Genomic DNA, 57105 nt, shown 5'->3' on the forward strand with positions numbered 1-57105 from the left:
GTTCACCGTACGCCGCGGGGTCACCGGTGCAGGGCGGTTCGCAGCGCCGTCAGCCCGGCCTCGAGCGCCGCGGTGGCCGTGGGCACCACGCCGGCATAGCCCAGGTAACCGTGCACCAGCGTCTCGGCGTTGTGCACCTGGGTGGCGACGCCGGCGGCGGACAGCAGCTCGCCGTACCGGATGCCGTCGTCGCGCAGCGGGTCGTAACCGGCGACGGCGATGTAGGCGGGCGCCAGGTTGCTCAGGTCCGTGGCGCGTCCCGGCGCCATGTCCGACGGCGGATTCGACAGGTCGACTTCGCCCGCGTACCAACGGGAGAACTCCGCGACGGCCTTGACGTCCAGGATCGGTGCGGTCGCGTTTTCGGCGAACGACGGCAGCGACGCGTCCCACATGGTCGAGGGATACCACAACAGCTGGAACACGATCGGCGGGCCGCCGTGGTCCCGCGCCCGCTGTGCCACGGCGGCCGAAATGGTGCCGCCGGCCGAATCGCCGGCGACGGCGATCCGGCTCGCGTCGCCGTGCAGTTCGGTGGCGTTCTCGGCGACCCAAAGCGTTGCGGCCCAAGCGTCTTCGACGGCGGCGGGGTAGGGGTGCTCGGGAGCCAGCCGGTAGTCGACGGACACCACGATCGCGTCGGCGCCGACCGCGTGCTGACGCGCGGTGCCGTCGTGGGTGTCGAGGTCGCCGATGACGAAGCCGCCGCCGTGGAAGTACAGCACCACCGGCGCGGGGGCGCCGTCCGGGTGGCCATCGGAATGGCTTGGCGGCCAATAGATCCGGACCGCGATCGGGCCGGTGGGGCCGGTGATCGTGCGGTCCTCGACCCGCAGCTCGGGGTGCAGCGGCCGGCGCGGCAGGTCGCGGAACCGCTGGCGCGCCGCGTCGATGCCGTCCTCAGTGGATAGCCGGAAGGGAACCGCATCCAGTACCTTCTGCAGGATGGGGTCGATAGCGGGTTTCTCGTCGGCTGTGTTATCCAAGCTGGGCATGGACGTACCGTACGCACCTCGTCTGGTGGCCGGGGCCTGGGTGGTGGCCGGCTGGGTGGCCCTCGGCTACGGCATCTACCTGACCGTGCTGGCGCTGCGCTCGCCGCCGGGAATCGAGCTGACCGGGCACTGGGTGTTGCAGCCGGCGTTCAAGGCCTCGATGGCGTTCCTGCTGACCCTGGCCGCGGCCGGGCATGCCGTCGTCCGCGAGCGGCGCTGGCTGATGGCGGCGCTGCTGCTGTCGGCCCTCGGCGACTGGGTGCTGGCGATCCCGTGGTGGACGCTGTCCTTCGTGGTGGGCCTGGCGGCATTCCTGTTGGCGCACATCTGTTTTGTGGGCGCGCTGCTGCCGCTGGTGCCGGCGTTCTCGGGGGCGTCGAAGGACGCGCGGCCGTCGACGGTGCGCATCGTTGCGGCGGTCCTGATGTGTGCGGCCTCGATCGCGCTGCTGGTCTGGTTCTGGCCCCACCTGGGCGCGGAGAAGCTGACGATTCCGGTGACGGTCTACATCGTGGTGCTGACGGCGATGGTGTGCACGGCCCTGCTGGCGAAGCTGCCGACGATCTGGACGGCGGTGGGGGCGGTGTGTTTCGCGGCCTCGGATTCGATGATCGCCATCGGCCGCTTCGTGCTGGGCAACGAGGCGCTGGCCGTGCCGATCTGGTGGTCGTATGCGGCGGCCCAGATCTTGATCACGGCCGGATTCTTCTTCGGCCGCGAGCTTCCCGCGGACGCCGACGGAGACGCCCCGGCGCCCGCCGAGAGCTGATTGTCGCCGGTGCCCGGTACGCTGCGGTCTGCGACGGTAAAACTCTGGATGGCAACATGATTCGCGGCCCGGGGGCCCGGTGAGCGGCGGCGCACGCACGCCCGTCGAGGTGGAGCCCATCGCCCGGGTGCTGCCGATGCTCTCGGTGCCGCATCTGGATCGCGAGTTCGACTACCTGGTGTCGGCCGAGCAGTCCGACGACGCCCAGCCCGGGGTGCGGGTGCGGGTGCGTTTCCACGGCCGGCTGGTCGACGGGTTCGTGCTGGAGCGCCGCCACGACACCGACCACCCCGGCAAGCTGGGATGGCTGGATCGCGTCGTGTCGGCCGAGCCGGTGCTCACCCCGGAGATTCGCCGGCTGGTCGACGCGGTCGCGGCGCATTACGCGGGCACCCGGCCCGACGTGTTGCGTCTGGCCGTGCCTGCCCGGCATGCCCGCGTCGAGCGGGAACCGCTGGTGAGCCGTGATCCGGTGATCCCGGAGCCCGTCGACCCGTCGGGCTGGGACGGTTACGGCCGGGGCGCCCAGTTCCTGGCGGCCCTGGCCGAATCGCGCGCCGCGCGGGCCGTCTGGCAGGCGCTGCCGGGCGAGTCGTGGACGGACCGGTTCACCGAGGCCGCGGCGCAGACGGTGCGCACCGGCCGCTCGGTGCTGGCCATCGTTCCCGACCAGCGCGACCTGGACGCGCTGTGGCGGGCCGCGACGGCGCGGATCGACGAGGGCCTCGTGGTAGCCCTGTCGGCCGGGCTCGGCCCGGCGGCCCGGTACCGGCGGTGGCTGGCGGCGCTGCGCGGCACCGCGCGGTTGGTGATCGGCACCCGCAGCGCGGTGTTCGCGCCGCTGAGTGACCTGGGGCTGGTGATGGTGTGGTCCGACGCGGACGACAGCCTGGGCGAGCCGCGGGCACCGTATCCGCATGCCCGCGAGGTGGCGATGCTGCGCGCGCATCAGGCCCGCTGCGCGGCGGTGATCGGGGGCTACGCGCGCACCGCCGAGGCTCACGCGCTGGTGCGCAGCGGCTGGGCGCACGACATCGTCGCGGCGCGGCCGATGGTGCGCGCCCGCACGCCGCGGGTGATCGCCCTGGACGACACCGGTTACGCCGACGAGCGCGACCCGGCGGCGCGCACGGCGCGCCTGCCGTCCATCGCCTTGCGCGCCACCCGCTCGGCGCTGCAGGCGGAGGCGCCGGTGCTGGTGCAGGTGCCGCGGCGCGGCTATGTCCCATCCCTGGCCTGCGCGCGCTGCCGCACCATCGCCCGGTGCCGGCACTGCACTGGTCCGCTGTCGCTGCAGGAAGGCGGCGCGGCGTTGCTGTGCCGCTGGTGCGGTCGGGTCGACCCGACGCGACGGTGCGCGCGCTGCGGGTCCGACGCGGTGCGCGCCGTCGTCGTCGGGGCGCGGCGCACCGCCGAAGAGCTCGGTCGCGCCTTTCCGGGCACGGCGGTGATCACGTCGTCGGGCGACGGCGTGGTGCCCGAGGTCGGCCGCGGCCCCGCGCTGGTGGTGGCCACCCCCGGCGCCGAGCCGCAGGCGTCCGGCGGTTACGGGGCGGCACTGCTGTTGGACACCTGGGCGCTGCTGGGCCGCCAAGACCTGCGCGCGGCCGAGGACGCGCTGTGGCGCTGGATGAGCGCCGCCGCGCTGGTGCGCGCCCGCGGCGAGGGCGGCGTGGTGCTGGTGGTCGCCGAATCGGCGCTTCCCACAGTGCAATCGCTGATCCGATGGGATCCGGTGGGTCATGCGGAGGCGGAGGTGACGGCGCGGGCCGAGGTGGGTCTGCCGCCCAGCGTGCACATGGCGGCCATCGACGGAACGGCCGGCGCGGTCACCGCGCTGCTCGACGAAGCGAGGCTAGCGGGCCAGGAGTCCTTGCACGCGGATTTGCTTGGGCCCGTGGACCTTCCGCCCGGCGTGCGCCGCCCGGCCGGAACCCCGGCCGGCGTGCCGGTGACGAGAATGCTGGTGCGCGTGCCCCGTCAGCAGGGGCTGGCGCTGGCGGCGGCCCTGCGGCGCGCCGTCGGTGTGCTCAGCGCTCGGCAGACTCATGAGCCGGCCAGGGTCCAGATCGACCCGCTGCACATCGGCTAACTTTCATGAACCGTTACCCTGGGCGACAATTTGTGCGTGCAATAATTCCTTCTTGCGACATTGGAAGGTTGCTACACTTTCTCATCCTTAGCCGCCGAGAGGCCGGAACCATCCGGGAGGGGCGATATGACAGCGGACAACACCGCCGTTGACGAGTCATTGGACGTCATCACCGATGCTTTGCTGACGGCCTCCCGTTTGCTGATGGCGATCTCGGCGCGGTCCGTGGGCCAGGTCGACGAGACCATCACCATCGCCCAGTTCCGGACGCTGGTGATCCTGTCCAATCGCGGTCCGGTCAACCTCGCCACCCTCGCCGGACTGTTGGGCGTGCAGCCCTCGGCCACCGGCCGGATGGTGGACCGGTTGGTCGCCGCAGGCCTGATCGACCGCTTGCCCCACCCGACCTCGCGGCGTGAGCTGCTCGCCGCGCTCACCACGCGTGGCCGCGACGTCGTCCGGCAGGTGACCGCGCACCGGCGTGCCGAGATCGCGGCCATCGTGGCGAAGATGCCGCCGCCGGAGCGGCATGGGCTGGTGCGGGCGCTGACGGCGTTCACGGCCGCCGGCGGCGAGCCCGACGTCCACCTGGACGCCGAGGTCGACCTGTAGCGGTTACTCGCTTCGCTTTTCGGCGGTCACCAGCAGGTACTCCCACCCCATGGTGCCGCCGGTCAGGTGCTGCTGCGCGAGTTCGATGAGCTGGGCGTCGAGTTCGGCGGCCAGCACCGGGTTGTGGCCGATGTTCGCGTAGGCCTCGATGGTCGGGCCGTAGTGCTGCTTGAAGTACGCGTGCACGGCCTCGGCGCTGTCGAATCGGTTGACCGCCAAAATGCCTCGCGTGGTGGTGATCTCGCCGATCCGGTCACCGAGCAGCGCGGCGACGTAGCCCGGGCGCCCCCAGAGCGCCGCCGGCGGCGCGGGGTGCGACAGGCTCGGCCGGTAGGGCCGGATGGTGGCGAGCATCCGGCCGAAGAAGCCTTCGGGGGTCCAGCTGATCACGCCGATCGTGCCGCCCGGGCGGCAGACCCGGACCAGCTCGGTGGCGGCGCGCTGCTGGTTGGGGGCGAACTGGACGCCGATCGCCGACATGACGACATCGAATTCATCGTCACCGAACGGCAGCGCCTGGGCGTTGGCTTCCCGGTAGTCGAGGGTCAGACCCCGCGCCGCGGCCCTGGCCCGCGACCGCTGCAGCAGCTCGGGAGTGAGGTCGGTGGAGACGACCGTGGCGCCCGTCGCGGCCGCGGGCAGCGAGATGTTGCCCGAGCCGGCGGCGACGTCGAGGACCCGTACCCCCGGCCCGATGCCGGTGGCCTCGACCAGGGCGGGTCCGAGCGGGGCCATCACCTCCTCGGCCATCAGCGCATAGTCGCCCAGCGCCCATACCGTGCGATGCGTGGCGGCCACCGAGGCGTCACTGATCGGAGTGTCGAGGGTCATCAGACCTCCTTGGGAGGGGAAGGGGGTTGTCTTTCGACCTCGTTGTCGACGTGAACCGGCGATCACACCGGTAGACAGTGGCTCCTAGAAATAGTAGCCATAAGCAATAGTGTACGCACGCACATTCCGCCGGCGGGTCCGGGCCGCGCCCGTCGCTTTCTAGACTGGCCCGGTGCGCCTCGTCTTCGCCGGAACCCCCGAACCCGCGCTGCCCGCATTGCGCCGCCTCATCGACTCGCCGCGTCACGATGTGGTCGCGGTGCTGACCCGTCCCGATGCCGCGGTGGGACGGCGCGGAAAGCTGGAGCCGTCACCGGTGGCCCGCGAGGCGCTCGAGCGCGGCATTCCGGTGCTGCGGCCGTCGCGGCCGAACTCCGACGAATTCGTCGGCGAGCTCGCACAGGTGGCCCCCGACTGCTGCGCGGTGGTGGCCTATGGCGCGCTGCTGCGCGACGGCCTGCTCGCCGTGCCCCCGCGGGGCTGGATCAACCTGCACTTCTCGCTGCTGCCCGCCTGGCGCGGCGCCGCGCCGGTGCAGGCGGCCATCGCAGCGGGGGACAGCATCACCGGGGCCTCGACGTTCCAGATCGAGCCGAGCCTGGACTCGGGTCCGATCTACGGAGTCGTGACCGAGACGATCCGGCCGACCGACACCGCCGGGGAATTGCTTGAGCGACTGGCTGTTTCGGGTGCGGAGCTGTTGTCGGCCACGCTGGACGGCATCGCCGACGCGACCCTGACGCCGGTGCCGCAACCCACCGAGGGGGTCAGCATCGCGCCGAAGATCACCGTCGAGCAGGCCCGGGTGCGCTGGGACCTGCCGGCCCAGGTGATCGATCGCCGCATCCGTGCCGTCACCCCCAACCCGGGTGCCTGGACGCTGCTCGGTGACCTGCGCGTCAAACTGGGCCCGGTGCAGCCTGCCGAGCCCTCCGCGACGCCCGGACCGCCGGAACCGTTGCCGCCCGGCGCCATTCACGTCGACCGCACAAGCGTCTGGGTCGGTACCGGCTCGGATCCCGTGCGGCTGGGCCAAATCCAGCCACCCGGAAAGAAATTCATGAACGCGGTCGACTGGGCGCGCGGCGCGCGGCTGGACCCCGCGGTGCGGGCGACATGACCACCGGCCGCGACAGACCCGGGCGCGGGCGGCCGGAACGCAAGCCGCCACGTCCGCAACAGCGCGACCGCCGGCCCCAGCAGCGCGACCGCCGGCCACCGCGCCGGCCGCTGGACCCGGCCCGCGCCGCCGCGTTCGACGTGCTCCGGGCGGTCAGCGAGCGCGACGCGTATGCCAACCTGGCCCTGCCCGCACTGCTGCGCGAACGCGGAATCACCGGCCGGGACGCGGCTTTCGCCACCGAGCTGACTTACGGCACCTGCCGCAGCCGCGGCCTGCTCGACGCCGTCATCGGCGCGGCGGCGGGACGCCCGCCGGACGCCATCGACCCGGTGCTACTCGACCTGTTGCGCCTCGGCGCGTATCAGCTGCTGCGCACCCGGGTCGACGCCCACGCCGCGGTGTCCACCACCGTCGAGCAGGCCGGAATCGAATTCGATTCGGCGCGAGCGGGATTCGTCAACGGGGTGCTGCGCACCATCTCCGGGCGCGACGAGCGTTCCTGGGTCGCCGAGCTGGCCCCCGACCCGGCGCGGGACCCGATCGGGCACGCCGCGTTCGTGCATGCCCACCCCCGGTGGATCGCCCAGGCGTTTGCCGACGCATTGGGGGCCGCCGCGACCGAACTCGACGCCGTACTGGCCAGCGACGACGAACGGCCCCAGGTGCATCTGGCCGCCCGCCCCGGAGCGATCACCGCCGCCGAACTGGCCGACGCGGTGGACGGCACCGTCGGCCGCTATTCGCCGTATGCCGTCTACCTGGCGGGTGGCGATCCCGGCCGGCTGGCGCCGGTGCGCGACGGCGCCGCGCTGGTCCAGGACGAGGGCAGCCAGCTGGTGGCCCGCGCGCTGACGCTGGCCCCGGTCGACGGCGACGCCGGCCGGTGGCTGGACCTGTGCGCCGGCCCGGGCGGCAAGACGGCGCTGCTGGCCGCGCTCGGCGCGGCCTCGGAGGCCCGCGTCACCGCGGTGGAGCCGGCGCCCCGGCGCGCCGATCTGGTGGCCGAGAACACGCGCGGCCTGCCGGTCGACGTGCTGCGGGTCGACGGGCGGCACACCGATCTGGAGCCGACCTTCGACCGGGTGCTCGTCGACGCCCCCTGCACCGGGCTGGGGGCGCTGCGCCGCCGCCCGGAGGCGCGGTGGCGGCGTCAGCCCGCCGACGTGCCGACGCTGACCAAGCTGCAGCGCGAGCTGCTGGGCGCCGCGATCGCGCTGACCCGCCCCGGCGGCGTGGTGCTCTACGCCACCTGCTCGCCGCACCTGGCCGAGACCGTCGGCGTGGTCGCCGACGCGCTGCGCCGCCACCCGGTGAGCGCGCTGGACACCCGGCCGTTGTTCGAGCCCTTGGACAGGGGAGCCGACCTGGGGGACGGGCCGCACGTCCAGCTCTGGCCCCACCGCCACGGCACGGATGCGATGTTCGCGGCCGCGCTGCGCCGCGAGGCGGGGTAGCGGGAGCGCGACACAGAGACCCCGCCGCGGCCGCGCTGCGCCGCGAGGCCGGGTAGCGGGGCCCGCCGGATGTGAAGGGGGGCGCGCGGCTCAGTAGTCTGGCGCTCATGCCTCGCAACATCGCGGGACCTCTGATCGCGCCATCGATCCTGTCCGCTGACTTCTCCCGGCTCGCCGACGAAGCCGCCGCCGTGACCGGCGCCGACTGGTTGCACGTGGACGTGATGGACAACCACTTCGTGCCGAACCTGACCCTCGGGCTGCCGGTGGTCGAGAGCCTGCTGGCCGCCACCACCATCCCGATGGACTGCCACCTGATGATCGAGGATCCGGATCGCTGGGCGCCTCCGTATGCCGAGGCGGGCGCGTACAACGTCACGTTCCACGCCGAGGCCACCCAGAATCCGGTCGGCGTGGCCCGCGACATCCGCGCCGCCGGCGCTAAGGCGGGGATCAGCGTGAAGCCGGGGACCCCGCTGGAGCCCTACCTGGAGATCCTGCCGCAGTTCGACACCCTGCTGATCATGTCGGTGGAGCCCGGATTCGGCGGCCAGAGCTTCATCCCCGAGGTGCTGAGCAAGGTGCGCACCGCCCGCAAGCTCATCGAGGCGGGGGAGCTGACGATCCTCGTCGAAATCGACGGCGGCATCAACGCGGACACCATCGAGCAGGCCGCCGAAGCCGGCGTCGATTGCTTCGTCGCCGGGTCTGCCGTGTATGGCGCCGAGGATCCGGAGGCCGCGATAGACGCGTTGCGGCGACAGGCCGCCGCCGCGTCCCCGCACCTGCGTCGATGACCGTGCCGACGGGCGACGGCCTTGACGCCGCAATGCGTTTGGCGATCGACCAGTCCAATCACGTCAAGGGAACCACGTATCCGAACCCGCCCGTGGGGGCGGTCATCTTGGACGCCGGCGGTGAGGTCGTCGGCGTCGGGGCCACCGAGCCCGCCGGTGGCGATCACGCCGAGATCCTGGCGCTGCGCCGGGCCGGCGACCTGGCGGCCGGTGGCACCGCCGTCGTCACCCTCGAGCCGTGCAACCACTACGGCAGAACCCCGCCCTGCGTGAACGCCCTGCTGGACGCGAAGGTCGCCACCGTGGTGTATGCCGTCGCCGACCCGAACCCGGAGGCCGCCGGCGGGGCGGCCCGGCTCGAGGAGGCGGGCGTGACGGTGCGCTGCGGGGTGCTGGCCGACGAGGTGGCCGGCGGCCCGCTGCGCGAGTGGCTGCACAAGCAACGCACCGGGCTGCCGCACCTGACCTGGAAGTACGCCAGCAGCGTCGACGGCCGCAGCGCCGCTGCCGACGGCTCCAGTCAGTGGATTTCCAGCGAGGCCTCGCGGCTGGATCTGCATCGTCGCCGCGCGGCCGCCGACGCGATCGTGGTGGGCACCGGCACCGTGCTGGCCGACGACCCGGCCTTGACCGCCCGGCTGCCCGACGGCTCACTGGCCGACCGCCAACCGCTGCGGGTGGTCGTGGGCATGCGTGAAATACCGTCGGAGGCAAAGGTTCTCAACGACGATTCACGGACCATGCTGATCCGCACGCACGACCCCATGGAGGTGCTCAAGGCGGTGGCGGACCGCACCGACGTCCTCTTGGAAGGCGGCCCCACCCTGGCGGGTGCGTTCCTGCGGGCCGGGGTGGTCAACCGGATCCTGGCCTACGTCGCGCCGACCCTGCTGGGTGGTCCCGTCACCGCGGTCGACGACGTGGGCGTGACCACGATCGCGCGGGCGCTGCGCTGGCATTTCGATGGCATCGACCGGGTGGGGCCGGACGTGGTGCTCAGCCTGGTGCCACGCAGCGGCTAGCGCTCACCCAACGAGACCGCTTGCGGCTCAACGATTTCCGGCTCATCGGCGTGCTCCTTGCGGCCGCCGATCAGCAGACCCAGCAGCGCTCCGGCGATGCAGATCGCGACGGTGGCCAAGAAGATGTCGCCGTACATCTGGGCGAAGGCCTTGAGGTACATGGTCCCCTGGGCGGCGATGCGCTCCAGCAACGTGGCGTTGGGCGGGATCGCGGCCGTCAGGCCCGCCACGATCTGGTTGAACCGGTACAGGCCCCACGCGCTGAGCGCGGCGACACCGATCAGCATGCCCGTCATGCGGGCCACCACCACGGCCGCCGAGGCGATGCCATGCTGGGCGGACGGCACAACGCGGAGCGCGGCGGAGGTCAGCGGCCCGATCACCAGGCCGAGGCCCACCCCGGCGACCAGCAGGTCGGCGTGCAGCACGGGCACGCTGAACACCCCGAAGACGTTGTGCTTCTGGCTCATGACGTCCTGGCGCCAGAAGTGAATCAGCCAGTAGCCGTACGCGGCGATGAGCAGCCCGACGAAGGTCATGATCCGGTCACCGACCCGGGTGGCGATCCATCCGCCGAGCACCGCACCGATCGGCAGCGCGATCAGGAACCACAGCAGCAAGCCGGCGGCCTGGGTCTGGGTTTGGCCCAGTACGCCCTGACCGAACAGCTCCACGTCCACCAGCGTCACCATCAGCGCGGCGCCGGCGAACAGCGAGGCGCCCAGCGCGGCCAGGAACGGGCGAAAGTGCACGCCCGCCGGCTCGATCAGCCGGGTGCGCGCGAAGCGCTCCCACAGCAGGAACAGCACCGCGACCACGGCCGCGCCGATGACCAGGGGTAACCCGTAGCTGGGCAGGATCTGCTTGCCGTCGGGTTGCGGGTTGTACAGGCCGATCACGGCGAGGCCCAGGGCGACGGCCAGCAGCACGCCGCCGACCAGGTCGACCTTTTCGGGCTCCTCCACCCGCTCGTGCGACGGCAGGCTGAACTGGATCATCACCATCGCGATCAGCGTCAGGGGGACGTTGATCCAGAACACGTAGCGCCAGTCGTGAAACAGGAAGACGATGAAGATCCCGTACAGCGGGCCCAGCACGCTGCCGAGTTCCTGCGCGGCGCCGATGCCGCCCAGCACGCCGGCGCGGTTGCGCTGCGCCCACAGGTCGGCGCCCAGGGCCAGGGTGACCGGCAGCAGCGCGCCGCTGGCCACGCCCTGGATGGTGCGGCCGCCGATCAGCAGGTGGAAGTCTCCCCAGTGACCGGCCAGCGCGGTGACCACCGAGCCCACGATGAACAGCGCCAGGCTGACCTGCAGCACCAGCTTGCGCCCGAACCGGTCGGAGGCCCGGCCCAGCAGCGGCATGGCGGCGATGTAGCCCAGCAGGTACATCGTGATGATCCAGGTGATGCGCTGCAGCTGGTTAATCGGGATGTGAACGTCGGTCATGATGTCGCGCATGATCGTCACGACGACATAGGCGTCCAGGGCGCCCAGCAGGACTGCCAGGCTGCCCGCGCTGATCGCTACGCGGCGTCCGGTCTGGTGCCCGGTCGGGGCTTCGGTCTCAGCGGTCACGAGCTCACCGGGGGCTTGGAGACCTGAACCTGCTCACCCCAGTTCGACAGGGTGATCTGGGCGGAGTTGCCCGAGCTCTTTTGCAGGTTGGCCTGGACCAGCTGGTGGTCACCGGACTCCTGGATCCACACCGTGCTCGGCACCGGCTGTGTCGCGTTGAACTGCGGCACGATCTTGTTCACCGCGTCCGCCGAGACGTTTCCGCTGATGCGGATCGTGTTCTGCCCGTTGACGTTGTCGCGGCCCTCGGCCTTGGCGTTGCTGAAGTTGGCCAGCGCGTTGCCCAGCCCGCTGTCGGGGTTGAGCAGCACCGAGACGTCATAGACGTCGGCGGCCTTGCCGAAGTCGCTCCACTTGTTCGGGGTCAGGGTGGCGTACAGGGTTCCGTCGAGCACCACGAAGTTGGCGTCGATGTCGGACCCACCCAGGGTGATCGTGGCGTTACCCTGCGCGGCGGTGGCCGGGGCCGTGGTGAGGTCACCGGTCAGCGTCTTGATGGGTAGCCCCTGGATCTTGCCCTGGATGCTCAGCGCGATGTGCGCGCTCTTCACATTCTTGGTGGCGTCGGCCGACTGCTTGACCAGGGTCGTGGCGTCGGGAAGCGGTGCGCCGCTCTGCTTTGAGCCCGACGAGCAGCCGGCGATCAAGGCGGTGGCGAGGGTCAGGGATGCGATGACGGCCGATAGACGGCGGCGGGTCTGCATACTGTGCATCGTAGAGGGTGCCGGTGACTGCCCTGATGAACGCGGGGTCCCGGTGTCGCCCAGCCGCCGGTGTTTGCCCTGCTCATCCGCCTGAGAGACGGCCAATTAGCCTAGGAGGATGTTTACCGGGATTGTCGAGGAACTCGGCGAGGTGACGGCTCGTGACGTCCTGTCCGACGCGGCGCGGCTGACCATCCGCGGCGCCGTCGTGACCGCCGACGCGGGCCACGGCGATTCGATCGCGGTCAACGGCGTGTGCCTGACCGTCGCCGAGCTGTTGCCCGGCGGTCAGTTCACCGCCGACGTGATGGCCGAATCGCTCAACCGATCCAACTTGGGTGAGCTGCAGGTCGGCAGCCGGGTGAACCTGGAGCGCGCCGCGGCCGTCAACAGCCGGCTGGGCGGGCACATCGTGCAGGGCCACGTCGACGGGACCGGGCGCATCGTCGCCCGCACCCCGTCCGAGCACTGGGAAGTGGTGCGGATCGAGATGCCCGCCGAGGTGGCCCGCTACGTCGTGGAGAAGGGCTCGATCACCGTCGACGGGATTTCGTTGACGGTGTCCGGGCTGGGCGGCGAGCCCCGGGACTGGTTTGAGGTCTCGCTGATTCCCACCACCCGGGAGCTGACCACGCTGGGCCGTGCGCCGGTCGGGACGCCGGTGAACCTGGAAGTCGACGTCATCGCCAAATATGTTGAGCGGTTGATGACCCGCTAGGCGATTGCAGTTCCGAAAAGAACTGGACTCATCCCGGCCGCTGCGCTTTCCCACGATCATTCCATCGGGCGATGACCTGGCCGGCGAAGTCCAGCATCTGGTCCAGGGTGGGGACCATCGCGAAGGCGTCCACGATCGCCTCATCAGCGCCCGACCCGGCGAGGCGCTCGAGCCTGTCGGCAACAGAGTCGATGGACGTGCCCGGTTCGAGGTTGATCCGCATGGCCGTCTTCAGCGCGTCCGGATCGCGGCCGGCGTCCTTCGCCGCGCGACGCGCAATCGACCACAAATGGTCGGTGACCTCGTCCTGCAGCCCCTCGACCCCGAGCCAGCCGGTGCCGCTGCGTCCGACCCGGAGCATCGCGGCCTCGCTCACGCCGCCGATCCAGATGGGCGGACCGCCGGGCTGGACGGGGCGCAGGTCGGCATGGACCGGCGGCAGCGAGAAGAACTCGCTCTCCCAGGACACCGGGGTGGTCGTCCACCACTCGTGCAGGAACGCCAGCAGGTCATCGAGCATCCGCCCGCGCCGGCTCCAGTCCGCGCCGCGGGCGATGTCGTGTTCGTCCTTCATCCACCCGATTCCGACGCCTACGTCGAGGCGACCGTCACTGAGCACGTCGAGCGTGGTCAGCAGCCGCGCGAGGTGCACCGGCTCGTAGTAGAACGTGCTGAGCGTGCTGGCGTTCAGCCGCACCCGGCTGGTCGCCGTCGCGGCGACCGTCCACAGCAGGACCGGATCGAGGTATCGGGTCATCTGCGGCGGGTAGGGCTGCTCTTTGCCCGGATAGGTGCTGTGCATATCGACCGGCGTGACCAGTCGATCGCCGACCCACAGCGTGTCGTAGCCGAGGTCCTCGAGCCCGCGGCAGAACGCGCTCAGTCCGGCGGCGCTGCTGATCGCGGGCCCGACGATGGGCAGTGCGAAACCCAACTTCATCGCTCAATCCTTTCGGTGATCCATCAACCATTGTGTGGGCGCAGGACGCCGCCGTTCGTTCACGGCCCGGGACCGGCGGCGGCGCCGCTCAGGCGGCAGGGTTCACGCCGAGGGCGAAGTCGAAGTTGCCCACCCCGTGGCGGGCCAGACCCATCATGACCAGCCCCGTTGCTTCGAGCCAGTGCGCCATGTTCAGGCCGCCGACGTCCAGCGGACGCAGCTTGAGGCTCTCGATGAACTCCGCCAGGCGCGCCTTGGCGCGCGCGTCGTCGCCGGCAATGAAGACGTCGAGCGGCCGGCCCTGATCCAGGACGACACCGAAGATGGTGTTGAACGCCTTCAGCACGCTGGCGCTCGCCGGGGCCGCCTTGGCAACTTCCTGCGCGATCGACGTGTCCTCGGGGATGGCCAGTCCGTCGGCGGCGGCATTGAAGGGGTTGCTGATGTCGACGATGACCTTGCCCGCGAGGGCGTCTCCGTACTGCGCGACGACCGGAACGACGTTGGCGTACAACACGGAAACGATGACGATGTCCCCGTCGGGGACGGCGCCGAACTCTCCCGTCGTGGCGCTGCCGCCGAGAGCCTTGGCCAGCTCGGCGGCCTTGGACTGATTGCGCCCGATGACCTCGACGGTGTTGCCGCCCGCTACCGCCAGCGCGCCGATGGCACGTGCCATGTTCCCGGTGCCGATGATGCTGATGCTGCTCATGAGGTGTCCGTCCTGCCTGATAATGGAAAAGGTTGACGCGTCTACCTTAGGCCGAGAATGGTGACGCGTCAACCAAATGGGGTAGCATGGTTGCCTGATGGCACCGAACTGGTTGAACCCCCGCGAAGACCGCGCCTGGCGGGCCTTCCAGCACGCGAATCATCAGCTCAGCGTGCACCTGAACCGAGGCCTGCAGGAATCGGGTCTGTCCGGCGCCGACTATCAAATCCTGGCGGTGCTCTCGGAACACGATGGGGACCGCCTCCCCGCCCACGAGCTGTGCAACGCGCTGGGCTGGGAGAAGAGCCGCGTCTCCCACCAAGTGCGGCGCATGCAACAGGACGGGCTGATCTGTCGCCAGCCCAACCCCGACGATGCCCGCAGCACCATGGTCTGTCTGCTGCCGGCCGGCCGCGCGGCCATCGAGCGGGCGGCGCCGAGGCACGTGGAGGACGTCCGCCGGAACTTCATCGACCTGCTCACCCCGGCTGAGCTCGACATGCTCGCCGCCCTCAACGAACGGGTCTTACGCCACCTGGCCGAAGAACGCGACTCTCCCGCCGAAGGCGAGACCTGATGGCCGCATCAGCAGCGGCCTGTTTCGGGATCAGCTGATTACACGGGGTGCCAGATGGGGCCTTCCCAGTAACCCCAATGGTTCATGCCGGGATCCCACATGATCTGGGCCCACGGTGCCCAGGGCGGTGGCGGTGGCGGCGGCCCCGCCCAGGGCGGAGCCCCGTAGCCGGCCGGACCGCCCGGGCCGCCATAGTTGTCGTCCCAGTCGCGGCAGTTGTTCCAGTTCTGATACGGGCCCCAGCCCGGGTCCCACTGATCGCCCGGGCACCAGTGGTGGTGATACGTGGGCGGAGGAGGAGGCGCCGCCGCGGCGGTGCCCGTTGACAGCCCCAGCGCGGACATGGCCAGGCCGCCGGCCGCGAGCGCGCCGGTACACAGGCGGACCCACGGTCGTGTTGATGTGTTGGTGTTCATCCGGTGGTATTTCCCCGCGTTAATGGGTGCGAAACTCGATATTGAGTTTGCTCGTGTCAAATATCCCGCACAGCCGACGCTAATCTGGTGCAAAGTATTCTCGGGTAAATAGCCTTTTCATAGGGATCTTTATGACACCTGGTGACGATATTGCCGTGTGGCCACGCCATTCTTTGGCGCAAATATTCTGTTTGCCAGGCAGCCTCGCGCCGCTGTCGCGCGATCGGGTCTTCCGCGGCGACACGTTCGTCAGCCGCGGGACCGGTGCCGGATTCCTCTCGACAGCGAAACTGTGATCCCGGCGACGATTGCGCGCCCTGCGGCGGGGCGGTCTCGTGCGGTCGTGCGCCGGGGTGTCGTCGCACGGCCAGTCACGAGGGGACGGGTGCGCGTCATCGGAACTGGTCAGACCGTCGGTGCCGTCCGGCGGGCGCGGCGGCGCAACGCGATCCGGGGCCGTCCCGCTGACCAAACCGCGGCAATAACCGCCCGGCCGCCGTGGTTCATACTGAATGCAACACGTGGGCTTCTCGTGTGAGCCGTTTCGACAGTGTTCCCGCCGGACAGCGGGAACGGCGAGGTAGCAAAGATGACGAGGTTGGACTCCGTCGAAAGGGCGGTTGCCGACATTGCGGCCGGCAAGGCCGTCATCGTCATCGACGACGAGGACCGCGAGAACGAGGGCGATCTGATCTTCGCCGCCGAGAAGGCGACGCCGGAGATGGTGGCCTTCATGGTGCGCTACACCTCGGGATACCTGTGTGTGCCGCTGGACGGCGAGATCTGCGACCGGCTGGGACTGCTGCCGATGTACGCGGTGAACCAGGACAAGCACGGCACCGCCTACACCGTCACCGTCGACGCCAGACGGGGTGTGGGCACCGGGATTTCGGCGTCGGACCGGGCCACCACGATGCGCCTGCTCGCCGATCCCACCAGCGTCGCCGACGATTTCACGCGGCCAGGCCACGTGGTTCCGTTGCGCGCCAAGGACGGTGGCGTATTGCGCCGTCCGGGCCATACCGAGGCGGCCGTCGACCTGGCCCGGCTGGCCGGTCTCCAGCCGGCCGGCGCCATCTGCGAGATCGTCAGCCAGAAGGACGAAGGCTCGATGGCGCAGACCGACGAACTGCGGGTCTTCGCCGACGAACACGACCTCGCCATGATCACCATCGCGGACCTGATCGAGTGGCGACGCAAACACGAAAAGCACATCGCCCGGATCGCCGAGGCGCGGATACCGACCCGGCACGGCGAGTTTCGTGCCATCGGGTACGCCAGCATCTACGAAGAGGTCGAACACGTCGCGCTGGTGCGCGGGGACATCTCCGGGCCGGACTTCGACGGCGACGACGTGCTGGTGCGGGTGCACTCCGAATGCCTGACCGGTGACGTGTTCGGTTCGCGCCGCTGCGATTGTGGGCCGCAGCTGGACGCCGCGATGGCGATGGTCGCCCGCGAGGGCCGCGGGATCGTGCTCTACATGCGTGGCCACGAGGGCCGCGGCATCGGGCTGATGCACAAGCTGCAGGCCTATCAGCTGCAGGACGCCGGTGAGGACACGGTGGACGCCAACCTCAAGCTGGGATTGCCCGCCGACGCAAGGGATTACGGGATCGGCGCGCAGATCCTGGTCGACCTCGGGGTGCGCTCGATGCGGCTGCTGACCAATAACCCGGCCAAGCGGGTCGGGCTGGACGGCTACGGCCTGCACATCATCGAGCGGGTGCCGCTGCCGGTGCGCGCCAACGCGGAGAACATCCGATACCTGATGACCAAGCGGGACAAGATGGGCCACGACCTGGCCGGGCTGGACGACTTTCACGAATCCGTCCATCTGCCAGGCGAATTCGGCGGTGCTCTGTGAGTCCTGCCGAGGGGGTTCCGGAGGTTCCGCCGCTCGATGCGTCCGGCCTGCGACTGGCCCTGGTCGCGAGCACCTGGCACGGCGAGATCTGCGACGCACTGCTGGCGGGTGCCAGCAAGGTGGCCTCGGAATCCGGCGTCGACGACCCGACCGTGGTCCGGGTGATCGGCGCGATCGAGATCCCGGTCGTGGCACAGGAACTCGCCCGCAACCACGATGCCGTCGTCGCCCTCGGCGTCGTGATCCGCGGGCAGACACCGCATTTCGAATACGTCTGCGATGCGGTGACCCAGGGCCTGACCCGGGTGTCGTTGGACACTTCCACACCGGTGGCCAACGGCGTGCTGACCACCGACACCGAGCAGCAGGCCCTGGACCGGGCCGGCCTTCCGGAATCGGCCGAGGACAAGGGGGCCCAAGCCACTCTGGCGGCCCTCACCACCGCGCTGACCCTGCGTGAGTTGCGCGCTCGGTCGTGACGTCGCCTCCGGACCGTGAGACCTGGGATGCGGTGTTGCGTCCCCACCGCACACCGTTGTTCGCCTATGGGGCGGCGTTCGTGATCGCCGCGGCGCACATCGCGGTGGGGCTGCTCCTCAAGGCGGGGTCCACCGGCGTGGTCTTTCAGACCTCGGATCAGGTGGCGATCGCGGTGCTCGGGCTGGTCATCGCCGGTGTCGTGCTGTTGTTCGCCCGCCCGCGGCTGCGGATCGGGCCGGCCGGCGTATCGGTGCGAAACCTGTTGGGCGACAAGCTGATCGAATGGCCCGACGTTGTCGGGCTGTCGTTTCCGGTGGGTCACCGCTGGGCGCGGATCGACCTGCCCGACGACGAATACATCCCGATTATGGCGATCCAGGCCGTCGACAAGGGGCGCGCGGTGGCCGCCATGGACACCGCGCGGTCGCTGCTGGCGCGCTATCGACCGGACCTGCAGACGCTCTGAGCGCTGTACCATCAGCCGATGGCACTTCAGGCGCGGGTGGCCGCGGCCGCCGCCGTCGCCGTTCTGGCACTGGGTGGGTGCGACGCCGTGGTGGGGGGACGCGCGCTCAGGGCGTCCGGCCAGTCCGCGGCAACGCCGACGACGACGATGAAACGCCCGCCGTCGCATGCGCAGGACCTCCTGTTGCGCAGCGGCGATGACACGCCGCTCGGCGCGGCCGGCGCAATCCCGGTGGGCGACACCTACTTCACCAGCGCCCGGCCGCCGGAATGCGCGGCGGCACTGCTGTTCGAGGGCTCGCCGCTGCGACCCGCCGGCGCATCGGACCACGCCGAATCGGCGTACCAGTTCAGCGGTCCGGCGCTCTACGCGGAGTCGGTCGACATCTACGACAACGCGCTGGATCCGCACCACGAGGTGGTGAGCGGCTTCCTCGCCGTCGCGCAGTGCCGGCACGACGCCGTGGGCGTCGCCCCGGCGGGGGAGGCCGCGCCGATGCGGCTGAGCGGGTTCGCCACCCCGTCCGATGGCGTCCTGGTATGGACGATGACCCAGTCGGCCTGGACTTGCGATTACGGATTGGCCGTGCTGACGCACGTGGCCCTGCTGCTGTCGGCCTGCAACAACGCGCCCGGATTCCCCATGGCGGATTGGGCGGCGAAACGCCGAGCACAGGTCGACGGGCGCACCGCTTAGCCGCGGCGGCCCGCCGCCTGGTCGATCAACGCTGTGGTCGGGAAGCCCGAGCCGGAGGCACGTTTAGTACCGGGTGCAGTCCGTCATCATTTGCTGGAAAATCGGCAGGGCCTGCTGGGCCCCCTGGTTGTGCTCGATCGCGTGCAGCAGGTTCACCCGCTGATCCGGCGACGACGCCAGGTACTGCTGCAAGAACTGCTGGTTGGGCGGCGACTGGTCGAGGTACTGCGCGGCCATCGGGTTCTCCGCGTGCACCGCCCGCATCGCCTGGTCATAGCTACAGGTGGTGTTGATCATCGGACCGTAATCGGGGCTGGCCGATGCGACCCCCGCCCCAGCGGTCGACGCCAACGCCAGACCGCCGACGGTCACGGCCAGTTTGGCCCACGAGCGCTTCATCATTTACGGACTCCCTCCATTGCTCTGCCCCCACTCTAACGTTGAGCTAGAAGCTTGGTAGCCAGAACGGAGGCCGTCCAAACCGCCGTGAGCGTCGGCGGCGCCCGTTACGTGCCCTCTACCTGCCCCGTTGGTCCTTCTTCGGTCGGTTGGCTCCAGCTGCTCGGCAGCAGGGGCAGGCCCGGGTCCGCGTCCGCCGCGGCGCCGGCGAGTGTGGTCAGGCCGGCCGGCGCGGTGTCGGCCTGGCGGGCGGTGCCGGCGAACCCGATGCGTCCCGCGCCCCGCCCCGAGGCCGTCGCCGCGGTGAAGTCCGCGTCGTCCGCGACCGGATCGTGGTCCAGGTATTCGTAGCGGTATCCGGGGTCGATCAGGCCCGGCTGGGGGCGCCTGCGGCGCCGGGCCTGCTCCCGTCGGGCAGAGGCGGCCGGCGCCGCGGCGGTGTCGCGGGCGGAGGCCTGCTGTTCGGCACGGAAGGCGGCGCTCATGTCGGTGCCGGCCCCGAGGCCGGGAGGGCCCACCACATAGGGGTAGCTGAACCCCGGGACGCCGGCGGCGGGCGGCGCCGGCGCCGAGGCGGGCGTCGTCGCCGCGGCGGATGCGGGCGCATGCACCGGGGCGGTTGCCGGCGTGGCGGCGGGCGCGGTGAGACCGGGGGCCATCGCGGCCGGAGCCCCGGCGTGGGAGGGAGCGGGCGCGGCGGCCGCGCCGGGCAGGGTGGGGGCCGGTGGCGCGACGCCGGCCAGCCCCGCCAGGCCGGCCGCACCCGCGACGGGGAGAAAGGGGACGATGAGGCCCACCGAGAGCTGCGTCAGCTGCGGCACCTGCGGCAGGAACGTGTAGAGCGCCTCGCCCGCCCAGTGCGGAACCTTGGCGGCCAGCAGCGGGTCGGTCATCAGGCTGTTGAGGATCGACGACGGGTTGGAGCTTCCGGACTGGCTCAGGTCCGCGTCGAGTTCCTGGGCGACTTCCTGCACGCGAGTCACCCACCAGCTCAGCTGATCGGCCCCGCCGCCCGCATCCTGGTTGGGCGGGTTGGCCAGCTGGATCGGCGGGGGCGGGGACGTGGGCGGCGCCCACGTCATCGCGGTTTGCGACACCGCCTCGTAGATCGCCATGGTGGTGGCCGCCTGCAACCACATCCGCAGGTAGTCCATTTCGTTGAGCGCGATCGGAATCGTGTTCACCCCGAGGAAATTCGTCGCCACCAATTGCGCGAACGCCGCGTGGTTTGCCTCCAGCTCTTCCAGCGTCGGCATGGCCGACAAAGCGGCGGTGTAGGCCGCGGCCACGGTGTCGGCTTCCAAGGCGGCCGCGGTGCTGTTGGCGCTGTTCTGCAGAAGCCATGCCAGATAGGGCACGTGGGCGGCCACGAACGCCTCCGCGCTGGGGCCCTGCCACGTGCCGGCCTGCACGGCCGTCAGCAAGTCGCCGAGTTCCTGTGCCGCCGAATCGTATTCGGCGCTCAGTGCCTGCCATGCCTGCTCGGCGGCCAGCAAGGATCCCGGACCGGGGCCGCTGGACAGCGCGGCCGAATGCACTTCCGGAGGGAAGGCGGCCCAGATCGGCATGGTCATCGCCGGCCGTCCGGGTGTGCCCGTGCCGCCATGGTGCGCTCCTCCCGCCGAACCGGTCGGCGGTCCCGCCGCGGCCGGCGGGCGACGGCCCGGTCGGCCCCGCGGGAGACGCCTTGTCCCGGTTCTCCTCGTGGCTTTCAGCGTGTCTTCGCGATGCGGACACCGGACGCGATAACGGCGACCCGCATACACCGGATTCTTATGCGGAGAACAACCGCAGATGCGGATAGAATCTGCCGTTTTCACCGGAGATGCGAAGCTAACTGTCAGCCTTTGGACAGCCGGACCAGGAAGCCGTTGAGGATCAGCCTCTGCGCCAGCCCCAACTGCTGGGCCGCGTTCAGCCCGGGCAGATCACCGACCCGAAAGGGCTGAGTGCTGTCGACGAGGAACCGCATCGCGGCCGCATGGTCGGCGCCGGCGCTCACCGACAGCGCAGCGAACTGCAGGACGACGCGGTCGTCGAGGTGCGCCACCTTCGAATAAAGGGGTGCGTGCTTGGTCACCAGCGTCTGGCCGTCGATCCCGACGGTGTCGCTGACCCGCCCCACCGGAGGGCACCGGCCGCGCCGCACCAGAACGTCGGCCATCGCGTCGAGGCCTGCGTTGATGATCTCGGGATCGTCGATGGCCGCCACGGCGTCGCGCACGTGCTCGCCCAGTCCCGCGCGGGCGGTCGCATCGTCCAGGTGCCGCGGCGACAAGCGGGCGTGCAGACGGGGGTCGCGCAGGCTGAGCGCGTGCAGTGCGTGCGTGAGCAGCGTCAGCACGGTGGGGGCGTGCAGCCCGATCGTCAGATGGACGGACCGCTCGGACCGCGTTTCGGCCGAATGTATTTGGCCGCGCGGCAGATACAGCACGTCGCCGGGACCGAGGCACACGTCGGTCGACGACGTGAGCCCGTCGGCCCCGACCCCCTTGCGTCGCTGGATCTCGTGCGGCGCCACCGCGGCGGCGTCGGACAGATGCCACGTCTTGGATCCCTCGATTTGCAGGACGAGCACGTCGTGCGGGTCGTAGTGCGGGACGAAGCCGGTCGATTCCGGCGGCGTGACGTAGGCGTTGACGCGCGTCGGGTAGTTCAGCTCGACCTCGATCGAGTGCGACAACGCGGCGATCGTGCGCAGGTACCGCTCGAGCCCGTTGACGACGATGGTGTAACCCTCGGCCAGACCGTCGCGTGCCGCGACCGGGTCCAGGCCGCCGTCGGCGCGGCGATAGGTCGCCGGATCCCTGTCCTGGCCGCCCTTCACCAGCCGCACGGCCGACGGTTCTGGCTGCACATGATCGAGGAGCGCGTCAACGGCCGTCGGCCCGGGCAGCAGGCGGTCGAAGTAGCCCGGCCGGCGTCGCTGAATGTGGTGGTGTCTGCTCGCCCAGATCTCGTCGAGGAAGGCGTCGACACCGAGGGGCTGCAGCACCCAGGCTAGCGAGGACTCGACGGTAATCCCCCAAACATTGCGGCGACGGGTATGCACCACAGTAAACCGGCACCCGCACGCGCCCCGCCTTTCTCGGCGCCGCGCGGGTGGCTACTAGCCTGGATCTGTGCCCGATCCCGCCACCTACCGCCCCGCGCCCGGGTCCATCCCGGTCGAGCCCGGCGTCTACCGATTCCGGGATCCGTACGGGCGAGTCATCTACGTCGGCAAGGCCAAGAGCCTGCGCAGCCGGCTGACGTCCTACTTCGCCGACATCGCCAGCCTGCACCCGCGTACCCGGCAGATGGTGACCACCGCGGCCAAGGTCGAGTGGACGGTGGTCAACACCGAAGTCGAGGCGTTGCAACTCGAATACAACTGGATCAAGGAGTTCGACCCGCGGTTCAACGTCCGCTATCGCGACGACAAGACCTATCCGGTGCTGGCGGTGACCCTCAACGAGGAGTTCCCCCGGCTCATGGTCTACCGCGGCCCCCGCCGCAAGGGGGTGCGCTACTTCGGGCCGTACTCGCACGCGTGGGCCATTCGGGAGACGCTGGACCTGCTCACCCGGGTGTTTCCGGCGCGGACCTGTTCGGCGGGAGTGTTCAAGCGGCACAAGCAGATCGACCGTCCGTGCCTGCTCGGCTACATCGACAAGTGCTCGGCGCCGTGCATCGGCAGGGTCAGCGCGGAGCAGCATCGCCAGATCGTGGACGACTTCTGCGACTTCCTGTCCGGTAAGACCGACCGGTTCGCCCGGGAGCTGGAACAGCAGATGAACGCCGCGGCCGAGCGGCTCGATTTCGAGCGGGCCGCCCGGCTGCGTGACGACCTGGGCGCGGTGAAGAGGGCAATGGAAAAGCAGGCCGTCGTCCTCGGCGATGGCACCGACGCCGACGTGGTGGCGTTCGCCGACGACGACCTCGAGGCGGCGGTGCAGGTGTTCCACGTGCGCGGCGGCCGGGTCCGCGGTCAGCGCGGCTGGATCGTCGAAAAGTCCGCCGACCCCGGCGATTCCGGTGAGGAACAGCTGGTCGAACAGTTCCTGACCCAGTTCTACGGCGAGCAGGCCGAATTGGGCGGCGCCGCAGACGAATCGGTGAATCCGGTGCCGCGCGAGGTGCTGGTGCCGTGCCTGCCGTCCAACGCCGACGAGCTGACCAGCTGGCTGTCCGGCCTGCGCGGGTCGCGGGTGGCGCTGCGGGTGCCGCAGCGCGGCGACAAACGCGCGCTGGCCGAAACCGTGCAGCGCAACGCGAAAGATGCGCTGCAGCAACACAAGTTGCGGCGTGCCGGCGACTTCAACGCCAGATCCGCTGCGCTGCAGAACATCCAGGAGGCCCTCGGCCTGTCCGATGCGCCGCTGCGCATCGAATGTGTGGACATCAGCCATGTCCAGGGCACCGACGTGGTGGGCTCGCTGGTGGTGTTCGAGGACGGGCTGCCGCGCAAATCGGACTACCGGCACTTCGCGATCCGGGAAGCCGCCGGGCAGGGGCGCTCCGACGACGTCGCCTCCATCGCCGAGGTGACCCGCCGCCGCTTCGCCCGGCACCTCAGTGAGCAAAACGACCCGAATATGCTTTCCGCGGAAGGGAAGTCGCGCCGTTTCGCCTACCCCCCGAACCTGTACGTCGTCGACGGCGGGGCCCCGCAGGTCAACGCGGCCAGCGCGGTGCTCGACGAACTCGGCATCACCGACGTCGCGGTGATCGGCCTGGCCAAACGGCTGGAAGAGGTGTGGGTGCCCTCGGAGCCCGACCCCGTCATCATGCCGCGCAACAGCGAGGGGCTTTATCTGCTGCAGCGCGTGCGTGACGAGGCGCATCGGTTCGCGATCGCCTACCATCGCAGCAAGCGATCTAAGCGAATGACGGCATCGGTGCTGGATTCGGTGCCAGGATTGGGAGAACATCGCCGAAAGGCGTTGGTAAGCCATTTCGGATCGATAGCCCGCCTCAAGGAGGCCACCGTCGACCAGATCACCGCCGTTCCCGGCATCGGTGTGGCCACCGCCACCGCCGTCCTGGAGGCGCTACGCCCCGATCAGTCCGAGGCGGCCCCGTGACGGGCCCGGGGGAGTTCGCGGGCGGACCCTCGGTGGACGCCCCGGCCGGGATCGACGTCGTGCTGGTGACCGGGTTATCCGGGGCCGGGCGGGGTACCGCGGCCAAGGTGCTCGAGGACCTCGGCTGGTATGTGGCCGACAACCTGCCCCCGCAGCTGATCACCCGGATGGTCGATTTCGGTCTGGCCGCCGGCTCGCGGATCACCCAGCTCGCCGTGGTCATGGACGTGCGCTCGCGCGGCTTCACCGGTGACCTGGACTCGGTGCGCACCGAGCTGGCCACCCGGAACATCGCGCCGCGCGTGGTGTTCATGGAAGCATCCGACGACATGCTGGTGCGCCGCTACGAGCAGAATCGCCGCAGCCATCCGCTGCAGGGCGATCAGACCCTGGCCGAAGGCATCGCCGCCGAGCGCCGCATGCTGGCTTCGGTGCGCGCCACCGCCGACTTGATCATCGACACCTCGACGCTGTCGGTGCGCGGCTTGCGCGAAACCATCGAGCGGGCGTTCGGCGGCGCCGCCACCGCGACCACCAGCATCACGGTCGAGTCGTTCGGATTCAAATACGGTCTGCCGATGGACGCCGACATGGTGATGGACGTCCGGTTCCTGCCAAACCCGCATTGGGTCGACGAATTGCGGCCCCGCACCGGGCAGGACCCCGCGGTGCGCGACTACGTCTTGAGCCAGCCGGGCGCGGCGGAGTTCCTCGACGCCTACCATCGATTGCTATCTCTGGTCGTCGACGGATACCGCCGGGAGGGCAAGCGCTACATGACGGTCGCCATCGGCTGCACCGGCGGCAAGCATCGCAGCGTCGCGATCGCCGAGGCGCTGGTGCAGTCGCTGAAGGCCCGCACGGGTGAAGCCCAACTGTCGGTGCGGGTGCTGCACCGGGATCTGGGCCGCGAATGACCGAGCCGATGAGCCGGGGCATCGTCGCGATGGGCGGTGGACACGGCCTGTACGCGACGCTGTCGGCGGCCCGCCGGCTCACGCCCTACGTGACCGCGGTGGTGACCGTCGCCGACGACGGCGGTTCGTCCGGCCGGCTGCGCAGCGAACTGGACGTGGTGCCGCCCGGTGATTTGCGAATGGCGTTGGCGGCCTTGGCATCTGACAGCCCTCATGGGCGACTGTGGGCGACGATCCTGCAGCACCGGTTCGGGGGCAGCGGGGCGCTGGCCGGGCATCCGATCGGCAACCTGATGCTGGCCGGCCTGTCCGAGGTGCTGGCCGACCCGGTGGCCGCCCTCGACGAGATGGGGCGCATCCTCGGCGTCAAGGGCAGGGTGCTGCCGATGTGCCCGATCGCGCTGCAGATCGAGGCCGACGTCTCCGGTCTGGAAAGCGACCCGCGGATGTTCCGGCTGATCCGCGGCCAGGTGGCGATCGCGACGACGCCCGGCAAGGTGCGCCGCGTGCGGCTGTCGCCGGACAACCCGCCGGCGACCCGGCAGGCCGTCGACGCCATCATGGCCGCCGATCTGATTGTGCTCGGCCCCGGATCGTGGTTCACCAGCGTGATCCCGCACGTGCTGGTGCCCGGCCTGGCGGCGGCGCTGCGCGCCACCACCGCGCGGCGCGCCCTGGTGCTCAACCTGGTGGCCGAACCGGGGGAGACGGCCGGGTTCTCCGTCGAGCGTCATCTGCACGTGCTGGCCCAGCATGCACCGGATTTCACCGTGCACGACATCATCATCGACGCCGAACGGGTGCCCAGCGAGCGCGAACGCGAGCAATTGCGCCGCACCGCCACACTGCTTTCGGCCGAGGTCCACTTCGCCGACGTGGCCAGACCTGGTACACCTTTACATGATCCAGGCAAGCTCGCGGCGGCCCTGGACGGGGTCCGGGCGGCCCACAAGGCTCCGGGAGCGTCTTCGGCCACGGCCACCGCGGATATTCGGGTCGACGGTGCAAGCCCACCAGCCGGTGGGAGTGGGCCGGGCGGCAGCGGACCAAGGGGTGACGACGCGTGGCGATGACGACCGAAGTCAAGGACGAACTGAGCCGCCTCATCGTGAAATCGGTCAGCGCGCGCCGGGCGGAGGTCACATCCCTGCTGAGGTTCGCCGGCGGGCTGCACATCGTCGGCGGCCGCGTCGTGGTCGAGGCCGAGGTGGACCTGGGCAACGTCGCCCGGCGGCTGCGCAAGGACATTTTCGAACTCTACGGATACAACGCCGTCGTGCATGTGTTGTCGGCCAGCGGAATTCGCAAGAGCACCCGGTACGTGTTGCGGGTCGCCAATGACGGCGAGGCGCTGGCCCGCCAGACCGGTCTGCTCGACAATCGCGGCCGCCCGGTGCGCGGGCTGCCGGCCCAGGTGGTGGGCGGCAGCGTCGGCGACGCCGAGGCCGCGTGGCGCGGAGCGTTTTTAGCGCACGGGTCGCTGACCGAGCCGGGACGGTCGTCGGCCCTCGAGGTCAGTTGCCCCGGTCCGGAGGCGGCGCTGGCCTTGGTGGGTGCCGCGCGACGGCTCGGTGTCAGCGCGAAGGCCCGCGAGGTGCGCGGTGCCGACCGCGTGGTGGTGCGCGACGGCGAGGCGATCGGCGCGTTGCTGACCCGGATGGGCGCCCAGGACACCCGGCTGATCTGGGAGGAACGCCGGATGCGGCGCGAGGTGCGCGCGACGGCCAACCGGCTCGCCAACTTCGACGACGCCAACCTGCGCCGCTCGGCGCGGGCGGCGGTGGCGGCCGCGGCCCGAGTGGAGCGGGCCCTGGAGATCCTGGGCGACACCGTCCCCGACCACCTGGCTTCGGCCGGCAAGCTGCGCGTCGAGCACCGGCAGGCATCGCTGGAGGAGCTCGGCCGCCTCGCCGACCCGCCGATGACGAAAGACGCTGTGGCCGGCCGCATTCGGCGGCTGCTGTCGATGGCCGACCGCAAGGCCAAGGTCGAGGGCATTCCCGACACCGAGTCGGCAGTGACGCCGGACCTGCTGGAGGACGCCTAGCCCCGGTGGCGAGGCGCTCCGGGTGGGGGCCGTAGCGCTACCCGCCGCTGGCAAAGCCGCGCCGGTCACCGCACCGACGCTGGCGGTGCTCGATCTGCCGGAGATCGCGGTGCGCGCGTGTGAGCGGCCACCCGGCCGCGAGTCATCCTTCCTCGTCGCGCAGCGCCGAATTCTATGAATTACATGATTGACCTATGTTGCAGGTGAGTCGGCGCTTTCGATGGTGTTTTTAGCGCCGGATATCGGGCATAAGTGCGCGGCGCCATCGGGACCGCCTGCGGCCGGGCGGGCCGACGGCGAATAGCAAATTCATATTTTCATGGTGATCGATATGAGTGATGGGCCGCATCGGCCGCGTGGTGCGCGAATACCCGTGTCAGCGCCTATGTCTGGATCGGGTCGGCCACGGTCATCGTTCGGATGGTCGTGCTGCCGCCGCGTCCTGGCTAAGGCCTTCTAGGGCCGACACAATTTGTGATGGCGAGATTTTTATCCACGGATGGCGGCCCGGAAGGACGGCCTTCCCCAATTTTCGTCACCCATTCATCGCGTCGCCTTGTCGATTCGCGCGAGGTAGAGACGTTTATCGGCGGCTTGCTTGCCGAAGCGCCGACTTACCGCCCTGGCATCGCAGCGCGGCGGCGCCGGCGGATCCGGCCGGTCTCGACGAAAGGCGGTTCCGTCGTCGCTCGTTAGTGTCTCGCCTACAAGCGGAAACGCTCGCCGCCAGCAAACCTGCACGGGATGTGCTGGCGGCGGCACGGATTGGGCCGGCGGGGGTGACACGGCCGGGGGCGGAGGAAGGCATGGATTTCGGGTCGTTACCGCCGGAGATCAATTCCGGCAGGATCTACTCGGGGCCGGGATCGGCGCCGTTGCTCGCGGCCGCGGCCGCCTGGAACGGGTTGGCTGCCGAATTGCGTTCGGCCGCAGCGTCATACGGTTCGGCACTCGCGGAGCTGCGAACCTCGTGGCATGGGCCCTCGTCGGCGGCGATGGCGGCCGCGGCGACCCCCTTCGTCGCGTGGCTCGACGGCACCGGCGCGCAGGCCGAGCAGACCGCCGTCCAAGCCACGGCGGCGGCCGCGGCGTATGAAGCCGTGTTCGCGGCCACTGTCCCCCCGCCGGTGATCGTGGCCAACCGGGCGTTGCTGGCGTCGCTGATCGTGACCAACGTGCTGGGCCAGAACACTCCGGCGATCGCGGCCACCGAGGCCCACTACGCCGAGATGTGGGCCCAGGACGCCGCCGCGATGTATGCCTATGCCGGCGCGTCGGCGGCCGCGACCGCGCTGGCCCCGTTCAGCGCGCCACCGACGACCTCCGACGCCGACGCCGCGGCCGGCCAGTCGGCCGCGGTCACCTCCGCGCTCCAGTCGTCGGCCGCCTCCGACGTGGAATCCACACTGTCACAGGTGGTTTCGCAGGCTCCGGCCGCGGCGCAGGTCAACGCGACCGCGGCGACGGCGGCGGCAGGACTCCCGCTGAGCCTGACGGACATCACCGGGATCCTGAAGACGTTCAACAGCGTCATGGGCACCATCTCGGGCCCGTACACGCCGCTCGGCGTGGCGAACCTGATGAAGAACTGGTACCAGATCGCCGTCAGCATCCCGAGTCTGGGGACGGGCATCCAAGGCATCGGCCCGCTGCTTCACCCGAAACCGCTAATCGGCGTGTTGTCGCCGCTGCTGCACAGCGACCTGTTGACCGGCTCGACCGCACTGTCGAGTGCGGGCACGGCTTCGGCGTCCGCGGGCCGCGCCGGCTTGGTGGGATCGCTGTCGGTGCCGGCGAATTGGGCCTCGGCCGTGCCGGCCGTCCGCACGGTCGCCGCCGAGCTGCCGGAGACCGTGCTGGACGCCGCGCCCGCGATGGCCGCCAACGGTCAGCGGGGCATGTTCGGCCCAATAGCCCTGTCGAGTCTGGCGGGACGCGCGGTCGGAGGGACCGCGACGCGCGCCGTCGCGGGGCCGGCCGTACGCGTGCCCGGTGCGGTGGCCGTCGACGACATCGCGACCACGTCCACCGTCATCGTCATACCGCCGAACGCGAAATAAGGACGGCCCGCAATGGTTTTCGGTGACTTCGCAGCGCTGCCACCCGAGGTGATCTCGACCCAGATCTATGCGGGACCGGGCGCGGGATCGTTGCTGGCCGCCGCGGGGGCGTGGGACGGGTTGGCCGCCGAGTTGCACGCCACCGCGGCGTCGTACGCATCGGTGATCTCGGAGCTGGTCGGCGAGTCCTGGCAGGGCTGGTCATCGGAGTCCATGGCCGCCGCGGCGGCGCCGTACGTGGCGTGGGTTTCGGCCACGGCGGGCGTGGCCGAGCAGACGGCCGCCCGGGCCCGTGCCGCGGCCGCCGCCTACGAGGCGGCACTGGCGGCCACCGTGCCGCCGGCCGTAGTCGCGGCGAACCGCAGCCGACTGGCCGCGCTGTTGCAGACCAACATCCTCGGACAGAACGGCGCGGCGATTGCGGCCACCGAAGCCGAGTACGGCCAGATATGGGCCCAAGACGTCGCCGCCATGTTCAGTTACGCCGCCGCGTCGGCATCCGCCGGAGAGTTGACGCCCTTCGAGGACGCCCCGGCCACCACGAACGACACCGCAGCCGCGACACAGGCGGCCGCCGCGGCCACGGCGTCGTCCGACTCGTTGTCGTCGTGGCTGAAAGAGATCGAGGCCTACATCACCTCGCTCACCGGTCAGTACACCCAGTTCTGGCAGAACCTGATCGGGGGCGCCACGGGGAGCACGGAGATAGCACCGTTCTGGGAGACGCTGTATTCCAGCATTTCCCAGATCGGCACTCAGGCCACGTGGACCAACGTCGTCAATGCCAGTACCAGCCTTGGTGTTTCGCAGTGGAAGAACTTCTTCATCTATGCGCCGTGGAGCGCCGCGATGTCGAAAACGTCGCTCGGCGCCGGTCTGACGTCGCCCGGCCACGTCGCCTCCAGCATCGCCGTTAAACCCGTGTCGGCCGTCTTGGGTGCGGCGCCGACGGTGGGAAAGATGTCGGTGCCGCCCGCCTGGGCGACCGCCGCACCGGTGATCCGGCTGGCCTCCACCGCGCTACCGGCCACCAGCCTCGCCGCGGCCGCCGCGGCGGATATCCCCGGTGGCCTCGTCAACGAGGCCACCCTGGGCAGTCTCGCGGGCGGCGCGCTGGGCGGCCCGGCGTCACGCGTCGTCAGCACGACGGGCGTCCAGGCCCCCGCGATCGCCGGCGCGCGCCGGCAGGGGCCGGTCAAGCTCGACCGCATCATCGCCCAACTGCAGGAGATGCCCGACCAGGTGCAGCACTGGAACATCGACGAGGCCGGCCTCGACGACCTGGTCGCCAGACTCAGAACAACACCCGGCGTGCACGCCGTGCACGTGACGGACGGTGAGGACATCGCGGCCGGATCCACCGAATCGAAACCGGGTTAGGACACCTCGAAGGAGGATGCATGAAACTGCAATTAGCGCTTGTCGGTGTAGCGCTGGGACTCGTCGCCGCCCTACCCGCGCACGCCGTCCCGGGCGAGGACGAGGCGGCCGCCGACGACAACAATGAGGTCTTCATCGCTGACCTCCACACGGTGGGCATCAGCTTTCAGGACCCCGGCCAAGCCGTGAGCGCCGGAAAAGCGGTCTGCGGCTTGCTTGCCCGCGGCGTCTCCGGTCTCCAACTCCTCAACGACCTGCGAGACAACAACCCCGCGCTGACCACCAACGGCGCCGCCCAGTTCGCGACGATATCGGCCAAGGCGTACTGCCCGCGGCAACTCGACTCTGCCGGGGGACCCGGCGCCAAAGGCGGTGGCTAATTAACCAAACCCGCACCGCCGCAACAGGACCCCCGGCCCCCATCGCATATCCATCATTCCCGAGAGAAAAGCCTCATGTTGCAGCACAATTCGCGCGCCGTCGAGCTGGGATTGGTGATGGATTTCGGGACCGTTCCGCCGGAAAGCAATTCCGGGCGGATGCATTCGGGCCCCGGCGCCGGATCGATGATGGACGCCGCCATGGCCTGGGGTGTGCTGGGCGCCCAACTCGCTGACACGGCGCTGAGCTACCGGGCGGTGATCGCCCAGCTGGACGGGGGAGCACCGAGCGCGTCGACACCGGCGCTCACCCACGCCGTCGCGCCCTATCTGGCGTGGCTCGACGCTACCGCCGCGCTGGCGCGGCAGACGGCACTCCAGGCCACGGCGGCCGCGGGAGCCTACGGTTTGGCGCGTGCGGCGGTGGTGGCGCCCCAAGTGATCGATGCCAACCGGCGGCGGCGGATCTCGCTGGCCGCGGGCAACTGTCTGGGCCAGCTCAGTCCGGCGGTCGCCCAGGCCGAAGCCGACTACGAACGGATGTGGGCGCAAGACGCCGCCGCCATGTACGCCTACGCCCGCGCGTCGGCGGGCGTCCTGGCACCGTTCAGTTCCCCGCCGCCCTGCACCCACCCCCGCGAGCCCACGGGGGTCACTCCACCGCCGCGCGGCTGGACTCTGACTGTCGCACCGGAGGTCATAACGACTGGCCGGCAAGTGGTCTCGACCATCTCCGACGCGCTCGATGCGCTGTCCTCGTCGCCGCTGGCCACCTTCGATGCGTCCCTGTTGCCGGCAACCGCGCCGCTGTCCAAGCTGAGTTCGCTGTCGGCGCCGCGAGATGTCGCGCTCAAGCACCTGAGTTCCCTCAATAAGGCTGCCGCGCTGTGCAGGGCCGCGGTCACGTGCTCGCCTGGCCTAACGACTCACGCGGCGCCTCGGGTGAGCGTCGGCGGCGGCGCCGCGGTCGGGATCTTGTCGGTGCCACCGGCGTGGGCGCGATCGATGCCGGGCCCGGTGTCGCCCAGTTCGCATGCGACTCCCGTAGATCGAAGCCAGTGAGACTGGTGGGCACGCGGACGTCGCCCGCGCCGAGCCGGCGGGTAGTTTGTTTGCCATTGCTGGTCGCGACGGGGGTTGGGGGGCTACGGTCAGGTCATGAAGCGGCTGTCGAGTGTCGATGCGGCGTTTTGGTCAGCAGAAACCGCGGGCTGGCACATGCACGTGGGGGCGTTGGCGATCTGCGACCCGAAGGAGTGCTCCGAGTACAGTTTTCAACGTCTCCGTCAATTACTGATCGATCGCCTGCCCGAGGTACCGCAGTTGCGGTGGCGGGTCACCGGCGCGCCGCTGGGACTGGACCGGCCGTGGTTCGTCGAAGACGAGGACCTCGACGTCGACTTCCACGTCCGCCGCATCGGGGTACCCGCGCCAGGGGGTCGCCGCGAGCTCGAGGAGCTGGTGGGGCGGCTGATGTCCTACAAGCTGGACCGCTCCCGGCCGCTGTGGGAGATGTGGGTGATCGAGGGCGTCGAGGGTGGGCGGATCGCCACCCTGACCAAGATGCACCACGCCATCGTCGACGGGGTCTCGGGTGCCGGGCTGGGCGAAATCCTGCTGGACACCACGCCGGAACCCCGTGCGCCGCAACAGGAAACGGTCGGATCGCTGGTGGGCTTCCAGCTTCCGGGACTGGAACGGCGCGCCTTGGGGGCCCTGATCAACGTGGGCGTCAAGACGCCGTTCCGCATCGCGCGGCTGATGGAGCAGACCGTGCGCCAGCAGATCGCCACCCTGGGGGTGCGCAGCAGGCCCCCGCGCTACTTCGAGGCACCCAAAACCCGCTTCAACGCACCGGTTTCGCCGCATCGGCGCATCACCGGGTCTCGCATCGAGCTGGCCCGCGCGAAGGCCGTCAAGGATGCCTACGGCGTCAAGCTCAACGACGTGGTGCTCGCGGTGGTGGCCGGCGCCGTCCGCGACTACTTGCAGAAGCGCGGTGAGCTGCCCGCCAAACCATTGATCGCGCAGATCCCGGTGTCGACCCGCACTGACGAGAACAAGGACGACATCGGCAATAAGGTCAGCTCGATGACCGTCTCGCTGGCCACCGATGTCGAAGACCCGGGCGAGCGGCTGCGGGCCATTCACGAAAGCACCCAGGACGCGAAGCTGATGGCCAAGGCGCTGTCGGCGCATCAGATCATGGGGCTGACCGAGACCACGCCGCCCGGGTTGCTCGGGTTGGCCGCGCGGGCGTATACGGCCAGCGGGCTGTCGCGAAACCTGGCCCCCATCAACCTGGTTGTCTCCAACGTCCCCGGCCCGCCGTTCCCGTTGTATATGGCTGGCGCCAAACTGGATTCGCTGGTACCGCTGGGCCCGCCGGTGATGGATGTCGCGCTGAACATCACCTGCTTTTCCTACCAGGACTACCTGGACTTCGGTTTCGTGACGACGCCCGAGGTGGCCAACGACATCGACGACATGGCCGATCGGATCGAGCCGGCGTTGACCGACCTGGAGAAGGCCGCCGCGCGGGAGAGCAGCTCCACCTAGGCCGCCCTGGCGATCTCGCGACTACGGGCCGTCGTCGTCTTTATCGCGGAGCAGTTTCTCGGGGTGGTGGAAGGTGTTGGTGCGGGGCTGTCCGCGGTCGAGTTCGGGTGGTGGTTTCCATTGGGTGTCGCCGCGGGCGGTTTTGCGGGTGGTCCAGCCGCCGGGTTTGAGCAGTCGGTGATGGGGGCCGCAGGCGAAGGTGAGGTCGTTGCCGTCGGTGGTGTGGCACGTGGCGTAGTCGGTGACGTGGTGGACTTCGCAGTAGTAGCCGGGCACGGTGCAGCCCGGGTGTGAGCAGCCGCGGTCCTTGGCGTACAAGACTATTCGCTGCCCGGGTGAGGCCAGGCGTTTGGTGTGGTAGAGGGCCAGGGCCTTGCCCTTGTCGAAGATCGCCAGGTAGTGATGGGCGTGGCGGGCCAGGCGGATGACGTCGCTCATCGGCAGCAGGGTGCCCCCGCCGGTCAGGCCGCGCCCGGCGGCGGCCTCCAGCTCGGCCAGGGTGGTGGTGACGATGATGGAGGCCGGTAACCCGTTGTGCTGACCCAACTTTCCGGAGGCCAGCAGCGCCCGCAGTGCGGCGTTGAGTCCGTCGTGGTTGCGTTGGGCCGCCGACCGGGGGTCGTGTTCGATGGCTTCCTGGGTGGGTGCGCCGTCGATGCACGGGCTTTCGTCGAGGGGGTTGCACATGCCGGGGGCGGCGAGTTTGGCCAACACGGCTTCCAGGGTGGCGCGGGCTTCGGGTGTAAGCCATCCGCGCAGCGCCGACATGCCGTCGGCCTGCTGGTTGCCCAGCGTCAGCCCGCGCTGTCGCGCCCGGTCCTCGTCGGTGTAGGTGCCGTCGGGGTTGAGGCAGTCGGCGAGGGTGGCGGCCAGCGCGGCCAGTTGTTCGGGGCGAAACCGGCTGCCCTCCTGGGCTAACCGGGCTTCGGCGTGCTCGCGGGTGGGCGTGTCGATCCAGCCGGGCAGGGCGTGGCAGAACTTGCGGATCACGTTCACCTGGCCGGGCCCCAGCGTGCCGGCGCGTTGGGCGGCGGCGGTGGCGGCCAGCGCGGGTGGGATGGGTTCGCCGGTCAGGCCGTGGCGTGGGCCCAGATCGCGTGCCTCTTTGAGGCGCCGGGAGGCTTCGGTGCGGCTGATGAGGGTGGCCTCGGCGAGGGCATGGACCACGGTGCCGCCGAGTTCGACAGACGGTGCCTGGCGGGCAAGGGAATTGATCAGTGGATGCTCGACGGCGGGGATGCGTCGGCGCTGCTTTTCACACCGCTGCAGTACCGCCAGCTGTTGGCGTGGGTTCAGCGCGTCGACGTTGAGGGCGCAGACTCGATCCCATGCGGCATCGAGCGCGTCGAACGCCGCGTCGATATCCTGCTGATCAGTCACACCGCCAAACTATCGGCACCCACCGACAAAAAACGCCGCCCTGTGACCACTGAAACTACAGTGGCACAGGAGATTTCGGTATACGTCTTCGGTATTCGTAATCGTGCCCGCGGGAGGTGGCAGAGCTCTCTCAGGCGCGCTCGGGCGGGCTCGTCGCGTACACCCACGACAGGAACCGCGCCACGGCCTCCGCGGACCGGTGCGCCCGCGGCGAGCTGAAGATGTCGAAAGCATGCTGGGCGTGCGGCAATTCGGCGTAGGCGACGGGATGCTTGGATACCGCGCGCAGTTCCTCGACGAACTCCTCGGCCTCGCCGACCGGGATGAGCGAATCGTCGTGGCCATGCAGGACGAAGAACGGCGGCGCGTCGGCGCGCAGCCGCCGGATCGGCGAGGCGTCGACGTAGACGTCGCGGTGGGTGGTGAATTTCTTTTTGACGACGAACTTTTCGAGCAGGTCCACGAATTCGCGCCGGCCTTCGCCCTCGGTGGAGAACCAGTCGTAGCGCCCGTACACCGGTACCGCGGCCACCACCGAGGTGTCGGCGTCCTCGAAGCCGGGCTGGAACTTCGGGTCGTTGGGGGTCAGCGCCGCCAGCGAACACAGGTGGCCGCCCGCCGATCCGCCGGTGATCGCCACGAAGTTGGGATCCCCGCCGTAGCGGGAGATGTTCTCCTTGACCCACGCCAGCGCGCGTTTGACGTCGACGATGTGGTCGGGCCAGGTGTGCCGCGGCGACACCCGGTAGCCGATCGACACGCACACCCAACCGCGCGCGGCTAGGTGGCTCATCAGCGGATAGGCCTGGGGGCGGCGCATTCCGATCACCCAGGCGCCGCCGGGCACCTGCAGCAGCACCGGCGCCTTGCCGTCGCGCGGCAGGTCGTGGCGGCGCCAGATGTCGGCGAGGTTGGCGCGGCCGTGCGGACCGTAGGACACCACGTTGGTCTTCTCGACGTACCGGCGGCGCGCCACGGTGTTGCCCAGCGGCAGGGAGCGGCGACCGCTGCGCCGCGGCTGCGTCTCGGGCAGTTTGTCCAGCGCCTCTTCGTAGTCGTCGCCGAGTTCCTCGCGCAGCCCGGCCTCGAGCACCGGGCCCGGGGTGGTGACGCCCCGGTACTTGATCACCGCCAGCAGCGCCCACGACGCCGCCGTCAGGCCCAGCGCGGCCTTGCCGCGCCGTCCCGCGAAGTCGCCGCGGCGCCCCCGCCGCAGCGCATCGAGCAGCGAGGCGGAGAAGTACACGCCCGGCACCTCGGAGGCCGGCCAGCCGAACCAGAAGACCAGAACGGTGCTGTATCCTTTGCGGGCCAGCGGGCGTAATCCGTTGGCGGCGTTGGCCAATTCGAGCGCGGCCCGCGCGAGCGGCCGGGGTTTCCGGAGGGTCCGGGCGAGCCGCATCAGCCGGTCACCCGCGCTTGCAGGTCGGCGCGCAGGATCTTGCCGGTGCTGCCGCGGGGAAGTTCGTCCAGCACCGTGATCTCGCGGGGGATCTTGTAGTTGGCCAGGTTCTCCCGCACGTGCTGCTTGAGCGCCTCGGGCGCGGCGCCCGCGTCGAGCGTGGCGCCGGTCTCGAGCACCACGAAGGCCGCCAGCCGCTGCCCGTACTGTTCGTCGTCCACGCCGATCACCGCCGCCTCCGCGACGTCGGGATGTGCCGCCAGCGTCTTCTCCACTTCGATCGGGTAGACGTTCTCGCCGCCGGAGACGATCATTTCGTCATCGCGGCCGACGACGAACAGGCGCCCCGCCTCGTCGAGGTATCCCACGTCGCCCGACGACATGAATCCGGCGTGAAAGTCCTTGGTACTACCCGAGGTGTAGCCGTCGAACTGGGTGTTGTTGCGCACGTAGATGCTGCCGACCTCGCCGGTGGGCAGCTCGTTGAATTCGGGGTCCAGGATCCGGATTTCGGTTCCCCCCGCGGGCCGGCCCGCCGTGTCCGGTGCGGCCCGCAGGTCCTCCGGCGTGGCCGTGGCGATCATGCCGGCCTCGGTGGCGTTGTAGTTGTTGTAGATCACGTCGCCGAACGCGTCCATGAACGCGATGACCACGTCCGGCCGCATCCGCGAACCCGATGCCGCCGCGAATCTCAGGGACCGGCAGCTGTAGCGGCGTCGCACCTCGGGTGGCAGCTCCATGATGCGGTCGAACATCACCGGCACCACGGCGAGCCCGGTCGCCTGGTGGCGGTCGATGAGGTCCAGCGTGGCCTCGGGGTCGAACTTGCGCCGGGTGATCACCGTGCACGCCATCGACGCCGCGAAGATCAACTGGGAGAACCCCCAGGCGTGGAACATCGGCGCCACGATGACGATGTTCTCCTCGGCCCGCCATGGGGTGCGGTCCAAGATCGCCTTGAGCGTGCCGATCCCGGCGTTGCCGCCGGTTTGGTTGGCGCCCTTGGGTGTTCCGGTGGTGCCGGAGGTCAGCAGGATCATCCGGCCCTTGCGGCCCGGGCGCTGGGGCCGTTGCCCGGCGTGATCGGCGATCAGCTTCTCGACGGTGAGTTCGTGTTGGCCGTCGGTCCAGGCCACGATGCGGCCGGCGTCCGGCCTGTCGGCCAGCGCGCGGTCCACCGTCGGGGTGAATTCCTCGTCGTAGACCACGACGTCGACGCCCTCGCGGTTGACCACCTCGGCCAGCGCGGGCCCGGCGAACGACGTGTTGAGCAGCACGACGTCGGACCCGATCCGGTTGGTGGCCACCACCGCCTCGACGAAGCCGCGGTGGTTGCGGCACATGATGCCCACGACTTTCGGCTGGCCCGCGGGCAACCGTTGCAACGCGGCGGCGAACGCGTTGATCCGCTCGTCGAGCTCGCGCCAGGTCAGCGCGCCGAGCTCGTCGATGAGGCCGGGACGGTCCGGGCAGCGCTGCGCGGCGCTGGCGAAGCCCACGGTCATGCCCATGCCTTCGCGGCGCATGGCCGCCGCCATCTTGAAGTAGCGGTCGGGTCGCATCGGCGCGATCATGCCGGCGCGGCTCAGCGTGCTGACCAGGCCGAGGGTCTCGCTCAACGGGTTCGCCATGGCTCAGCCCAGGATCGGGAAGCGGCGCTTGGCGGCGAGCTCGGTCAGGGCCTGCTGCATCACCGACCGGACATGCTCGTCGACCTCGTCGACGTCCGGGTCGTCGCCGAACTGCTTGGCGATGTCGATCGGCGGGAGCACCTGCGTCACGATCTTGGTGGGCAGCGGCAGGTTCGGCGGGATGACCGCGCTCAGGCCGAAGGGAAAGCCGAACGACACCGGCAGAATCGCGCTGCGCAGCAAGCGTTTAATGCCCAGCCGCTCGGCCAGCCAGGTGCCGCGGGTCAGGTAGAGCTGGGTCTCCTGCCCGCCGATGGACACCGCCGGCACGATGGGGACGCCCGCGTCGATCGCGGTGCGGATGTAGCCCTTGCGGCCGTTGAAGTCGATGACGTTCTCGGAGAGGGTGGGCCGGTAGGCGTCGTAGTCGCCGCCGGGGAACACGATCACCACCCCACCCGAACGCAGCGCCGCGGCCGCGTTCTCCCGATTGGCCCGGATGTATCCGGTGCGCCGGAACAGATCCGCGGTGGGCCCGGTCATCAGGATGTCGTGGCTCAGCGTGTAGACCGGCCGGTCGTAGCCGAGTTTGTCGTAGAAGTGGACGCTGAAGATCGGCACGTCCATGGGGAACATGCCGCCCGAGTGGTTACCGACCACCAGCGCTCCGCCCGGCGGGAACGACTCCAGGCCGTGTACCTCCGACCGGAAGTAGGTCTTCAGCACCGGGCGCATCACCGCCATCAGGCGCTGGGTCAAGCCGGGGTCGAATTTGCCGATATCCCCGCCCTCGGGGTTGCCGTTGTCGGTCACGTTCCCTCCTTGACGCTCGCACCAGGCCGCTCCGCCGAGTCGAGTCCCTCGATGGTAGCGACCGGGGCTGGCGTTGCTGTCACGGTGTTTCGTCTTTGCGCAACCGGACATGTGGTTTGGGACGGGTCGGGGCGCTATTGTTACGGCGCCCTAAGTAATCCTCGAGTAAAGGGGACCCGATGGACGTAGCCGGTCTGTCCCACGAGCGGAGTGCCCGCTCGAGCACCACCCACAGATCGGCCAGCACCCGGGACAGGCGCGGGCGGCGTACCCACGCCGCCCCGGCGCGCGCGGAATCGGGTCGCCAGAACCAAGAACCGTCCCGATCCGCGCCGGCCGCCGGTGCTCTCGCCGCGGCCGCGCCGGACACCGCGGACGAGCTGCAGGCCGACTACTTCGTGCGCCTGCTCGCCGGCCGGCGCGGCCTCATCGATCAGCGCATCGACGAGTACCAGCGCAAAATCGGCTCCGCCGAGGCCAAGGGCGACCTCGACGCCGTGGCGAACTACCGCCGCCTGGCGCGCATCGCCGAGCAGGATCGGCGGACCCTGGACACGCTGATCGAGAAGCTGCGGCGCCGCTTCGTGGGCCGGGCGCCGGGCGCGGCTTCCCCTCAGGCACGCCCCCCGGTTGCCGGCCCGCACCGGGCGTGCGCTGAAACACGGCTCCCCGCAACACTTCTCGTCATACGGCCGTGACAGGGCGGCCGGCGCGCGGCGCCGGGGCGCACACATCGGCACACCCGCGTGGCGGTGCCGATACATTCTATGGGCCAGCTGGTTTCTAGACAGGAACGAGGCCGCCCATGGGATTCATGGCTCCGGAGTTTCCCGACGTCGACCCGCAAGCGTGGCCCAGCCTGCCGCGGTCGACCAGGCGCCAGATCATGACCCGGCATTGGGTCGAACACGGCTTCGGCTCGCCGTACGCGGTCTATCTGTTCTACGTCTTCAAGATCGCCGGGTACGTCGCCGGCGCCGCCGCGGTGATCTCCCTGACGCCGGGGCTGGGCGGTCTGGGCCACCTCGTCGACTGGTGGACGCAGCCGATCGTGTACCAGAAGCTGGTCATCTTCACGCTGCTGTTCGAGATCCTGGGCCTGGGCTGCGGATCGGGGCCGCTGACCGCGCGGTTCTGGCCGCCGTTCGGCGGGTTCTTGTATTGGTTGCGGCCCAACACCATTCGGCTGCCGGCCTGGCCGGACAAGGTCCCGTTCACCCGCGGGGACAACCGCACTGTCGTCGACGTGGCGCTGTATCTCGTCGTGCTGGGCTCCGGCGTCTGGGCGCTGCTCTCGCCGGGGCGGGGCGGCCCGGTCACCCCGGCGGGCGACGTCGGCCTGATCGATCCCCGGCTGGTGGTACCCGCCATCGTCGCGCTCGCGCTGCTGGGCCTGCGGGACAAGACCGTCTTCCTGGCGGCGCGCGGCGAGCACTACGGGCTGACGCTGCTGGTGTTCTTCTTCGGGTTCACCGACCAGATCGCCGCATTTAAGATCATCATGCTGGCGCTGTGGTGGGGCGCGGCCACGTCCAAGCTCAACCACCACTTCCCGTACGTCGTGGCGGTGATGATGAGCAACAGCCCACTGCTGCGCGGCCGGGCGTTCAACTGGTTCAAGCGCCGGCTCTACCTCGACCCGGTCAACGACCTGCGACCGTCGTGGATACCGAAGGTGATGGCCCACGTCGGCGGGACGACGGCCGAATTTCTGGTTCCGCTGGTCCTGGTGTTCTTCGCCGACGGTCACCGGTGGGCATGGTTCCTTATCGGCTTCATGGTGCTGTTCCACCTCAACATCACGTCCACCATTCCGATGGGAGTTCCCCTGGAGTGGAACGTCTTCTTCATCTTTTCGCTGTTCTACCTGTTCGGGCACTACGCCGGCATCACGGCCACCGGGCTGCGGTCGCCGTTGCTGCTGATCATCCTCATCGCCGCGCTGGCGGTGGTGCCGATCGTGGGAAACATGTTCCCGCAACAGGTTTCGTTTCTACCGGCGATGCGCTACTACGCGGGCAACTGGGCCACCAGCACCTGGTGCCTGCGCAAGGGCGCCGAGGACAAGATCGAGGCGAACATCACCAAGGCGTCCGCGCTGGCGCCCAATCAGCTTGCCCGCCTTTATGATCCGCAGACCGCCGAACTCATGATCGACAAGTTGATGGGGTGGCGGTCCATGCACACCCACGGCCGCGCGCTGGGCGGCCTGGTGCCCCGCGCCCTGCCCGACGGCGCCGACGAGGCCGACTACCTGCTGCGCGACGGCGAAATCATCGCCGGGCCGCTGATCGGGTGGAACTTCGGCGAAGGCCACCTGCACAACGAACAGCTGCTGGCCGCGGTGCATCGGCGCTGCGACTTCGACGAGGGCGAGGTGCGGGTGATCATCCTGGAAGCCCAGCCGATCCAGCGCCAAACGCAGGCCTACCGCATCGTCGACGCCAAGACCGGGCTGATCGAAGAGGGCTACGTGGACGTCGCGGGCATGCTGAGCCGTCAACCCTGGCCCGAGCCCGGCGACGACTACCCCGTCCACGTCATCGATGGCGGCGCCCGGTGACTAACGCGGTCGTCGTGGGCGCCGGGCCCAACGGCCTGGCGGCGGCCATCCGGCTCGCCCGCGAGGGAGTCGACGTGCAGGTGCTGGAGGCGCGCGAGACCGTCGGCGGGGGAGCGCGCTCGGCCGAGCTGACGGTGCCCGGGGTGATCCATGACGTCTGCTCGGCCACCCACCCGTTCGGCGTCGGTTCGCCATTCTGGAAAGAGATCGACCTGCCGCGCTATGGGCTGGTGTGGAAGTGGCCGGAGATCGACTGCGCGCATCCGCTCGACGACGGCACCGCCGGGGTGCTGTATCGGTCGATCGATCAGACGGTGGCCGGGATGGGCCGCGACGCCGGCCGGTGGCGCCGCGCCGTCGGGGACCTCGCCGCCGGATTCGATGACCTGGCGCAGGATCTGCTGCGCCCGGTGCTGCACTTCCCGCGCCACCCGGTCCGCCTGGCCGGCTTCGGGCCCCGCGCCCTGCTGCCGGCCACGGTGCTGGCCCGCTGGTTTCGCACCGAGCAGGCCCGCGCGCTGTTCGGCGGGGCCGCCGCCCACATCTACACCCGCCTGGACCGTCCACTGACCGCGTCCTTGGGGCTGCTCTTCCTGGCCAGCGGGCACCGCTACGGCTGGCCGGTCGCGCAGGGCGGCTCCGGGTCGATCACCCGCGCCCTGGCCGCGGCCCTGCAGGCGCACGGGGGCAGCATCGCCACCGGAGTGACCGTCACCGGCCGCCGCGACATCCCGGACGCCGACCTCGTCATGCTGGACCTGAGCCCCGCCGCGGCGCTGCGGCTCTACGGCGACGCCATGCCCGCCCGCATCGCGCGGTCCTACCGGCGCTATCGCCAGGGGTCCTCGGCGTTCAAGGTCGACTTCGCCGTCCAGGGCGACATCCCCTGGACCAACCCCGACTGCAGGCGCGCCGGCAGCGTCCACCTCGGCGGCGGCTTCGCCGAGATCGCCGACACCGAACGCCAACGCGCGCTGGGCACCATGGCGCGGCGCCCGTTCGTCCTCGTCGGGCAGCAGTACCTGGCCGACCCGTCGCGCTCCGCGGGCGGCGTCAATCCGGTCTGGGCCTACGCCCACGTGCCGTTCGGCTACACCGGCGACGCCACCGCGGTCATCGTCGAGCAGATCGAACGCTTCGCCCCGGGGTTCCGCGACCGCGTCGTGGCGACCGTCAGCACCGGCACCGCCGACCTGGCGGCCTACAACCCCAACTACATCGGCGGCGACATCCTCGGCGGCGCCAACGACGGGCTCCAGGTGATTCTGCGGCCGCGGGTCTCGGTCAACCCGTACGCCACCGGTGTGCCGGGCGTCTATCTGTGTTCGCAGTCCACCCCGCCGGGGGCCGGCATCCACGGGTTGTGCGGCTACCACGCGGCCGGGGCGGCGCTGGGCCGGCTGCGCAAGCGCCGGTAGCTGGTGCCGCGTGTGGCCGACGTCACGGGGGATATACCAGCGCGGCAACGGTTGGCGCCGCTGATCTAGGCTGGCGACGAGCGCAAATCAGCGGACACAGGAAAGAAAGACGACAGGAGAGACAAGTGACGGTCCGAGTAGGTATCAACGGCTTCGGTCGCATCGGGCGGAACTTCTACCGGGCCTTGCTGGCTCAACAGGAGCAGGGCACCGCTGACATCGAGGTGGTCGCGGTCAACGACCTCACCGACAACGCCAGCCTGGCGCACCTGCTGAAATTCGACTCCATCCTGGGCCGCCTGCCGCACGACGTCAGCCTCGAAGGCGACGACACCATCGTCGTCGGCAGCAAGAAGATCAAGGCGCTCGAGGTCAAGGAAGGCCCGGCCGCGCTGCCCTGGGGCGACCTGGGCGTCGACGTCGTCGTCGAGTCCACCGGCATCTTCACCAACGCCGCCAAGGCCAAGGGCCACCTGGACGCCGGCGCCAAGAAGGTGATCATCTCCGCGCCCGCCACGGATGAGGACATCACCATCGTGCTGGGCGTCAACGACGACAAGTACGACGGCAGCCAGAACATCATCTCTAACGCGTCGTGCACCACGAACTGCCTCGGCCCGATCGCCAAGGTGCTCAACGACGAGTTCGGCATCGTCAAGGGTCTGATGACCACCATCCACGCCTACACCCAGGACCAGAACCTGCAGGACGGCCCGCACAAGGACCTGCGCCGGGCCCGCGCCGCCGCGCTGAACATCGTGCCGACCTCCACCGGCGCGGCCAAGGCCATCGGCCTGGTGCTGCCCGAGCTGAAGGGCAAGCTGGACGGGTACGCGCTGCGGGTGCCGATCCCCACCGGCTCGGTCACCGACCTGACCGCCGAGCTGAAGAAGTCGGCCACCGCCGACGAAATCAACGCCGCGATGAAGGCCGCCGCCGAGGGACCCATGAAGGGCATCCTGAAGTACTACGACGCGCCGATCGTGTCCAGCGACATCGTCACCGACCCGCACAGCTCGATCTTCGACTCCGGCCTGACCAAGGTGATCGACGACCAAGCCAAGGTCGTCTCCTGGTACGACAACGAATGGGGCTACTCCAACCGCCTCGTCGACCTGGTCGCCCTGGTCGGCAAGTCGCTGTAAACCCGTGGCCGTCCAGACTCTGAAAGACCTTCTCGCCGAAGGGGTTTCCGGACGCGGCGTGCTGGTGCGCTCCGATCTGAACGTGCCGCTTGACGACGGGAAGATCACCGACGCCGGCCGCATCACCGCCTCGGTGCCGACGCTGCGGGCGCTGGTCGAGGCCGGTGCCAAGGTGGTCGTCACCGCGCACCTCGGCCGGCCCAAGGGCGGAGCCGACCCGAAGCTTTCGCTGGCGCCCGTCGCCGCGGCGCTCGGTGAGCAGCTCGGCCGGCACGTCCAGCTGGCCGGCGACGTCGTGGGCGCCGACGCCTTGGCCCGCGCCGAGGGCCTGACCGACGGCGACGTCCTGCTGCTCGAGAACATCCGCTTCGACGTCCGCGAAACCAGCAAGGACGACGGTGAGCGCCTGGCGCTGGCCCGGCAGTTGGCCGAGTTGGTCGGGCCGACAGGGGCTTTCGTCTCCGACGGCTTCGGCGTGGTGCACCGCAAGCAGGCCTCGGTGTACGACATCGCCACCCTGCTGCCGCACTACGCCGGCACGCTGGTGGCCGAGGAGATCGCGGTGCTGGAGCAGTTGACCAGCTCCACCAAACGCCCGTATGCGGTGGTGCTCGGCGGGTCGAAGGTGTCCGACAAGCTCGGTGTCATCGAATCGCTGGCCACCAAGGCCGACAGCATCGTCATCGGCGGCGGCATGTGCTTCACCTTCCTTGCCGCCCAAGGTTTCTCGGTCGGCAAGTCGCTGCTGGAGACCGAGATGGTGGACACCTGCCGCCGGCTGCTGGACACCTACCACGACGTGCTGCGGCTGCCGGTCGACATCGTGGTGGGTGACAAGTTCGCCGCCGACGCGACGCCGCAGACCGTCGCGGCCGACGCCATCGGAGACGACCAGATGGGCCTGGACATCGGGCCGGGCTCGGTCAAACGCTTCACCACGTTGCTGTCCAACGCCGAAACCGTGTTCTGGAACGGGCCGATGGGCGTGTTCGAATTCCCGGCCTTCGCCGCGGGCACCAAGGGCGTCGCCGAGGCGATCGCCGCGGCCACCGGCAAGGGCGCGTTCAGCGTGGTGGGCGGCGGGGACTCCGCGGCCGCGGTGCGCGCGCTGGGCATCCCGGAGGGCGACTTCTCGCACATCTCGACCGGTGGGGGAGCGTCGCTGGAATACCTTGAGGGCAAGACGCTTCCGGGTATCGAGGTGTTGAGCCGACCCCAGCCCGACCCCAACTAGAAAGGCCCCCACAGTCGTGAGCCGCAAACCGCTGATCGCCGGCAACTGGAAGATGAACCTCAACCATTTCGAGGCCATCGCGCTGGTGCAAAAGATCGCGTTCGCGTTGCCGGACAAGTACTACGACAAGGTGGACGTCACGGTGCTGCCGCCGTTCACGGATCTGCGCAGCGTGCAGACCCTGGTCGACGGTGACAAGCTGCGGTTGACCTACGGCGGGCAGGACCTGTCCGAGCACGACTCGGGTGCCTACACCGGCGACATCAGCGGCGCGTTCCTGGCCAAGCTGGGCTGCACGTTCGTCGTCGTCGGGCACTCCGAGCGACGGACCTACCACCACGAGGACGACGCGGTGGTGGCCGCCAAGGCCGCCGCGGCGCTCAAGCACGAACTGACCCCGATCGTCTGCATCGGCGAGCAGCTGGACGTCCGCGAGGCGGGAAACCACGTCCCGCACTGCGAGGAGCAGCTGCGCGGATCGCTGGCCGGGCTGTCCGCCGAACAGATCGGCAAGGTCGTCATCGCCTACGAACCGGTGTGGGCGATCGGCACCGGGCGGGTGGCCAGCGCGGGTGACGCCCAAGAGGTGTGCGCGGCGATCCGCAAGCAGCTGGCGTCCCTCGCCTCCTCGGAGATCGCCGACTCGGTGCGGGTGCTCTACGGCGGATCGGTGAACGCCAAGAACATCGGCGAGCTGATCGCCCGCGACGACATCGACGGCGGCTTGGTCGGCGGCGCCTCCCTGGACGGCGAGCAGTTCGCCACGCTGGCGGCCATCGCCGCCGGCGGGCCGCTGCCCTGAGCGCGGCCGCGCCCCGGTAGGCTGGCCGTCATGCAGTTGGCTTTGCAGATCACCCTGGTCGTCACCAGCATCCTGGTGGTGCTGCTGGTGCTGCTGCACCGCGCCAAGGGTGGCGGCCTGTCCACGTTGTTCGGTGGCGGCGTGCAGTCCAGCCTGTCGGGCTCCACGGTGGTGGAGAAGAACCTGGACCGGCTGACCTATTTCATCACCGCCATCTGGCTGGTGTGCATCATCGGCATGGCGCTGATGATCAAGTACCGCTGACGCCGGACGCTCGACGGGCGGGCCCCGGCATCGCCGTCGATACTGAGTGCTATGGCTGAGGCATCCGAGGGCACGCTGGAACCGATCGGTGCCGTGCAGCGCACCCTGGTGGGGCGCGAGGCGACCGAGCCGATGCGGGCCGACATCAGGCTGCTGGGCGCCATTCTGGGTGACACGGTGCGCGAGCAGAACGGAAACGAGGTGTTCGAGCTCGTCGAGCGGGCCCGGGTCGAATCGTTTCGGGTGCGCCGCTCCGAGATCGACCGCGCCGAGCTGGCGCGCATGTTCGACGGCATCGACATCCACCAGGCGATCCCGGTCATCCGGGCGTTCAGCCACTTCGCCTTGCTGGCCAACGTCGCCGAGGACATCCACCGGGAGCGTCGCCGGGCGATTCACGTCGCCGCCGGCGAGGCGCCGCAGGACAGCAGTCTGGCCGCGACCTACGCCAAACTCGATCGGGCGCAACTGGATTCGGCCACCGTCGCCGGCGCGCTCCAGGGTGCCGTGGTGGCGCCGGTGATCACCGCGCATCCCACCGAGACCCGCCGCCGCACCGTGTTCGTCACCCAGCACCGGATCACCGAACTGATGCGGCTGCACGCCGAGGGGCACGAAGAAACCGACGACGGCGCCAACATCGAACGCGAGTTACGCCGCCAGGTCCTCACGCTGTGGCAGACCGCGCTCATCCGGTTGTCCCGGCTGCAGATCACCGACGAGATCGAGGTCGGGCTGCGCTACTATGCCGCCGCCTTCTTCAAGGTGATCCCGCAGGTCAACGCGGAGGTGCGCGACGCCCTGCGGTCGCGCTGGCCCGACGCCGCCCTGCTCGCGCAGCCGATCGTGGAGCCCGGCTCGTGGATCGGCGGGGACCGCGACGGCAATCCGAACGTGACGGCCGACGTGGTGCGCCAGGCCACGGGCAACGCCGCGTTCACCGCGCTGGCGCACTACCTGGCCGAACTGACCGCCTTGGAGCAGGAGCTGTCCATGTCGGCGCGCCTGGTCACGGTCACCCCGGAGCTGACCGAGCTGGCCCAGGGCTGCGGGGAGAAGGCCCGCGCCGACGAGCCGTACCGTCGCGCGGTCCGGGTGATCCGCGCCCGCCTCACCGCGACCGGCGCCGAGATCTTGGACCGCCGACCCCAGCACGAGCTGGACCTGGGGCTGCCGCCTTATGCCGCCCCGGGCGAACTGCAGGCCGACCTCGACACCATCGATGCGTCACTGCGCTCGCACGGCAGCGCGCTGCTGGCCGACGACCGCGTCGCGCTACTGCGAGAAGGCGTGCGAGTCTTCGGGTTTCACCTGTGCGGCCTGGACATGCGGCAAAACTCCGACGTGCACGAGGAGGTGGTCGCCGAGCTGCTCGCGTGGTCCGGGGTGCACCCGGATTACGGTTCGCTGGCCGAAGACGAGCGGGTCGAGCTCCTGGCCGGTGAGCTCGCCACCCGCCGGCCGCTGGTCGGTGAGCGCGCCGAGCTGTCGGAGCTGGCCCGCAAGGAGCTGGGCGTGGTGCGGGCGGCAGCGCATGCCATCAAGCGCTACGGACCGTCGGCGGTGCCCAATTACGTGATCTCCATGTGCCGTTCGGTCTCCGACATCCTCGAGGCCGCGATCCTGCTCAAAGAGGCGGGCCTGATCGACGCGTCCGGCGACGCGCCGTACTGCCCGGTCGGCATCTCACCGCTGTTCGAGACCATCGACGATCTGCACAACGGCGCCACCATCCTGCACGCCATGCTCGAACTCCCGATCTACCGCGCCCTGGTGGCCGCCCGCGACGACAGCCAGGAAGTGATGCTCGGGTATTCCGATTCCAACAAGGACGGCGGCTACCTGGCGTCCAGCTGGGCGGTGTACCGGGCCGAGCTGGCCCTGGTCGAGGTGGCCCGCAAGACCGGAATCCGGTTGCGGCTCTTCCACGGTCGCGGCGGCACCGTCGGCCGCGGCGGCGGTCCGAGCTACGAAGCCATCCTGGCGCAGCCGCCGGGCGCGGTGAACGGTTCGCTGCGGCTCACCGAACAGGGCGAGGTGATCGCCGCCAAGTACGCCGAACCGCAAGCGGCGCAACGCAATTTGGAGAGCCTGCTGGCCGCCACGCTGGAATCCACGCTGCTGGATGTGGAGGGCCTGGGCGACGCCGCCGAACCGGCGTACGCGGTGCTCGACGAAGTGGCCGTGCTGGCGCAGCGCGCCTACTCCGAATTAGTGCACGAGACACCGGGTTTCGTCGATTACTTCATGGCCTCCACGCCCGTCAGCGAGATCGGCTCGCTGAACATCGGCAGCCGCCCCACCTCACGCAAGCCCACCCAGTCCATCTCGGACCTGCGCGCCATCCCGTGGGTGCTGGCGTGGAGCCAGTCGCGGGTCATGCTGCCCGGCTGGTATGGCACCGGCTCGGCATTCGAGCAGTGGATCGCCGCGGGCCCGGACGGCGAAAGCCAGCGGGTGAACACCCTGCACGACTTGTACCAGCGCTGGCCGTTTTTCCGCAGCGTGCTGTCCAACCTGGCTCAGGTGCTGGCCAAAAGCGACCTCGGGCTGGCCGCGCGCTACGCCGGATTGGTCGACGACGAGGAACTGCGGCACCGGGTGTTCGACAAGATCGTCGACGAGCACCGGCGAACCATCGCCATGCACAAGCTCATCACCGGTCAGGACAACCTGCTCGCCGACAACCCCGCGCTGGCGCGGTCGGTGTTCAACCGCTTCCCCTACCTCGAGCCACTCAACCACCTGCAGGTGGAGTTGCTGCGCCGCTACCGCTCCGGCGACGACGACGAATTGGTGCAGCGCGGCATTTTGCTGACGATGAACGGGCTGGCCAGCGCGCTGCGAAACAGCGGCTGATAACCCGCGATTCGCCTCCCCGGGCGGCCCCGGCGCGAATACCCTGATGGACGCGACGTCGACCGAGGAGACCAGTGAGCGGATCCGGACTACCCCTGTGGCTCTTTCTGGTTTCGGTCACCGCCGTGGCGATCGCGACCGCGGTGGGCTTCATCTGGCTGGGCAATCGCATCCTGCCGAGCCGGCGCTACGGCAAAGAGCACAACCCGGCGATCGCCTCGTTTCTCACCGTCGTCGGCTTCATCTACGGCGCGCTGCTGGGCTTCACCGTGGTGGCCACCTGGGAGCACTTCTCGTCCACGCAGGTCGTCGTCTCCGGTGAGGCGTCGGCGCTGACGACGATGTACCGCCAAACCGTCGCCATGCCCGAACCGGAACGGACCGAGATCCAGGAGCTGTTGCGCAAGTACGCCGGCGCGGTGGCGGGCCCGGAGTGGAACAAGCAGCGCAACGACGGGGCGCGCGCCGCGATCACCCGGATGTATCGCACGGTCGGGCGCCAGCAGCCCAACGTCGCGGCGAAGCCGATCAATCAGCAATTCCTCAACCAGCTGAGCGAGTTGGCCTCCGACCGCAACGAGCGCATCGTCGGCACCAAGCCACGCATCCCGCCCCTGATGTGGGCGGGGTTGATCTTCGGAGCCGTTGTGCTGGTTGCGTTTACGGGCTTACTGCGGCTGGGCAGCACCGTCGGTCACGTCATCGTGTCCAGCACGGTCGCGGTGCTCCTGGGCCTGCTGCTGTGCGTCGTGTCCCAGCTCGACCACTCGTATGCGACCGATCAGCGGATCACGTCGGGGCCGTTCCAGCACGCGCTGGACATCTTCGATTCGGTCGACAACGACAGCCGGTACTTCCCGCGCTGAGCGTTACGGGTTCAGCCCTTCAGCAGCTCCCCGACGTGCGCGGTGACCGATTCGGTGAGGCCCTGCAGGTCATAACCGCCTTCGAGCACCGCGACCAGCCGCCCGTCGCATAGCCTTTCGGCCGACGTCATCAATTCCCGGGTGACCCAGGCGAAGTCGTCGGCCGTCATGGTCAGCGAGCCCAGTGGATCGCGCTCGTGGGCATCGAAGCCGGCGGACACGATGATCAGCTCGGGCGAAAAGCCTTGCAGCGCAGGCAGTATCCGATCCTGAAAGGCCGCGCGCAGCTCGGTCCCGCCGTCACCGGGTGCAAGCGGCGCGTTGAAGATGTTGCCGACGCCGGTTTCTCGTACCGCGCCGGTGCCGGGGAACAGCGGCATCTGATGCGTGGACGCGTAGAGCACACTGGGGTCGGAGTAGAAGATCTGCTGGGTGCCGTTGCCGTGGTGGACGTCGAAATCGACGATGGCGACCCGCGTCAGGCCGTGTTTGTTCTGCGCGTGCCGCGCGCCGATGCTGATGTTGTTGAACAGGCAGAAGCCCATCGCGCGCTCGGTCTCGGCGTGGTGGCCCGGCGGCCGGCACGCGACGAACGCGTTCTGCGCATCACCGGCCAGCACCGCGTCCACGGCCTGCAGCGTGGCGCCCACCCCGCGCAGCGCGGTCTGCCAGGTCGAGGGTTCCATCATGGTGTCGCCGCCGTCGAGGTAGACGTAGCCGTCGTCGGGCCGCGCGGCTTCCAGCGCGTCCACGTACCGGTTCGAGTGCACGTACCGAGTCGTCGCGAGGTCGGCCGGCTCTGCCTCCTGGCGCATCAGCGCCTCGAACTGTGGCCGGCTCAGCGCCGCCGCCACCGCGCGGTAGCGGTCCGGCCGCTCCGGATGACCGGGAGCGGTCCGGTGGTCCGCGAACGCGGAATGGTGCAGCAGCAACGTGGCCATCGAACGTCCCGCCGGGCGCCTACTGCACGGTCCGGTTGCGCAGCCTGTCCACCAGGCCGCGCACCGCGTGCTCGGTGATCGCCAGCGGGGACATCATGGTCTCGCCCACCCGCACCATGTCGTCGACCCGCGCGACGATGGCCTCCACCGGCTCGACCAGCACGATCAACCGCTTGGCCAGATCGTCCAGGCTGGCCATGGTGCCATCCAGGTGATCCAGGCCCTGTTCCAGACGCTCCACCGTGGCGTTGAGGGCCGACAGGGAGCTGCTGAGCTCCTTCATGGTGTGGCTCAACCCGTCGAGGACGTCTTCGACCTGCTCCACGGTCTTGTCGGCGTTCAAGGCGGCCTGGGTGAGCGTCTTGATCCGGCTTCGCTCTTGTCCCCCGCGCGCGGTTCTGTCTGCCATGACCGTCATTATGACCCGGCGGGGCGCGGGCGCGAGCCCGAACGCCGACGGCTAGCTCTGCTCCCCGGCCCGCGACGGCAGCTTGGCCGCGGCGTCCTCGTCGAGCAGCCACAGCGTGGTGTCCAGCCCCACCGCCCCGGCGGCCGGCACCGAAACCGGTGCGGCCCCGCCGATGGCGGCGGCCACCGCGTCGGCCTTGCCGCCGCCGGACACCAGCAGCCAGACTTCGCGGGAACGCGCAATGGCGGGCAGCGTCAACGTGATCCGTTGCGGCGGCGGCTTGGGGGAGTCGTCGACCGACACCACCATCCGGGTGGTTTCGAGCACGGCCGGGGTGTCGGGGAACAGCGAGTTGATGTGGCCCTCGGGTCCCATGCCCAGCAGGTGCACGTCGAAATTCGGAACGGGTTCGCCCGGTTCGGCGTTGGCGGCCAGCAACTGCTCGTAGGCCAGTGCCGCCGCGGCCAGATCGTTGCCGAATTCGCCGTCGCTGGCCGGCATCGGGTGCACCTGGCTCGACGGGATGTCGACGTGGGAGAGCAGCGCGGCCCGCGCCTGTTTGTCGTTGCGCTCGTCGTCGTCCTCGGGGACGTAGCGTTCGTCGCCCCAGAACAGATGCACGCGTGCCCAGTCGATCTCGCGCCCCACCAGCGACTGCAGCAGCCCGATGCCGTTGCCGCCGCCGGTGAGCACGATGAGCGCTCGGCCACGGGCCGCCACGGCGTTCGCGATGGTGTCGGTCAGCCGCGCGGCGGCGGCCTCGACCATGGTCTGGCTGTCCGGGAAAATTTCGATGTTGGTGCTCACACGTATTGCACTTTCTCGATGCCTTCGAGCGCTGATTGGTAAACCTCGTCGGCGTCCAGCCGGCGCAGATCTTCGGCGAGGCACTCGCCGGTTTCCCTGCGCGCCAAGGGGAGTAGGGCGTCCGGCCGGGAAGTCCGGCTCAACGTGGCCGTCCTTCCCTGCTGCGGCCGGCTCAAGACGATCGTTTCGCTCTTGCGCTCCAGTTCGATCTTGAGTTCGCCGACCGCCCGCCGCACCGGGCCGTCGATCCGGCTGGCCAGCCACCCGGCCAGCACGTCCAGGGCGGGCTCGGTCGCCAGGCCGGACACCAGCGCCGACTCGATCGGTTCGTGCGGCGCCAGGTCGACGGCCGAGGCGAGCAGCGCGCGCCAGTAGGTGATGCGCGCCCAGGCGAGGTCGGTGTCGCCCGCGGTGTAGCCGGGCAGCCGGCTCTTGATGGCCGCCAACGGGTCCACCCCGTTGGTCGCGTCGGTGATGCGACGAATCGCCAACCGCCCCAACGGATCGTGCGCGGGCACCGCCGGCGCCACGTCGGGCCACCAGACCACCACCGGGATGTCGGGCAGCAGGAAGGGGGTGACCACGCTGGCGGCGTGTCCGGACAGCGCGCCGGACAGCCGCAGCACCACGACTTCGCTGGCGCCGGTGTCGCCGCCGGCGCGCAGCTGCGCATCCAGGCGCGGCTTGTCCGCGTACGGATTGCCCCGCATCGTCACGATGATCCGGCTGGGATGCTCATGGCTGGCGTCGTTGGCCGCCTGCAGCGACTCTTCGAAGATCTCCTCGCTGTCGGGCGCGACGATCAGCGTCAGCACCCGGCCCATCGCGACGGCGCCGACCCGTTCGCGCAGCTCGTCGAGCCTCTTGTTGACCGCCGTGGTGGTGGTGTCTTCCATGTCGATGATCACGGCCGTCGCCATTCCCGGCCGGTGCGCCGCAGCATCTCGAACGCCGAGTCCGGGCCCCAGGTGCCCGACTCGTACGGTTCGGGCTTACCGCCCGCTGCCCAATTGGTGAGCACGGGATCGAGTATGTCCCAAGCCAGTTCGACCTCTTCGTTGACCGGAAACAGGGACGGCTCCCCGAGCAGCACATCGAGGATCAACTGTTCGTAGGCCTCCGGGGATTCCTCGGCGAACGCCGAGCCGTAGGAGAAGTCCATGTTGACGTCGCGGACCTCCATCGCGGTGCCCGGCACCTTGGAGCCGAACCGCAGCGTGACGCCCTCGTCGGGCTGCACCCGGATCACCATGGCGTTGGCGCCCAGCTCGTCGGTCATGGTCGCATCGAACGGCAGGTGCGGCGCCCGCTTGAAGACCAGGGCGATCTCGGTCACCCTGCGGCCCAGGCGCTTTCCGGTTCGCAGGTAGAACGGCACGCCCGCCCAGCGGCGGGTGTCCACCTCGAGCGTGATGGCGGCGAACGTCTCGGTGATCGAATCCTTGGCGAACCCCTCTTCGTCGAGCAGCCCGACGACCTTCTCGCCGCCCTGCCAGCCCGCGGCGTACTGGCCGCGGCTGGTAGTCTCGTCGAGGGGCTCGGCGAGCTGGGTGGCCGAGAGCACCTTGATCTTCTCGGCCTGCAGCGCCGACGGGCTGAAGCTGACCGGCTCCTCCATCGCGGTCAGCGCGAGCAGCTGCATCAGGTGGTTCTGGATCACGTCGCGCGCCGCGCCGATGCCGTCGTAGTAGCCGGCCCGCCCGCCCAGCCCGATGTCCTCGGCCATGGTGATCTGCACATGGTCGACGTAGTGCGCGTTCCAGATGGGGTCGAACAGCTGGTTGGCGAACCGCAGCGCCAGGATGTTGCGGACCGTCTCCTTGCCCAGGTAGTGGTCGATCCGGAACACCGACTCCTCCGGAAACACCGCGTTGACGGACTTGTTCAGCGCCTGCGCGCTTTCCAGGTCGTGCCCGAACGGCTTCTCGATCACCACCCGGCTCCACCGATCGCCCTGCGGGCGAGCCAGGCCCGACTTGTGCAGCTGCTCGCACACCACCGGGAACGATTTCGGCGGGATCGCCAGATAGAAGGCGTGGTTGCCGCCGGTGCCGCGTTCGGCGTCCAGCTTGTCCAGGGTCTCGGCCAGCCGCCCGAACGCCTCGTCGTCGTCGAAAGCGCCCGGCACGAAACGGAATCCCTCGGCCAGCCGGTCCCAGTTCTCCTGCCGGAACGGGGTGCGGCAGTGTTCCTTGACGGCCTCGTGCACCACCTTGCCGAAATCCTGGGTGCTCCAATCGCGGCGGGCGAAGCCCACCAGCGAGAAGCTCGGCGGCAGCAGACCCCGATTGGCCAGGTCGTAGATGGCCGGCATGACCTTCTTGCGGGCCAGGTCGCCGGTGACGCCGAAGATCACCATCCCGCACGGCCCCGCGATCCGCGGCAGCCGCTTGTCGCGCTTGTCCCGTAACGGGTTATGCCATAGTTGCGCGGTGCGGGCTGGGCTCATTTGGAGGCGGAACCCAGCTGCTTCTGCGTTTCTTCCAGCAGCTCGGTCCACGAATCCACAAACTTCTCCACACCCTCGTCCTCGAGCACCTTGAAGACGTCGGTCAAATCGATGCCGATCTGGTCCAGCTTGTCGAACACCGCCTGGGCGTCCCCGGCGGTGCCGCTGACCGTGTCGCCCTTGATCTCACCGTGGTCGGCGACGGCGTCAATCGTCTTCTCCGGCATGGTGTTCACCGTGTTGGGCGCCACCAGCTCGGTGACGTAGAGGGTGTCGGAGTAGTCGGGGTTCTTGACACCGGTGGACGCCCACAGCGGACGCTGCACCCGGGCGCCGTCGGCCTTGAGCGACTGGTAGCGGTCGCCGCCCTCGAAGACCTCCTGGTAGGCCGCGTAGGCCAGCCGCGCGTTGGCCACGCCGGCCTTGCCCAGCAGCGCCTTGGCGTCGTCCGACCCGATCTTCTCCAGCCGCTTGTCCACCTCGGTGTCCACCCGGGACACGAAAAACGATGCGACGGAGTGGATCTTGGAGATGTCATGCCCGGCCTCGCGTGCCTTCTCCAGGCCGGCCAGGTAGGCGTCCATCACCTGACGGTGCCGCTCGACGGAGAAGATCAACGTGACGTTGACCGAAATGCCTTCCGCAAGAACGGCAGTGATCGCCGGGATGCCGGCCTTGGTCGCCGGGATCTTGATGAACAGGTTGGGCCGGTCGACGATCTTCCACAGCTCGACGGCCTGCGCGATCGTCTTGTCGGTCTCGGCGGCCAGCCGCGGGTCGACCTCGATGGACACCCGTCCGTCGACGCCGTCGGAGGCCTCCCACTCGCGCTTGAGCACGTCGCACGCCTTGCGGACGTCGTCCGTGGTGACGGTGCGGATGGTGGCGTCCACATCGGCGCCGCGCTCGGCCAGCTCGGCGATCTGCCCCTCGTAGGCGTCGCCCTCGGCCAGCGCCTTCTGGAAGATCGACGGGTTGGTGGTCACGCCGACAACGCTTTTCGTGTCGATCAGCTCCTGCAGGTTGCCCGACTGCAGCCGCTGGCGCGACAGGTCATCTAGCCAGACGGAAACTCCCGCGGCGGACAGCGCCGCGAGGTTGGGGTTCTGAGTCATCTCCAAACGCCCTTTCTCAGTTATCAACTACTTGTTCCGCGGCGGCCGCGACGGCTTCTGCCGTGAAACCGAATTCCCGGAACAGCGTTTTGTAATCGGCGGATTCGCCGTAGTGCTCGATCGAGACGATCCTGCCGGTGTCGCCGACGAGCTTGTGCCAGGACTGCGCGACGCCGGCCTCGACGGCCACCCGGGCCGACACGGTCGGCGGCAGCACGCTGTCGCGGTAGTCCTCGGGCTGCGACTCGAACCATTCGACGCACGGCATGGAAACCACCCGCGCCACAATCTCCTTGTCCGCCAACAGCTTCTGTGCGTCCACCGCGAGCTGGACCTCCGAGCCGGTGGCGATCAGCACCACGTCGGGATCCTGGCCGGCCTCCTCGCCGTCCGAGCCCAGGATGTAGCCGCCCCGGGCGACGCCGTCGGCGCTGGTGCCCTCCAGCACCGGCACACCCTGGCGGGTCAGACACAGGCCGACCGGGCCGCTGCCGTTGCCGCGGGCCAGGACGGTGCGCCAGGCATAGGCGGTCTCGTTGGCATCGGCCGGGCGCACCACCGAGAGGTTCGGAATGGCCCGCAACGCCGCGAGGTGCTCGATCGGCTGGTGGGTCGGGCCGTCCTCGCCCAGACCGATCGAGTCGTGGGTCCACACGTAGATGGTGTCGATGTCCATCAACGAGGCCAACCGGACGGCCGGGCGCATGTAGTCGGAGAACTGCAGGAACGTGCCACCGTACGCCCGGGTCGGGCCGTGCAGCACGATGCCGGACAGGATGGCGCCCATCGCGTGCTCGCGCACACCGAAGTGCAGGGTGCGGCCATACCAGTGCGCCGTGTAGTCCTTGGTCGAAATCGACGGCGGCCCAAAGGAATCAGCGCCCTTGATGGTGGTGTTGTTGCTGCCCGCCAGGTCGGCCGAACCGCCCCACAGCTCCGGTAGTTTTGGCCCGATCGCGTTGAGCACCTCGTTGGAGGCCTTGCGGGTCGCCACCGCGTCGGAGCCGGGCTCCCAGTGCGGCAGGTCGGCGTCCCAGCCGTCGGGCAGCTCTTCGGCGGTCAACCGGTCCAGCAGCGCCTTGCGTTCGGGCTGCGCTTGCGCCCAGGCGTCGAAGTCGGCCTGCCACTTCTCGTGGGCCTCCTTGCCGCGGTCCACCAGCTTGCGGGTGTGGGCGATCACGTCGTCGCGCACCTCGAACGTCTTGTCCGGGTCGAAGCCGAGGACCTTCTTGACGGCGGCGACTTCCTCGTCGCCCAGGGCCGCGCCGTGCGCCTTGCCGGTGTTCATCAGCTTGGGCGCGGGATAGCCGATGATGGTGCGCAGCGAGATGAACGACGGCCGGTCGGTGGC

The 57105-nt window shown here is 69.7% G+C and carries 52 protein-coding genes and 1 pseudogene (1 of these 53 only partly in view); 32 read left to right on the forward strand and 21 right to left on the reverse strand.

Going from position 1 to position 57105, the window contains the following annotated elements:
* Window positions 1–20 precede the first annotated feature (20 nt).
* Window positions 21–995, reverse strand: coding sequence for an esterase LipI (gene lipI / locus AC5Y5B_RS17945; RefSeq protein ID WP_500006053.1), 975 nt, complete (start codon window positions 993–995; stop codon window positions 21–23).
* Between lipI and AC5Y5B_RS17950 the strand changes: the two genes are divergently transcribed.
* From AC5Y5B_RS17950 to AC5Y5B_RS17960, 3 genes are all read left to right on the forward strand, one after another.
* The gene (locus AC5Y5B_RS17950) at window positions 994–1764 is read left to right on the forward strand and encodes a lysoplasmalogenase (protein ID WP_500006054.1); all 771 of its coding nucleotides are present in this window, start codon (window positions 994–996) and stop codon (window positions 1762–1764) included. The two genes, lipI and AC5Y5B_RS17950, sit on opposite strands and share 2 nt — an antisense overlap.
* 79 nt (window positions 1765–1843) lie before the next feature.
* On the forward strand, window positions 1844–3856 hold the full coding sequence (locus AC5Y5B_RS17955) for a primosomal protein N' (protein ID WP_500006055.1): 2013 nt from the start codon (window positions 1844–1846) through the stop codon (window positions 3854–3856).
* Window positions 3857–3982: 126 nt separating this feature from the next.
* Window positions 3983–4468, forward strand: a complete 486-nt coding sequence (locus AC5Y5B_RS17960) for a MarR family winged helix-turn-helix transcriptional regulator (RefSeq protein ID WP_112635831.1) — start codon at window positions 3983–3985, stop codon at window positions 4466–4468.
* Between the two features lie 3 nt (window positions 4469–4471).
* Here the strand turns inward: AC5Y5B_RS17960 and AC5Y5B_RS17965 are convergent, their stop codons facing one another.
* On the reverse strand, window positions 4472–5299 hold the full coding sequence (locus tag AC5Y5B_RS17965) for a class I SAM-dependent methyltransferase (protein WP_500006056.1): 828 nt from the start codon (window positions 5297–5299) through the stop codon (window positions 4472–4474).
* A 172-nt stretch (window positions 5300–5471) separates the two neighbouring features.
* On the opposite strand from AC5Y5B_RS17965, the gene fmt reads away from it, so the two are divergent.
* The 4 genes from fmt to ribD all read left to right on the forward strand — a co-directional run bounded on the left by fmt (window position 5472) and on the right by ribD (window position 9695).
* Window positions 5472–6419, forward strand: coding sequence for a methionyl-tRNA formyltransferase (fmt, locus tag AC5Y5B_RS17970; RefSeq protein ID WP_500006057.1), 948 nt, complete (start codon window positions 5472–5474; stop codon window positions 6417–6419).
* Window positions 6416–7876: an RsmB/NOP family class I SAM-dependent RNA methyltransferase gene (locus AC5Y5B_RS17975; RefSeq protein WP_500006058.1), complete on the forward strand. Its 1461-nt coding sequence runs from the start codon at window positions 6416–6418 to the stop codon at window positions 7874–7876. The genes fmt and AC5Y5B_RS17975 overlap by 4 nt, the downstream gene beginning before the upstream one ends.
* 107 nt (window positions 7877–7983) lie before the next feature.
* On the forward strand, window positions 7984–8673 hold the full coding sequence (rpe, locus tag AC5Y5B_RS17980) for a ribulose-phosphate 3-epimerase (protein ID WP_500006059.1): 690 nt from the start codon (window positions 7984–7986) through the stop codon (window positions 8671–8673).
* Window positions 8670–9695, forward strand: a complete 1026-nt coding sequence (gene ribD / locus AC5Y5B_RS17985; protein WP_112635340.1) for a bifunctional diaminohydroxyphosphoribosylaminopyrimidine deaminase/5-amino-6-(5-phosphoribosylamino)uracil reductase RibD — start codon at window positions 8670–8672, stop codon at window positions 9693–9695. Before rpe ends, ribD begins: the two co-directional genes overlap by 4 nt.
* Here ribD and AC5Y5B_RS17990 read toward each other — a convergent pair.
* Together AC5Y5B_RS17990 and AC5Y5B_RS17995 are read right to left on the reverse strand one after the other, a co-directional pair.
* The gene (locus AC5Y5B_RS17990; RefSeq protein ID WP_112635342.1) at window positions 9692–11272 is read right to left on the reverse strand and encodes an MFS transporter; all 1581 of its coding nucleotides are present in this window, start codon (window positions 11270–11272) and stop codon (window positions 9692–9694) included. The genes ribD and AC5Y5B_RS17990 overlap by 4 nt on opposite strands.
* Complete coding sequence (locus AC5Y5B_RS17995) at window positions 11269–11976, reverse strand: LppX_LprAFG lipoprotein (RefSeq protein ID WP_500006060.1); 708 nt, start codon at window positions 11974–11976, stop codon at window positions 11269–11271. Before AC5Y5B_RS17995 ends, AC5Y5B_RS17990 begins: the two co-directional genes overlap by 4 nt.
* A 118-nt stretch (window positions 11977–12094) precedes the next feature.
* On the opposite strand from AC5Y5B_RS17995, the gene AC5Y5B_RS18000 reads away from it, so the two are divergent.
* Window positions 12095–12694, forward strand: a complete 600-nt coding sequence (locus tag AC5Y5B_RS18000; protein WP_112635346.1) for a riboflavin synthase — start codon at window positions 12095–12097, stop codon at window positions 12692–12694.
* Window positions 12695–12722: 28 nt separating this feature from the next.
* Here AC5Y5B_RS18000 and AC5Y5B_RS18005 read toward each other — a convergent pair whose 3' ends face one another.
* Complete coding sequence (locus tag AC5Y5B_RS18005) at window positions 12723–13634, reverse strand: TIGR03619 family F420-dependent LLM class oxidoreductase (protein WP_500006061.1); 912 nt, start codon at window positions 13632–13634, stop codon at window positions 12723–12725.
* Window positions 13635–13722: 88 nt separating this feature from the next.
* Complete coding sequence (locus AC5Y5B_RS18010; RefSeq protein WP_112635349.1) at window positions 13723–14346, reverse strand: NADPH-dependent F420 reductase; 624 nt, start codon at window positions 14344–14346, stop codon at window positions 13723–13725.
* Between the two features lie 97 nt (window positions 14347–14443).
* On the opposite strand from AC5Y5B_RS18010, the gene AC5Y5B_RS18015 reads away from it, so the two are divergent.
* Entirely contained in the window at window positions 14444–14923 is a 480-nt protein-coding gene (locus AC5Y5B_RS18015; RefSeq protein ID WP_112635351.1) for a MarR family winged helix-turn-helix transcriptional regulator, read from the forward strand.
* A 38-nt stretch (window positions 14924–14961) separates the two neighbouring features.
* Here AC5Y5B_RS18015 and AC5Y5B_RS18020 read toward each other — a convergent pair whose 3' ends face one another.
* Window positions 14962–15339, reverse strand: coding sequence for an Mtp family mycobacterial-type pilin (locus AC5Y5B_RS18020; protein ID WP_500006062.1), 378 nt, complete (start codon window positions 15337–15339; stop codon window positions 14962–14964).
* A 589-nt stretch (window positions 15340–15928) separates the two neighbouring features.
* On the opposite strand from AC5Y5B_RS18020, the gene AC5Y5B_RS18025 reads away from it, so the two are divergent.
* From AC5Y5B_RS18025 to AC5Y5B_RS18040, 4 genes are read left to right on the forward strand one after another with little or no spacing between them, the layout of a single operon-like run.
* A complete protein-coding gene (locus tag AC5Y5B_RS18025) occupies window positions 15929–17206 on the forward strand; it encodes a bifunctional 3,4-dihydroxy-2-butanone-4-phosphate synthase/GTP cyclohydrolase II (RefSeq protein ID WP_500006063.1) in 1278 nt (425 codons plus the stop codon).
* Window positions 17203–17685 carry a 6,7-dimethyl-8-ribityllumazine synthase gene (ribH, locus tag AC5Y5B_RS18030; protein WP_500006064.1) on the forward strand — a complete coding sequence of 161 codons (483 nt, stop codon included), beginning with the start codon at window positions 17203–17205 and terminating at the stop codon, window positions 17683–17685. Before AC5Y5B_RS18025 ends, ribH begins: the two co-directional genes overlap by 4 nt.
* Window positions 17682–18152, forward strand: a complete 471-nt coding sequence (locus tag AC5Y5B_RS18035; RefSeq protein WP_500006065.1) for a PH domain-containing protein — start codon at window positions 17682–17684, stop codon at window positions 18150–18152. Before ribH ends, AC5Y5B_RS18035 begins: the two co-directional genes overlap by 4 nt.
* An 18-nt stretch (window positions 18153–18170) precedes the next feature.
* A complete protein-coding gene (locus AC5Y5B_RS18040) occupies window positions 18171–18848 on the forward strand; it encodes a hypothetical protein (protein ID WP_500006066.1) in 678 nt (225 codons plus the stop codon).
* Window positions 18849–18911: 63 nt separating this feature from the next.
* Here AC5Y5B_RS18040 and AC5Y5B_RS18045 read toward each other — a convergent pair whose 3' ends face one another.
* The 3 genes from AC5Y5B_RS18045 to AC5Y5B_RS18055 form a co-directional block, all read right to left on the reverse strand.
* On the reverse strand, window positions 18912–19250 hold the full coding sequence (locus AC5Y5B_RS18045; RefSeq protein WP_008258171.1) for a hemophore-related protein: 339 nt from the start codon (window positions 19248–19250) through the stop codon (window positions 18912–18914).
* 104 nt (window positions 19251–19354) lie between these two features.
* The gene (locus tag AC5Y5B_RS18050) at window positions 19355–20821 is read right to left on the reverse strand and encodes a PPE domain-containing protein (protein WP_500006067.1); all 1467 of its coding nucleotides are present in this window, start codon (window positions 20819–20821) and stop codon (window positions 19355–19357) included.
* A 266-nt stretch (window positions 20822–21087) separates the two neighbouring features.
* The gene (locus AC5Y5B_RS18055; protein WP_500006088.1) at window positions 21088–22269 is read right to left on the reverse strand and encodes a cupin domain-containing protein; all 1182 of its coding nucleotides are present in this window, start codon (window positions 22267–22269) and stop codon (window positions 21088–21090) included.
* Between the two features lie 100 nt (window positions 22270–22369).
* On the opposite strand from AC5Y5B_RS18055, the gene uvrC reads away from it, so the two are divergent.
* The 10 genes from uvrC to AC5Y5B_RS18105 all read left to right on the forward strand — a co-directional run bounded on the left by uvrC (window position 22370) and on the right by AC5Y5B_RS18105 (window position 33656).
* Window positions 22370–24313 (forward strand): excinuclease ABC subunit UvrC, encoded by a 1944-nt coding sequence (gene uvrC / locus AC5Y5B_RS18060; protein ID WP_500006068.1) that lies wholly within the window; start codon window positions 22370–22372, stop codon window positions 24311–24313.
* On the forward strand, window positions 24310–25230 hold the full coding sequence (rapZ, locus tag AC5Y5B_RS18065; protein ID WP_112635406.1) for an RNase adapter RapZ: 921 nt from the start codon (window positions 24310–24312) through the stop codon (window positions 25228–25230). Before uvrC ends, rapZ begins: the two co-directional genes overlap by 4 nt.
* A gap of 8 nt (window positions 25231–25238) precedes the next feature.
* The gene (yvcK, locus tag AC5Y5B_RS18070) at window positions 25239–26303 is read left to right on the forward strand and encodes a uridine diphosphate-N-acetylglucosamine-binding protein YvcK (RefSeq protein WP_500006089.1); all 1065 of its coding nucleotides are present in this window, start codon (window positions 25239–25241) and stop codon (window positions 26301–26303) included.
* Window positions 26300–27277, forward strand: coding sequence for a DNA-binding protein WhiA (whiA, locus tag AC5Y5B_RS18075; RefSeq protein WP_112635412.1), 978 nt, complete (start codon window positions 26300–26302; stop codon window positions 27275–27277). The genes yvcK and whiA overlap by 4 nt, the downstream gene beginning before the upstream one ends.
* Before the next feature lie 22 nt (window positions 27278–27299).
* Window positions 27300–27455 carry a hypothetical protein gene (locus tag AC5Y5B_RS18080; protein WP_500006069.1) on the forward strand — a complete coding sequence of 52 codons (156 nt, stop codon included), beginning with the start codon at window positions 27300–27302 and terminating at the stop codon, window positions 27453–27455.
* A 628-nt stretch (window positions 27456–28083) separates the two neighbouring features.
* A complete protein-coding gene (locus tag AC5Y5B_RS18085) occupies window positions 28084–29337 on the forward strand; it encodes a PPE family protein (protein ID WP_500006070.1) in 1254 nt (417 codons plus the stop codon).
* A 12-nt stretch (window positions 29338–29349) separates the two neighbouring features.
* Entirely contained in the window at window positions 29350–30717 is a 1368-nt protein-coding gene (locus AC5Y5B_RS18090; protein ID WP_500006071.1) for a PPE family protein, read from the forward strand.
* A gap of 20 nt (window positions 30718–30737) precedes the next feature.
* Window positions 30738–31097, forward strand: coding sequence for a DUF732 domain-containing protein (locus AC5Y5B_RS18095; RefSeq protein ID WP_500006072.1), 360 nt, complete (start codon window positions 30738–30740; stop codon window positions 31095–31097).
* A gap of 75 nt (window positions 31098–31172) precedes the next feature.
* Entirely contained in the window at window positions 31173–32159 is a 987-nt protein-coding gene (locus AC5Y5B_RS18100) for a PPE family protein (RefSeq protein ID WP_500006073.1), read from the forward strand.
* A 96-nt stretch (window positions 32160–32255) separates the two neighbouring features.
* Window positions 32256–33656, forward strand: coding sequence for a WS/DGAT/MGAT family O-acyltransferase (locus AC5Y5B_RS18105; protein ID WP_500006074.1), 1401 nt, complete (start codon window positions 32256–32258; stop codon window positions 33654–33656).
* Between the two features lie 21 nt (window positions 33657–33677).
* Here the strand turns inward: AC5Y5B_RS18105 and AC5Y5B_RS18110 are convergent, their stop codons facing one another.
* The 4 genes from AC5Y5B_RS18110 to AC5Y5B_RS18125 form a co-directional block, all read right to left on the reverse strand.
* The gene (locus AC5Y5B_RS18110) at window positions 33678–35036 is read right to left on the reverse strand and encodes an HNH endonuclease signature motif containing protein (RefSeq protein WP_500006075.1); all 1359 of its coding nucleotides are present in this window, start codon (window positions 35034–35036) and stop codon (window positions 33678–33680) included.
* 130 nt (window positions 35037–35166) lie between these two features.
* Window positions 35167–36438: an alpha/beta hydrolase gene (locus tag AC5Y5B_RS18115; RefSeq protein ID WP_500006076.1), complete on the reverse strand. Its 1272-nt coding sequence runs from the start codon at window positions 36436–36438 to the stop codon at window positions 35167–35169.
* Window positions 36438–38069, reverse strand: coding sequence for an acyl-CoA ligase FadD12 (fadD12, locus tag AC5Y5B_RS18120; RefSeq protein WP_500006077.1), 1632 nt, complete (start codon window positions 38067–38069; stop codon window positions 36438–36440). The genes AC5Y5B_RS18115 and fadD12 overlap by 1 nt, the downstream gene beginning before the upstream one ends.
* 3 nt (window positions 38070–38072) lie before the next feature.
* Window positions 38073–38813, reverse strand: a complete 741-nt coding sequence (locus AC5Y5B_RS18125; RefSeq protein WP_240631789.1) for a lysophospholipid acyltransferase family protein — start codon at window positions 38811–38813, stop codon at window positions 38073–38075.
* A 248-nt stretch (window positions 38814–39061) separates the two neighbouring features.
* Here AC5Y5B_RS18125 and AC5Y5B_RS18130 point away from each other — a divergent pair.
* The 9 genes and pseudogenes from AC5Y5B_RS18130 to AC5Y5B_RS18170 all read left to right on the forward strand — a co-directional run.
* A pseudogene (locus AC5Y5B_RS18130) lies at window positions 39062–39478 on the forward strand (hypothetical protein); the annotation flags it as partial.
* A gap of 209 nt (window positions 39479–39687) precedes the next feature.
* Entirely contained in the window at window positions 39688–41445 is a 1758-nt protein-coding gene (locus AC5Y5B_RS18135) for a DUF3556 domain-containing protein (protein WP_500006078.1), read from the forward strand.
* Complete coding sequence (locus tag AC5Y5B_RS18140) at window positions 41442–42863, forward strand: phytoene desaturase family protein (RefSeq protein ID WP_500006079.1); 1422 nt, start codon at window positions 41442–41444, stop codon at window positions 42861–42863. The genes AC5Y5B_RS18135 and AC5Y5B_RS18140 overlap by 4 nt, the downstream gene beginning before the upstream one ends.
* Before the next feature lie 125 nt (window positions 42864–42988).
* The gene (gene gap / locus AC5Y5B_RS18145) at window positions 42989–44008 is read left to right on the forward strand and encodes a type I glyceraldehyde-3-phosphate dehydrogenase (RefSeq protein WP_064950380.1); all 1020 of its coding nucleotides are present in this window, start codon (window positions 42989–42991) and stop codon (window positions 44006–44008) included.
* Between the two features lie 4 nt (window positions 44009–44012).
* On the forward strand, window positions 44013–45242 hold the full coding sequence (locus AC5Y5B_RS18150) for a phosphoglycerate kinase (protein WP_500006080.1): 1230 nt from the start codon (window positions 44013–44015) through the stop codon (window positions 45240–45242).
* Window positions 45243–45258: 16 nt separating this feature from the next.
* On the forward strand, window positions 45259–46044 hold the full coding sequence (gene tpiA / locus AC5Y5B_RS18155; RefSeq protein WP_112633961.1) for a triose-phosphate isomerase: 786 nt from the start codon (window positions 45259–45261) through the stop codon (window positions 46042–46044).
* Between the two features lie 30 nt (window positions 46045–46074).
* Window positions 46075–46308, forward strand: coding sequence for a preprotein translocase subunit SecG (gene secG / locus AC5Y5B_RS18160; protein ID WP_066864507.1), 234 nt, complete (start codon window positions 46075–46077; stop codon window positions 46306–46308).
* 51 nt (window positions 46309–46359) lie between these two features.
* Complete coding sequence (ppc, locus tag AC5Y5B_RS18165; protein WP_112633962.1) at window positions 46360–49167, forward strand: phosphoenolpyruvate carboxylase; 2808 nt, start codon at window positions 46360–46362, stop codon at window positions 49165–49167.
* 74 nt (window positions 49168–49241) lie between these two features.
* Window positions 49242–50033 carry a bestrophin-like domain gene (locus tag AC5Y5B_RS18170; protein ID WP_112633963.1) on the forward strand — a complete coding sequence of 264 codons (792 nt, stop codon included), beginning with the start codon at window positions 49242–49244 and terminating at the stop codon, window positions 50031–50033.
* 11 nt (window positions 50034–50044) lie between these two features.
* On the opposite strand, the gene AC5Y5B_RS18175 is transcribed toward AC5Y5B_RS18170, so the two are convergent.
* The 7 genes in view from AC5Y5B_RS18175 to tkt are tightly spaced (at most 42 nt apart) and all read right to left on the reverse strand, a layout consistent with a single transcriptional unit that may run on beyond the window.
* Window positions 50045–50974, reverse strand: a complete 930-nt coding sequence (locus AC5Y5B_RS18175; RefSeq protein WP_112633964.1) for a histone deacetylase family protein — start codon at window positions 50972–50974, stop codon at window positions 50045–50047.
* Between the two features lie 19 nt (window positions 50975–50993).
* Entirely contained in the window at window positions 50994–51392 is a 399-nt protein-coding gene (locus tag AC5Y5B_RS18180; protein ID WP_112633965.1) for an ATPase, read from the reverse strand.
* A gap of 42 nt (window positions 51393–51434) precedes the next feature.
* Window positions 51435–52190 (reverse strand): 6-phosphogluconolactonase, encoded by a 756-nt coding sequence (gene pgl / locus AC5Y5B_RS18185; RefSeq protein ID WP_112633966.1) that lies wholly within the window; start codon window positions 52188–52190, stop codon window positions 51435–51437.
* Window positions 52187–53098: a glucose-6-phosphate dehydrogenase assembly protein OpcA gene (gene opcA, locus AC5Y5B_RS18190; protein WP_112633977.1), complete on the reverse strand. Its 912-nt coding sequence runs from the start codon at window positions 53096–53098 to the stop codon at window positions 52187–52189. Before opcA ends, pgl begins: the two co-directional genes overlap by 4 nt.
* Window positions 53095–54639, reverse strand: coding sequence for a glucose-6-phosphate dehydrogenase (gene zwf / locus AC5Y5B_RS18195; RefSeq protein WP_112633967.1), 1545 nt, complete (start codon window positions 54637–54639; stop codon window positions 53095–53097). Before zwf ends, opcA begins: the two co-directional genes overlap by 4 nt.
* On the reverse strand, window positions 54636–55754 hold the full coding sequence (gene tal / locus AC5Y5B_RS18200; RefSeq protein ID WP_112633968.1) for a transaldolase: 1119 nt from the start codon (window positions 55752–55754) through the stop codon (window positions 54636–54638). The genes zwf and tal overlap by 4 nt, the downstream gene beginning before the upstream one ends.
* A gap of 16 nt (window positions 55755–55770) precedes the next feature.
* On the reverse strand, window positions 55771–57105 hold the 3' portion of the coding sequence (gene tkt, locus AC5Y5B_RS18205; RefSeq protein WP_112633969.1) for a transketolase. 765 nt of this gene lie beyond the right edge of the window; only the last 1335 of its 2100 coding nucleotides appear in the window; the start codon falls outside the window, past its right edge; its stop codon occupies window positions 55771–55773.

Source organism: Mycobacterium sp. NGS33 (assembly GCF_059812885.1).

Bases quoted from the DNA above. Each gene is read 5' to 3' on its own strand.
- AC5Y5B_RS17950 (WP_500006054.1), top strand. From the start codon at position 994: ATGGACGTACCGTACGCACCTCGTCTGGTGGCCGGGGCCTGGGTGGTG.
- lipI (WP_500006053.1), bottom strand. From the start codon at position 995: ATGCCCAGCTTGGATAACACAGCCGACGAGAAACCCGCTATCGACCCC.
- AC5Y5B_RS17960 (WP_112635831.1), top strand. From the start codon at position 3,983: ATGACAGCGGACAACACCGCCGTTGACGAGTCATTGGACGTCATCACC.
- AC5Y5B_RS17965 (WP_500006056.1), bottom strand. From the start codon at position 5,299: ATGACCCTCGACACTCCGATCAGTGACGCCTCGGTGGCCGCCACGCAT.
- AC5Y5B_RS17975 (WP_500006058.1), top strand. From the start codon at position 6,416: ATGACCACCGGCCGCGACAGACCCGGGCGCGGGCGGCCGGAACGCAAG.
- rpe (WP_500006059.1), top strand. From the start codon at position 7,984: ATGCCTCGCAACATCGCGGGACCTCTGATCGCGCCATCGATCCTGTCC.
- ribD (WP_112635340.1), top strand. From the start codon at position 8,670: ATGACCGTGCCGACGGGCGACGGCCTTGACGCCGCAATGCGTTTGGCG.
- AC5Y5B_RS17995 (WP_500006060.1), bottom strand. From the start codon at position 11,976: ATGCAGACCCGCCGCCGTCTATCGGCCGTCATCGCATCCCTGACCCTC.
- AC5Y5B_RS18000 (WP_112635346.1), top strand. From the start codon at position 12,095: ATGTTTACCGGGATTGTCGAGGAACTCGGCGAGGTGACGGCTCGTGAC.
- AC5Y5B_RS18005 (WP_500006061.1), bottom strand. From the start codon at position 13,634: ATGAAGTTGGGTTTCGCACTGCCCATCGTCGGGCCCGCGATCAGCAGC.
- AC5Y5B_RS18010 (WP_112635349.1), bottom strand. From the start codon at position 14,346: ATGAGCAGCATCAGCATCATCGGCACCGGGAACATGGCACGTGCCATC.
- AC5Y5B_RS18015 (WP_112635351.1), top strand. From the start codon at position 14,444: ATGGCACCGAACTGGTTGAACCCCCGCGAAGACCGCGCCTGGCGGGCC.
- AC5Y5B_RS18020 (WP_500006062.1), bottom strand. From the start codon at position 15,339: ATGAACACCAACACATCAACACGACCGTGGGTCCGCCTGTGTACCGGC.
- AC5Y5B_RS18025 (WP_500006063.1), top strand. From the start codon at position 15,929: ATGACGAGGTTGGACTCCGTCGAAAGGGCGGTTGCCGACATTGCGGCC.
- AC5Y5B_RS18040 (WP_500006066.1), top strand. From the start codon at position 18,171: ATGGCACTTCAGGCGCGGGTGGCCGCGGCCGCCGCCGTCGCCGTTCTG.
- AC5Y5B_RS18045 (WP_008258171.1), bottom strand. From the start codon at position 19,250: ATGATGAAGCGCTCGTGGGCCAAACTGGCCGTGACCGTCGGCGGTCTG.
- AC5Y5B_RS18050 (WP_500006067.1), bottom strand. From the start codon at position 20,821: ATGACCATGCCGATCTGGGCCGCCTTCCCTCCGGAAGTGCATTCGGCC.
- yvcK (WP_500006089.1), top strand. From the start codon at position 25,239: ATGAGCCGGGGCATCGTCGCGATGGGCGGTGGACACGGCCTGTACGCG.
- whiA (WP_112635412.1), top strand. From the start codon at position 26,300: ATGACGACCGAAGTCAAGGACGAACTGAGCCGCCTCATCGTGAAATCG.
- AC5Y5B_RS18085 (WP_500006070.1), top strand. From the start codon at position 28,084: ATGGATTTCGGGTCGTTACCGCCGGAGATCAATTCCGGCAGGATCTAC.
- AC5Y5B_RS18090 (WP_500006071.1), top strand. From the start codon at position 29,350: ATGGTTTTCGGTGACTTCGCAGCGCTGCCACCCGAGGTGATCTCGACC.
- AC5Y5B_RS18095 (WP_500006072.1), top strand. From the start codon at position 30,738: ATGAAACTGCAATTAGCGCTTGTCGGTGTAGCGCTGGGACTCGTCGCC.
- AC5Y5B_RS18100 (WP_500006073.1), top strand. From the start codon at position 31,173: ATGTTGCAGCACAATTCGCGCGCCGTCGAGCTGGGATTGGTGATGGAT.
- AC5Y5B_RS18105 (WP_500006074.1), top strand. From the start codon at position 32,256: ATGAAGCGGCTGTCGAGTGTCGATGCGGCGTTTTGGTCAGCAGAAACC.
- AC5Y5B_RS18115 (WP_500006076.1), bottom strand. From the start codon at position 36,438: ATGCGGCTCGCCCGGACCCTCCGGAAACCCCGGCCGCTCGCGCGGGCC.
- fadD12 (WP_500006077.1), bottom strand. From the start codon at position 38,069: ATGGCGAACCCGTTGAGCGAGACCCTCGGCCTGGTCAGCACGCTGAGC.
- AC5Y5B_RS18125 (WP_240631789.1), bottom strand. From the start codon at position 38,813: ATGGCGGTGATGCGCCCGGTGCTGAAGACCTACTTCCGGTCGGAGGTA.
- AC5Y5B_RS18135 (WP_500006078.1), top strand. From the start codon at position 39,688: ATGGGATTCATGGCTCCGGAGTTTCCCGACGTCGACCCGCAAGCGTGG.
- secG (WP_066864507.1), top strand. From the start codon at position 46,075: ATGCAGTTGGCTTTGCAGATCACCCTGGTCGTCACCAGCATCCTGGTG.
- ppc (WP_112633962.1), top strand. From the start codon at position 46,360: ATGGCTGAGGCATCCGAGGGCACGCTGGAACCGATCGGTGCCGTGCAG.
- AC5Y5B_RS18175 (WP_112633964.1), bottom strand. From the start codon at position 50,974: ATGGCCACGTTGCTGCTGCACCATTCCGCGTTCGCGGACCACCGGACC.
- AC5Y5B_RS18180 (WP_112633965.1), bottom strand. From the start codon at position 51,392: ATGACGGTCATGGCAGACAGAACCGCGCGCGGGGGACAAGAGCGAAGC.
- zwf (WP_112633967.1), bottom strand. From the start codon at position 54,639: ATGAGCCCAGCCCGCACCGCGCAACTATGGCATAACCCGTTACGGGAC.
- tal (WP_112633968.1), bottom strand. From the start codon at position 55,754: ATGACTCAGAACCCCAACCTCGCGGCGCTGTCCGCCGCGGGAGTTTCC.